We start from the raw sequence: 56206 nt of genomic DNA, 5'->3' as shown, positions 1-56206 counted from the left end.
CCACGGGCGCCTTCGAGGCCATCGAGCTGCGTGACGGCGACTCGAACCGCTACCTCGGCAAGGGTGTGGAGAAGGCCGTCCTCGCGGTCATCGAGCAGATCGGCCCGGAGCTCGTCGGCTACGACGCCACCGAGCAGCGCCTGATCGACCAGGCCATGTTCGACCTGGACGCCACCGACAACAAGGGCTCCCTCGGCGCCAACGCCATCCTCGGCGTCTCCCTCGCCGTCGCCCACGCAGCCTCCGAGGCCAGCGACCTGCCGCTGTTCCGCTACCTGGGCGGTCCGAACGCGCACCTGCTGCCGGTGCCGATGATGAACATCCTGAACGGCGGCTCGCACGCCGACTCCAACGTGGACATCCAGGAGTTCATGATCGCCCCGATCGGCGCGGAGTCCTTCTCCGAGGCCCTGCGCTGGGGCGCCGAGGTCTACCACACGCTGAAGAAGGTTCTGAAGAGCAAGGGCCTGGCCACCGGCCTCGGCGACGAGGGCGGCTTCGCCCCGAACCTCGGCTCCAACCGCGAGGCCCTCGACCTCATCCTCGAGGCGATCAACGAGGCCGGCTACACCCCCGGCGAGCAGATCGCCCTGGCCCTCGACGTGGCCGCGTCCGAGTTCTACAAGGACGGCGTCTACACCTTCGAGGGCAAGGAGCGCTCGGCGGCCGAGATGACCGAGTACTACGCGGAGCTCGTCGACGCGTACCCGCTCGTCTCCATCGAGGACCCGCTGTTCGAGGACGACTGGGAGGGCTGGAAGACCATCACCGCCAAGCTCGGTGACAAGGTCCAGCTCGTCGGCGACGACCTGTTCGTCACCAACCCCGAGCGCCTCGCCCGCGGCATCGAGGAGGGCGCCGCCAACGCGCTCCTGGTCAAGGTCAACCAGATCGGCTCTCTGACCGAGACCCTGGACGCCGTCGAGCTGGCCCAGCGCAACGGCTTCAAGTGCATGATGTCCCACCGCTCCGGCGAGACCGAGGACGTCACCATCGCCGACCTGGCCGTCGCCACCAACTGCGGCCAGATCAAGACCGGCGCCCCGGCCCGCTCCGAGCGCGTCGCCAAGTACAACCAGCTGCTGCGCATCGAGGAGATCCTCGACGACGCGGCGGTGTACGCCGGCCGCAGCGCGTTCCCGCGCTTCAAGGGCTGACCCGGCCACAAGACGCAGCGTCGTACGTACGTCCCCGTACGCGGTCCCGTACCGTGTCCGGGGACGTACGCGCGTATGACGGTGGAGCGGGAGGCGGACAGACATGGCCGTGAAGGACCGGGACCGGTTCTCCACCGCGACCAGGATCCGGCTGCTCGGCGAGCAGACCGCGGCCCGGGTCTACCGTTCCCAGACCAAGCGCCAGGCCCGCCGCTCCCGGCTGACCGGCCGGGCCGCGCTGCTCGCCCTGGTGATGTGCTCGCTGATCGTGGCCCTGGCCTACCCGATGCGGGAGTACGTCTCGCAGCGCGCCGAGATCGACGACCTCCAGCGCGAACAGCAGCAGGCCCGGCAGCGCGTCGAACGGCTGCGCGACCAGAAGGCGCGCTGGCAGGACGACGCGTACGCGGAGCAGCAGATCCGGAAGCGGTTGCACTACGTCATGCCGGGGGAGACGGGATTCATCGTCGTCGACCCGCACGCGGCGAGGCAGTCGCACGCCGACCTCGGGGCGGCCGACCGTCCCTGGTACTCGAACGTCTGGGACGGGGTCGACAAGGCCGACGCCTCCGACCAGTGAAGTGACCCGAGAGAACACCCAGAGAAAGACAGCCTGAACACAGTCATGGAAACGCCCCCGCCGACCACTCCGCGCACCGAGCCCACCGACGCGGACGTCGAGGCCTTCAAGCAGCAGCTCGGCCGGCCCCCGCGCGGCCTGCGCGCGATCGCGCACCGGTGCCCGTGCGGGCAGCCCGACGTCGTCGAGACGGCCCCGCGGCTGCCGGACGGCACGCCGTTCCCCACGCTGTACTACCTGACGTGCCCGAAGGCGAACTCGGCGATCGGCACGCTGGAGGCGAACGGCGTGATGAAGGAGATGACCGAGCGGCTGGCCTCGGACCCGGAGCTGGCGGCGGCGTACCGGGCGGCGCACGAGGACTACATCCGGCGCCGTGACGAGATCGAGGAGCTGCAGAACTTCCCGAGCGCGGGCGGCATGCCGGACCGGGTGAAGTGCCTGCACGTGCTGGTGGCGCACTCGCTGGCCGCGGGGCCGGGTGTGAACCCGCTGGGCGACGAGGCGCTGGCGATGCTGCCGGAGTGGTGGCGCAAGGGTGCGTGTGTGACGACCGTCGAGGAGGACGCCCAGTGACCCGTGTCGCCGCCGTGGACTGCGGTACGAACTCCATCCGGCTCCTGGTCGCCGACGCCACTGTGTCCGATGGCGCCTCCGGCGCGGGTGCCACCGGCGAGCTGGTCGACCTGGACCGACGGATGACGATCGTGCGGCTGGGGCAGGGCGTCGACCGCACCGGCCGGCTCGCCCCCGAGGCGCTGCAGCGGACCTTCGCGGCGTGCCGCGAGTACGCCGGGATCATCAAGGAGCACGGGGCGGAGCGGCTGCGGTTCGTGGCGACCTCCGCCTCCCGGGACGCCGAGAACCGGGACGAGTTCGTGCACGGCGTGCTGGACATCCTGGGCGTCGAGCCCGAGGTGATCTCCGGGGACCAGGAGGCCGAGTTCTCCTTCACCGGCGCCACCAAGGAGCTCGCCGGGCGCGACCACCTGCCCAAGCCCTACCTCGTCGTGGACATCGGCGGCGGCTCGACCGAGTTCGTCGTCGGCGACGACCATGTCCGTGCGGCCCGCTCGGTGGACATCGGCTGTGTCCGCATGACCGAGCGGCACCTGGTCCGGGACGGGGTGGTGAGCGACCCGCCCTCCACGGAGCAGATCGCGGCGATGCGGGCGGACATCGAGGCCGCCCTCGACCTCGCCGAGGAGACGGTTCCGCTGCGCGAGGCCCGCACGCTGGTGGGCCTGGCCGGGTCCGTGACGACCGTGTCGGCGATCGCGCAGGATCTGCCCGAGTACGACTCGGCCGCCATCCACCACTCCCGTGTCTCCCACGACCGGGTCCGCGAGATCACCGAGTGGCTGCTGCGCTCCACGCACGCCGAGCGCGCGGCCGTGCCCTCCATGCACCCGGGCCGGGTCGACGTGATCGGGGCGGGAGCCCTCGTCCTGCTGTCGATCATGGAGCGGATCGGCGCGGAGGAGGTCGTCGTCAGCGAGCACGACATCCTCGACGGCATCGCCTGGTCCGTCGCCTAGCCCGCTTCTGAGCAGGCATGGATCACGAATGAGCGCCTCCGGGGAGTCCGGGTGACCCCCCGGCGGCAGCCCGTCGGAAAAGTTCGTGAAGTTCTTCACAAGGAATTCGGCCCTCCCGAGCGATCAGAGGGGTCCGGTTGACCCGTCCGGGGGCTGAACAGGCCTTTGAACATGTTCAGAAGCATGGTATGGAGGTGTCCGGAGAGGTGCGGGAAGGGGCGCCCCGGGAGGGCCTCACGGAGGGTCCTCGGGTGCAGAGAGGCAGCTCACGCGGCATTGACAACGGTCCGGGGTGCATAAAGGCTCCCGGTTGTCACCATGACATGGATCACGCGAGCCGCGGAGGATAACACACACCCCACCCGAGCTTGTGAAGGGGCGCACGATCCACCCCCCTCAGGCGGGTGGATACTCGATGGCATGAGCACCACGGAGCGTCCCAGGATCCTCGTAGTAGGCGGTGGGTACGTAGGCCTGTACGCAGCTCGACGCATTCTGAAGAAGATGCGTTACGGAGAGGCGACCGTCACGGTCGTCGACCCCCGGTCGTACATGACCTACCAGCCCTTCCTCCCCGAAGCCGCCGCCGGCAACATCTCCCCGCGCCACGTCGTCGTCCCGCTGCGACGCGTGCTGCCGAAGGCGGAGGTCCTCACCGGCCGGGTCACCACCATCGACCAGGACCGCAAGGTCGCCACGATCGCCCCGCTGGTGGGCGAGGCGTACGAGCTGCCCTTCGACTACCTGGTCGTCGCGCTCGGCGCGGTCTCCCGCACCTTCCCGATCCCCGGCCTCGCCGAGCAGGGCATCGGCATGAAGGGCATCGAGGAGGCCATCGGCCTGCGCAACCACGTCCTCGAGCAGCTCGACAAGGCCGACTCCACCACCGACGAGGAGATCCGCCGCAAGGCGCTCACCTTCGTCTTCGTGGGCGGCGGTTTCGCCGGTGCGGAGACCATCGGCGAGGTCGAGGACCTGGCCCGGGACGCGGCGAAGTACTACAAGAACGTGTCCCGTGAGGACATGCGCTTCATCCTGGTCGACGCCGCCGACAAGATCCTCCCCGAGGTCGGCCCCAAGCTCGGCAAGTACGGCAAGGAGCACCTCGAGGGCCGCGGCGTCGAGGTCTACCTGTCCACCTCCATGGACTCCTGCGTCGACGGCCACGTGGTGCTGAAGAACGGCCTGGAGGTCGACTCCAACACCATCGTCTGGACCGCCGGCGTCAAGCCGAACCCGGTCCTGTCCCGCTACGGCCTGCCCCTCGGGCCCCGCGGCCACGTGGACTGCGAGACCACGCTCCAGGTCAAGGGCACCGACTACATCTGGGCCGCGGGCGACAACGCCCAGGTCCCGGACCTCGTCGGCCGCAAGGCGGGCAACGAGAACGCCTGGTGCCCGCCGAACGCGCAGCACGCGCTGCGGCAGGCCCGCGTCCTCGGCGACAACGTCCTGTCCGGCATGCGGGGCTTCCCGCAGAAGGACTACTCCCACGCCAACAAGGGCGCGGTGGCCGGGCTCGGCCTCCACAAGGGCGTGGCGATGATCGTCATGGGCAAGATGAAGATCAAGCTCAAGGGCCGCCTCGCCTGGTACATGCACCGTGGCTACCACGGCATGGCGATGCCGACCTGGAACCGCAAGATCCGCGTCTTCGCCGACTGGACGCTCGGCATGTTCCTCAAGCGCGAGGTCGTCTCGCTCGGCGCCATCGAGACGCCGCGCGAGGAGTTCTACGAGGCCGCCAAGCCGGCCCCGGTCGCCGCCGCGCCGAAGGAGAAGTCCGAGGCCAAGGCCAAGGAGAAGACCGAGGAGAAGGCCAAGGCCTCCTGACCTCCGGTCGGTCACCCGCCTGACGAAGGACCTCCCGCCATCCGTGGTGCGGGAGGTCCTTCGGCGTTCCCGTTCCCTCGGCGTGGTGGTTTTGCCCAGTCATGACGCGTGCCGGGGACTGCGCGAAGGCCCCGCAGGTGTTTACGTGGTGTCGGACATTCCGGGATTCCCGTCACGGAGGTGTACACCATGGCAGACGCCGCGCCGCGGCTCCAGGGCCTCTTCGCACAGTTGCTGGGAGCACCACTACCCGTGCGCATCCGCGCCTGGGACGGTTCGCAGGCGGGCCCGCCGGGCGCGCCGACCCTGGTCGTACGCAACCGCCGCGCGCTGCGCCGCCTGCTGTGGAAGCCGGGCGAACTGGGCCTGGCCCGGGCCTGGGTGGCGGGCGATCTCGACATCGACGGCGACCTCTACACCACCCTCGACCTGCTGGCCGGCCACATCTGGGAGCGCGACGAGGACGCCCGCACCCTCGCCCAGGCCCTGCGCGACCCCGAGGTCCGCACCGCCGTACGCGGGCTCGTCAAGCTCGCCGGGACCCCGCTGCCGCCCGCCCCGCCCCGCGAGGAGGCCCGCCGGCCGCGCCGCAACCTGCACACCAAGCGCAGCGACAGACGCGCCATCAGCCACCACTACGACGTCGGCAACGACTTCTACGAGATCGTCCTCGGGCCGTCCATGGTGTACTCCTGCGCCTACTGGCCCAGCCCCGACAGCACCCTCGAACAGGCCCAGTACGACAAGCTCGAGCTGGTCTGCCGCAAGCTCGGCCTGACCCCCGGTCAGCGGCTGCTCGACGTCGGCTGCGGCTGGGGCTCCATGGCCATCCACGCGGCCCGCGAACACGGCGTGAGTGTCGTCGGCGTCACCCTCTCCCAGGAGCAGGCCGCCTACGCCCGCAAGCGCGTCGCCGACGAGGGCCTCACGGACAAGGTCGAGATCCGCGTCCAGGACTACCGCGACGTCCGCGACGGGCCCTACGACGCGATCTCCTCCATCGGCATGGCCGAACACGTCGGCGCCGAGCGGTACCTGGACTACGCCGGCGATCTGCACGGGCTGCTCAAGCCCGGCGGGCGGCTCCTCAACCACCAGATCGCGCGCCGCCCACAGCGCGACGAGACGGCGTACGACGTCGACGCCTTCATCGACTCCTACGTCTTCCCCGACGGGGAGCTCCAGCCCGTCGGCATGACCGTCGCGATGCTGGAGCGCGCCGGGTTCGAGGTGCGCGACGTCGAGTCGATCCGCGAGCACTACGCCCTCACCCTGCGGCAGTGGGTCGCCCGTCTGGAGGCCGGCTGGCAGCGTGCCGTCCAGCTCACCAGCCCGGGCCGGGCCCGCGTCTGGCGCCTGTACATGGCCGCCTCCGCGCTCGCCTTCGAACGCAACCGCATCGGCGTCAACCAGGTCCTGGCCGTCCGCACCCCCGAGTCCGGGGCGTCGGGCATGCCGCTGCGCGCCCGCACCTGGAACTGATCGTGGCAGGGCCCCGGTCCCCGCCGACGCGGACCGGGGCCGGGCGGTGTGGTGGCCGGGGAGAGGAGAACCGGGACCGCACCCGAGACGTCGAGGGCCCCTTTCCCACCGGGGAAAGGGGCCCTCGCATGTCCGGCGCTACTCCGCCTTGATCGCCTCCAGCATGTTCAGGCGGGCCGCCCGCCGGGCCGGCCACAGCGCGGCGAGGACACCCACCGTCGCGGCCAGCAGGAGGAAGATCCCCATCCGTGCCCAGGGCAGGATCAGTTCGTAGGTCGCCATCTTCGTGGCCAGCAGCTCACCGGCCGCCCAGCCGAAGAACACGCCCAGGCCGATGCCGAGCACCGCGCCGAACAGGGAGATCACCAAGGACTCCAGGCGGACCATCCGCTTGATGCCCTTGCGGTCCAGGCCGATCGCCCGGAGCATGCCGATCTCCTGGGAGCGTTCGAAGACCGACATGGCCAGGGTGTTGATGACACCGAGGACCGCCACGATCACCGCCATGGCGAGCAGGCCGTAGACCATGTTCAGCATCAGCGTGAACATCTGCGCGATCTCGTTGGAGATGTCCTGCTTGTCCTGGACCTTGACGGCCGGGTTGGTGCCGAGGGCCTTCTCCAGCTTGTCCTGGGTGGCACCGGATGTGCCGCCGGCGGTCTTCACCATGACCTTCATGTTGTACGGGTCCGACTCGTGCGGCGCGAGGATCTTCTCGTCGAGCAGGATGCCGCTCAGGAAGTCGTTGCTCTCGTACGTGCCGGCCACCGTGAGCTTCTGCTTCTTGCCGTCCTCGAAGGACACGGTGAAGGCGGAACCGGCCTTCCAGCCGAAGGACTTGGCGGTCTCGCTGTCCACGACGGCCTGGGTGCCGCCGACCTTGAAGGAACCGGTGTCGACCTTCGGGCCGGCCAGGTCGCCGATCGCGGCGCCGTTGACGCCGGTCAGGTACTCGGTCCGGCCGCCGATCCGGGAGACGGCGTTGAGCATCGGGCTGGTGGCGGTGACGCCGTCGGTGCGCTCCAGCTTCTTCTCGACGTCCGGCGACAGCGCGTTGCCGTTCGCCATGGACACCACGTAGTCCGCCTTGATCGACGACGACGCCATCTTCTCGATGGCCTGCTGGAGGCTGCCCGCCATCACCGTCATGCCGGTGATCAGGGTCAGGCCGATCATCAGCGCGGAGGCGGTGGCGGCCGTACGGCGCGGGTTGCGCACCGAGTTCTGCCGGGCCAGCTTGCCGGAGACCCCGAAGGCGCGCAGCACCGGCGCGGCGGCGGCGATCAGCGGGCGGGACAGCAAAGGGGTGAGGATGAACACACCGGTGATCAGCAGCACCGCGCCGAGGCCCATGGGGAGCTGGCCGTCCGAACCGTCCATGGTCGTGGCCACGAGGACCACCGCCACGCCCGCGGCCGAGACCAGGGCGCCCAGCGTGTTGCGCAGCACCAGCGACTTCGTCGTGGCCTTGGCGTGCACGCTGTTCATGGCCGCCACCGGCGGGATCTTCGCGGCCCGGCGGCCCGGCAGCCAGGCCGCCAGCATGGTGACCAGGATGCCGACCGCGAGCGCGGCGACGATCGTGGTGGGCTTGATGACCAGCGGCCCGTCGGGCACGGACCCGCCGAACGTCCCCATCAGGGAGCGCAGCCCGGCTCCGATGCCGATGCCCGCGACCAGCCCGGCCACGGCGGCGACCGCGCCCACGACGAACGCCTCGACGAGCACCGACCGCGTCACCTGCCGGCGGGAGGCGCCGACCGCCCGCATCAGCGCCAGCTCCTTGGTGCGCTGGGCGACCAGCATGGTGAAGGTGTTGGCGATGATGAAGGTGCCGACGAACAGGGCGATGCCGGCGAAGACCAGCAGGGCCGTCCGCATGCCGCTCATCGACTCGGAGATCGTCCGCGCCTGGTCGTCGGCGAGCTGCTTGCCGGTGGTGGTGGAGACGGTGCCCTCGGGCAGCGCCTTGTCCAGCTCCGCCTTCAGCGCGGCCTGCGAGACGCCCGGCTTCGCCTTGACGTCGATCTGGTCGTACACGCCCGCCTTGCCGAACAGCTTCTGGGCGGTCGCCGTGTCGAAGAGGGTGAGGCTGCCGCCGGCCGCTACGTTGCCGTCGTCGGTGGTGAAGATGCCGGTGATCTTCGGGGTCAGGACCGGCCCGTCGACCGACATGCGGAGGGTGTCGCCGACCTCGTACCCGGCGCGCTTCGCCGTCGCGGAGTCGATGAGGATCTCGCCCGGGCCCTTGGGGGCGTGACCGCCGACCAGGGGGTAGCGCGGGTCCTTGGCGCCCCAGTAGTTGCCGCCCTGCGACTGGAAGCCGTCGCCGATGAGCTTGCCGTCCTTGTCGGCGAGGGCGGTGAAGCCCTGCACGACGCCGATGGCGGACGCGGCCCCGGGGACCCGCTCGCTCTTGTCGAGGGTCGCCTGGGTCAGGTCGTGGAGCTTGCCGACCCGGTCGCCCTCGGCCTCCTGGTAGTCCGCCGTCATGGCGACGTCGACCTGGTCGAAGCCCTTGGCGGAACTCTTCTGGAAGGCGTCGGAGATGGTGTTGGTGAAGACCAGGGTCCCCGACACGAAGGCCACGCCGAGCATCACGGCGAGGACGGTCATCAGGAGCCGGGCCTTGTGCGCGAGCACGTTGCGCAAGGCGGTACGGAACATGGGTTTCTTCTTCTCAGTCCTGTCGGTCCTGACGGGGGATCAGCTGGTGCGGCCCTTGGCGTCGAACGCCTTCATGCGGTCCAGGACCGACTCGGCCGTCGGCCCGTACATCTCGTCGACGACCCGGCCGTCCGCGAGGAAGAGCACCCGGTCCGCGTAGGCCGCGGCCACCGGGTCGTGGGTCACCATCACCACCGTCTGGCCCAGTTCGCGCACGGAGTTGCGCAGGAAGCCCAGCACCTCGGCGCCCGAGCGCGAGTCGAGGTTTCCGGTGGGCTCGTCCCCGAAGATGATCTCGGGCCGGGAGGCCAGCGCCCGGGCCACGGCGACGCGCTGCTGCTGACCGCCCGACAGCTGGGAGGGCCGGTGGCCGAGCCGGTCCGCCAGACCGATCATCCGGATCACGGAGTCCAGCCACTCCTTGTCCGGCTTGCGGCCCGCGATGTCCATCGGAAGGGTGATGTTCTCCAGGGCCGTCAGGGTCGGCAGCAGGTTGAACGCCTGGAAGATGAAGCCGATCTTGTCCCGGCGCAGCTTCGTCAACTGCTTGTCCTTCAGCGAGCCGAGCTCGGTGTCGCCGATGCGCACCGACCCGGAGGAGAAGGTGTCGAGACCGGCCACACAATGCATCAGGGTCGACTTGCCGGAGCCGGAGGGGCCCATGATCGCGGTGAACTCGGCCTGCCGGAAGTCGACGGAGACCCGGTCCAGGGCGACCACCTGGGTCTCACCCTGTCCGTAGATCTTCGACAGATCCGTGGCGCGCGCGGCCACGGTGGTGGCCCGGTCGGTGAGCGGTGCGGTGGTCACGGGATGGCACTCCTGTCGGACGACGGTGTTCTTGGAAGGACTCGTTGTTCTTGGGACTCGTTCCATCGTCCGGGGCCCACGCCGCCGTGTAGTCACCCGTTGTTCCGGTTCCGAGGGCCGACTCCGGTCTGACCGCGAGCGGCGGAGTCATACCTGGGGATGACGAACGCCCCTGAGGGGACCGGGTGTCGGGAACCGCGCGTTCCGGATGTCGGGGAAACGGGTGGTCAAGTGTCAAGAACAGGTGGAGTGCCCTCGTTCGAGCGGTGAAATTCCGTCATTCCGGCTGCGCTGCCGACGGCCGCACGCAAGGCTATTGGCAAGTGCGGATGGCGCGTTCCGTGTGCTGATGCACCCTCAGACGTCAATAAAATAAGACAACATCGGTCCGCCCTTCCGCTGTTCGGGGGACACGTCCCGATAGTCTCGGAACCTCGATGCGGAGCCCATGGCCTGCCCGGATGGTGGAATGCAGACACGGCGAGCTTAAACCTCGCTGCCCCTTCGCGGGCGTGCCGGTTCGAGTCCGGCTCCGGGCACCTTCCGATCCCTGTGTGGTCCATTGAGAAGTTCACGGCGTGACCGTTGACAGCGGTCGCATGCCGTCAGAGACTCACATCCGATAACGGTGAAGGAATTTTCACCTGACGAACGCATGGACGAACGGATGGGAAGGGGTCGCCCGATGCGCACCACCGTCGGCATCATCGGAGCCGGCCCCGCCGGCCTCCTCCTGGCCCGGCTGCTCCACAACGCCGGCATCGACTCGGTCGTCCTGGAGAGCCGCGACCGCGCCTACGTCGAACGGCGGCAGCGCGCCGGGATCCTGGAGCAGGGCACCGCGGACGTGCTGCGCGCGGCCGGCGCCGGGCAGCGCATGGACCGCGAGGGGCTGCGCCACGACGGCATCGAACTGCGCTTCGACCGCAGGCGTCACCGCGTGGACTTCCCCGCCCTCACGGGCGGACGCTCCGTGATGGTCTACGCCCAGACCGAGGTCTGCAAGGACCTCATCGCCCTCCAGCTCGCCGAGGGCGGACCGCTGCTGTTCGAGGCGGAGGCGCTGGCCGTGGAGGACGCCGGCACCGACGCCCCGCGCGTCCGCTTCCGGCACGAGGGCCGAGAGGACGTCCTGGAGTGCGCGTACGTCGTCGGCTGTGACGGCTTCTGGGGCGTGGCCCGCAAGGCGATCCCGGCCGAACTGGTCCAGGTCTTCGAACGTACGTACCCCTTCGGCTGGCTCGGCATCCTCGCCGACGTGCCGCCCTCGCACGACGAGCTCGTCTACGCCCGCCACGACCGCGGCTTCGCCCTCCTCTCCATGCGCTCGCCGTCCGTCTCCCGCCTCTACCTCCAGGTGCCCGACGGCACCGACGCCGAGGCGTGGAGCGACGAGGCGATCTGGGACGAGCTGGAGCGCCGCTTCGAGACCGCCGACGACTGGCGGCTGGAGCGCGGCCCCATCACCCAGAAGTCGGTCACGCCCATGCGCTCCTACGTCCACGAGCCCATGCGCCACGGCCGCCTCTTCCTCGCGGGCGACGCGGCGCACATCGTGCCGCCCACCGGCGCCAAGGGGCTGAATCTCGCCGTCGGTGACGTCGTGACGTTCGCCCGGGCCCTGGGCCACCAGCGGGAGACCGGCTCACCGGAACTGCTCGACGCCTACTCGGAGACCTGTCTGCGCCGGGTCTGGCAGGCCGAGCGGTTCTCCTACGACATGACGACCCTCCTGCACCGCGCCCCCGGCGCGACCGGCTTCGAGGACCGGCTCCAGCTCGCCCGGCTGGCCCGCATCGCCTCCTCCCGCGCCGCCGAGACGGACCTGGCCGAGGGGTACACGGGCTTCCCGTTCGGGTGATGGCCCGGGTGGCGTAAGGACGGCGTCAGCGGGTGATCTCCGTCCGGTTCCGGACGTGTCGCAGCTTGGTGATGAATGACCCCCTCCGATGAGGGGAATCACGAAGCCGCGTAGCGTGTTGCGCACCACGACGAGGGAAAGATCCTCCCCAAGCACTAGGGTCTTTCCTTTGCCTACCTATTACTCTTGAGCCAAGGTCACGCAGTGTTGGCCATGGAGGAGTGAAATGAGGAGCAGAAACCCGGTCTTCTCGCGACGGGGGTTCAGCCGCGACAACGGCTACGCGGGCTTCAACACCGCGCCGCAGGCCGGGGGTCCCGCTGTCGCCACCCAGGGCAACCCGTACGCACAGCCGACGGGCAACCCCTACGCGCAGAACCCTTACGCGCAGAACCCTTACGCCCAGCAGGACCAGCAGTACGGCGCGCCGCCGCAGGCCCCGGCCACCACCGGCCGGATGACCATCGACGACGTCGTCCTGCGCACGGCGAGCACGCTCGGTGTGCTCATCCTCACCGCGGCGCTCTCCTGGGCCCTGCTGCCGGTCGACGACGCCAACATCAGCCGTAGCTACGGCATCGGTATCGGCGCCGCGCTGATCGGCATGGTCCTGGCGTTCGTGCAGTCCTTCAAGCGCAAGGCCTCGCCCGCGCTGATCCTGACGTACGCCGCGTTCGAGGGTGTCTTCCTCGGCGTCGTGTCCAACATCGTCGACAGCCGCATCGCCGACGGCGCGGCCATGCAGGCCGTGATCGGCACGATGGCGGTCTTCGCCGGTGTGCTGATCGCCTACAAGGCCGGCTGGATCCGCGTCAACCGCCGCTTCTACGGCTTCGTGATGGCGGCCGCGCTCGGCTTCATCCTGCTGATGATGGTGAACCTGCTGTTCGCGGTGTTCGGCGGCGGTGACGGCCTCGGCTTCCGCAGCGGTGCCCTCGGTGTCGTCTTCGGCGTCATCGGCATCATCCTCGGAGCCTGCTTCCTCGCCCTGGACTTCAAGCAGGTCGAGGACGGCGTCGCCTACGGCGCCCCGCGTGAGGAGGCGTGGCTCGCGGCCTTCGGCCTCACGCTGACGCTGGTGTGGATCTACCTGGAGTTCCTGAGGCTCATCTCGATCCTCAACAGCAACGACTAGTACCGACCAGTCGTACGAGTCGTACGCGAAGGGCCCCGGCATCGCCGGGGCCCTTCGTCGTGGGTGCGCTCCTAGAGCAGTTTGCGCGCGGCCCTCCTCAGGTCGTACTCGTGGACGATCGCCTTGGCGTGGCCGTACGCGAGATTGTGTTCGTGCCGGAGCCAGCTGACCTTTTCCTCGAAACGGAAGAGTGCCGGGCCTTCTTCGACGGTGCGCAACCAGTCGGAGATATCACGACCGGTGCAGTGGGGGATGCGGGCGAGCATGTTGCGATGGGTCTCTTCGGAGAAGACTTGGGACATCGGCGCCTCCGGACGCTGGGATGTAAGCCGGTCCTTCAGGTCACCGTGCCTGAGTGTTCGCCCGTTGGCAACAGTCCCGGTGCGACGCGTACGCTCGCGGCGTGGTTGATACGACGCCTCTGACCCGTGCGGTGGATCACTTCGCCGATCGTTTGAGGGCTGCGCCCCAGAGCCGGTTGCAGCGGGGCGCTGCCGCTGAGGCTCTCGGGCTGGCCCGGGAGTTGGCCCGGAGGGCGCAGGTGCTCGAGGGGCTGGAGCCTCGGGAGATGCCGGATGCGGGGATGTTTGCAGCGGCAGATCAGATCACCGTTGCCGGGCATGATCTGGCGGTGGTGATTCCCGCTGACGCCGACGTCGATGAAGCGGTGCGCTTGGTGGAGGAGGCGCAGAAGCGGGCGGGGGTTTAGCGCCGTTCGCGGGTGCGGGTAGTTCGTGGCTGGTCGCGCCCGCGCGGCGGAGCCGCATATCGATACAGCTCCGCGCCCCTGACTACAGGGACGCTATGACCCTGTCGGCCAGGATGTAGACGTTTTCCTCGCCGCACTCGAACGTCAGGGTGTAGGCGCCCGAGATGCCGGAGCCGCCCAGGAGGACCGGGGTCTTGCCCGCGCGCAGGGCCTCGGCCAGGTGCTCCGCCGTCTCCCGGTGGCCCGGGGTCATGCACAGGGTCGTGCCGTCGGCGAAGACGTAGACGTCGAGGGTGCCCAGGGGGCCCGGGCGGACGTCCGTCAGTTCCACGCGCTGGGCGGCCAGCTCCTCCAGCGTGGCGACCGTGCGCTCGTGGTCGTTCACCACCGGCGACTGCGTCGGCACGAAGTCCGGGTGGGAGGGGTGGCGGCGGCGGGCCGCGGCCAGCTCCGGGGACTCCGCGGCCGGTTCCTCGGTGTCCGCGCCGGGCTCGGACACCGGCTCCAGACCCGCGAAATCGGCCTGCCGGGGGAGGAACAGGTCGGTGTCGGGCAGACCCAGCAGGGGCGGCACGTCGGAGGCGTCACGGGCCTCCTGGGCGGCCCAGAACGCCCGTGCCTCGGCGAGCTCCCGCTCGCGTTCCTCCGCGAGCGCCGCTGCCACGGCGGCCCGTATCTCGTCGGTGTCGGCCGACGTGCGGGCGGCGGGCAGCAGGGCACGGGTGGTGGCGGCGCGGTTCTCGGCCAGCGCGGTGTGCAGGGCCGCGACCTGTCGGCGCAGCTGGAGGACGGTGCGCAGGACGGCGACGCCCACGGCGCCCGTGGCGGCCGTGGTGACCAGCAACGCGATCGGCATGGCGCTCACTGACGTACTCCCGGTTCAAAGTCGACCCCCGACTTCCTACATCAGCTTGAAGGGCGGACTAACCAGCTGTCAGTGCGTAACGTCACGAAACGGACAGGGCTTCGGTGCCGGGGGAGGGGGTGGGGCTGGTGTGACCTGGGCTTCTCTGCGTGTAGAGGGAGATAGGTCACATCCTGAGGGAGATTGGATCACAAAACAGCCCAGAACCCCGGAGTTTCCGGGGTTCTGGGCCAAGGCCTCACGGTGGGTGCTATGGCGGCTACGGTCAGGCGCTCAGCTGAGGCGCTCGATGACCATGGCCATGCCCTGACCGCCGCCGACGCACATCGTCTCCAGGCCGAACTGCTTGTCGTGGAACTGGAGGGAGTTGATGAGCGTGGTGGTGATGCGGGCGCCGGTCATGCCGAAGGGGTGGCCGACGGCGATGGCGCCGCCGTTGACGTTCAGCTTCTCCAGCGGGATGCCCAGGTCGCGGTAGGAGGGGATCACCTGGGCGGCGAACGCCTCGTTGATCTCCACCAGGTCGATGTCGTCGATGGTCAGCCCGGCCCGCTTCAGGGCCTGGTTGCTCGCCTCGACCGGGCCGAGGCCCATGATCTCGGGCGACAGGCCGGAGACGCCGGTCGACACGATGCGGGCGAGCGGGGTGAGGCCCAGCTCGCGGGCCTTGGTGTCGGACATGATCACGAGCGCGGCGGCCCCGTCGTTCAGCGGGCAGCAGTTGCCTGCCGTGATCATGCCGTCGGGGCGGAAGACCGGCTTCAGGCCCTGGACGCCCTCCAGCGTCACGCCGGCGCGGGGGCCGTCGTCCTTGGAGACGACCGTGCCGTCGGGGAGCGTCACCGGGGTGATCTCGCGCTCCCAGAAGCCGTTCTTGATGGCCTCTTCGGCGAGGTTCTGCGAGCGGACGCCGAACTCGTCCATGTCCTGGCGGGTGACGCCCTTGGCGCGGGCCAGGTTCTCGGCGGTCTGGCCCATCGCGATGTACGGGTCGGGCAGCAGGCCGTCCTCGCGCGGGTCGTGCCAGGTGGAGCCCTCGGACTGGGCGGTCGCTTCGGTGCGGGCCTCGGCCTCGGCGAAGATCGGGTTGTGCGTGCCGGGCATGTCCGAGCTGCCGTTGGCGTACCGGGAGACCATCTCGACGCCGGCCGAGATGAAGACGTCGCCCTCGCCCGCCTTGATGGCGTGCAGGGCCATGCGGGAGGTCTGCAGGGAGGACGAGCAGTACCGGGTGATGGTGCAGCCCGGCAGGTGGTCCATCCCCATCTGCACGGCGACGATGCGGCCGAGGTTGTGGCCCTGCTCGCCGCCGGGCAGGCCGCAGCCGAGCATCAGGTCGTCGATGTCCTTCGGGTCCAGCTCGGGGACCTTCGCCAGGGCGGCCTGGATGATCGTGGCGGTCAGGTCGTCCGGGCGGAGGTCCTTGAGGGAGCCCTTGACGGCGCGGCCGATGGGGGAGCGGGCGGCTGAGACGATCACGGCTTCGGGCATCACGGCTCCATTGACGTACCGGGTGGTCTGGCTGGGCTGTCAGGGAAGTTACCCGTACGTATGGCCTGGGTCACGGGTATGGCGGTGTGACCCTGACCGCAGTTTTCTAAGCGCTTGCTTTTCCGGCCTCCCGGGACTTTCGTCAGTTCGACGGCGTGGCGGGAGCCGGCTCCTGCTCGGGTACCCGCCGGCGGCGCCGACGCTTCAGCAGCGCCCACGGACCCCTCGGACCGCTCGGCATCGCGGCCGTGACCTCCGTACCCGCCTCCGACGCGGCCTCCGCCGCCGCCCGGGCCACCGGCAGGAAGCCCTCGCGACGCGAGGCGTCCGGGCGCTCCTCCTCGGCAGGCCACAGACCGAGGGAAGCGCAGACGGTCGGCAGGACCGCCATCGCCGCCGTCGCGTAGCCCTCGGCGGAGGGGTGGTAGTTGTCCGGGCCGAACAGCTCGCGCGGGTTCGCGGCGAACTCGGGTCCGAGCAGATCGCCCAGGGACACGGTGCGGCCGCCCTGTTCGACGACTCCGATCGTCTGGGCGGCCGCCAGCTGGCGGGAGGCCCGTCGGGCCAGCCAGCGCAAGGGCTGCCGGACCGGCTCGATCGTCCCCAGATCGGGGCAGGTGCCGACCACGACCTCCGCGCCGGCCGTGCGCAGCCGCCGCACCGCCGAGGACAGGTGGCGGACCGAGCGGGTCGGGGGCATGCGGTGGGTGACGTCGTTGGCGCCGACCATGATCACGCAGATGTCCGGCACCGGGCCGGGGTCGGCCAGCACCAGGGCCACCTGGCGGTCCAGGTCGTCCGAGCGGGCCCCGGGTGTCGCCACCGTGCGCAGCTCCACCGGGCGTTCCGCCAGGGCCGCCAGACCCGAGGCCAGCAGCGCGCCCGGCGTCTGCCCGGCCCGGTGCACGCCCTGCCCGGCGGCCGTGGAGTCGCCCAGCATCGTCAGCCGCAGCGGCTCCACACCGGGATGGGCGTACGTATGGCCGTACCGCCCGTCCGCGTTCGGCACGTGCCCCGACGTGCCGTTGCCCACCCGGCGCCGCGCCAGCTGGACCTCCGCCAGCACCAGCCCGGCGGCCGCCGCCCCGGCCAGACCGATCCCGCCGCCGCCGTACGCCGCACCCGCCGCGATCCGCCGGGCCACCCGCGCCCTCGACATGCTCGTCATGCGTCGCCGCCACCTCCTCGAACCCGTACACCCAGTGCTTGCCCCGTACAGACCGTCGCCCAATCTCAACGGGGAGTGAACGACCGTCACGGATGACCACCAGGGCCTAGGCTGGCGACACCAACTACGACCACTTCTGCGGCAACCGGAGACAACGGTGCAGTTCCACGACTCGATGATCAGTCTCGTCGGCAACACCCCGCTGGTGAGGCTCAACAGCGTGACCCAGGGCATCAGGGCGACCGTCCTGGCCAAGGTGGAGTACTTCAACCCCGGCGGGTCCGTGAAGGACCGCATCGCCCTGCGCATGATCGAGGCGGCCGAGGAGAGCGGCGCGCTCAAGCCGGGCGGCACGATCGTGGAGCCGACCAGCGGGAACACCGGCGTGGGTCTCGCCATCGTGGCGCAGCAGAAGGGGTACAAGTGCATCTTCGTGTGCCCCGACAAGGTGAGCACCGACAAGATCAACGTGCTGCGCGCGTACGGCGCCGAGGTCGTCGTGTGCCCGACCGCCGTGGACCCCGAGCACCCGGACTCCTACTACAACGTCTCCGACCGGCTGGTCCGTGAGACACCCGGCGCCTGGAAGCCCGACCAGTACTCCAACCCGAACAACCCCCTCTCCCACTACCACTCCACCGGCCCCGAGCTGTGGGAGCAGACGGAGGGGAGGATCACCCACTTCGTGGCGGGCGTGGGCACCGGCGGCACCATCTCCGGGACCGGCCGTTACCTGAAGGAGGCCAGCGACGGCAGGGTGAAGGTCATCGGCGCCGACCCCGAGGGGTCCGTCTACTCCGGCGGGTCCGGGCGGCCGTACCTCGTCGAGGGGGTCGGTGAGGACTTCTGGCCCACCGCCTACGACCGGACCGTCGCGGACGAGATCGTCGCCGTGTCCGACAAGGACTCCTTCCAGATGACCCGCCGCCTGGCCAAGGAGGAGGGTCTGCTGGTGGGCGGCTCCTGCGGCATGGCGGTCGTCGCCGCGCTGGAGGTCGCCGAGCGGCTCGGCCCGGACGACGTCGTGGTGGTGCTGCTGCCGGACAGTGGCCGCGGCTACCTCAGCAAGATCTTCAACGACGAGTGGATGGCCGACTACGGCTTCCTGGAGGACGCGGGTCCGAGCGCCCGCGTCGGCGACGTGCTCGCCGACAAGGAGGGCGACCGCATGCCCTCCCTCGTCCACATGCACCCGGAGGAGACGGTCGGCCAGGCCATCGACGTGCTGCGCGAGTACGGCGTCTCGCAGATGCCGGTCGTCAAGCCGGGCGCGGGTCACCCCGACGTGATGGCCGCCGAGGTCGTCGGCTCGGTCGTGGAACGCGAGCTGCTGGACGCGCTGTTCAGCAAGAGCGCCTCGCTGGAGGACCCGCTGGAGAAGCACATGTCCGGCCCGCTGCCCCAGGTCGGCTCCGGCGAACCCGTCGCCGACCTGATGGCCGTCCTCGGCAAGGCGGACGCGGCGATCGTCCTCGTCGAGGGCAAGCCGACCGGAGTGGTCAGCCGGCAGGACCTGCTGTCCTTCCTCGCCCGCTCCGCGAAGTGACGGCGAACGGCCGGTGAACCACCCGTGAACCGGGGGCACTTGCCGTTCGTCCGCGATCTTCATGGACTTCGCTGAAGTGGTACGAGCGCGACACGTTCGCGCAGCACCCGCTTAACACGAGTCCTGCACATTAGAGGTGTCGGCAGGGCGGGAGCGGCTCCCCGCCCCGGCCGGCGCCGTTGGCGTCAAGGACCTCCGGAGCGGCTCCCGGACCTCCACCGACGTCACAGACGCGAGGACCCGGCCTGACCAGGCCCGCGTCTTACGCGGGGACCGCCGTCGTCCCGCCCCCCGTTCACGGGGGTGCGGCGGTCCCCGCGCTTTTCTTTGTGCGGGGAGAGGGCAGCCGGCCTGCTTCCTTCGCTGGTGTCAGCCGGCCCGGCCCGTCACCCACCACGGATCGTCTGGTCGGGGGCGGCCGGGTTGGTGAGGGTCTCAGACAGGCCCTGGCGGCGCGTACCCGCTCAGTCCTCCCAGTCGCTCTTCTGGGGGGACGGGCGGCTTCCGCCGAACAGGCCCGGGTTGGTGCGGGCGGCCTGCACGAGGTTGACGCCGACGATGCCCGCCCAGGCGGCGAGCAGGCCGGGCAGATGGGCCACGCCCCCGCCGATCGCGGACAGCGGCACCGCGAGGACCAGGGAGACGATCCCGAAGCCGAAGCGCTCGCCCCAGGAGTCCGTGGCCCGAGGCGAGCGGGAGTCCCGGGCCGTCTGCATCTGCTGCTCGGCGAGCTGCCGGCGCACCCGGCGGTCCACCGCGCCGTCGATCCGCTGGTCGAGCTTCTCCAGGAACGAGTCGACCAGCGCGGAGTCGTACTCCTCACCCAGCTCCCTGCGCGCGTGCAGGGTGGCGTCGAGTTCCTTCTTCAGGTCGGTGTCCCGCGCGTCCATTCCGGTCATGCCCTCACGGTAGAAAGCCGGGGCGCCGGCCGCACTGGGGTTAGCCCCCCTGTCCGGGCTGGGGTTGTCCCGGTCAGTCGGTGAGACCCGGAACGGAGCAGCACGCCAGGACGAGCGGGGTCAGGGCCGCCGCTGCCGTGAGGGCCGCACACACGGTCCGCGGTGCCGGAGAGCCCGGAGCCTGCGGTGCGAGGATGCGCCGCATGCGCAGCACCGCCGACGGTCCGCCCGCCGCGAAGGCCGCGTGGGGTGCCTGACCGGATGCCACCGCGTACAGGGCGGTGGCGAGTGCGTCCCGCGAGCACCGGCGCAACGCCCGGTCGTCGGCGGCCATCTCGAGCAGCAGGGGTACCTCGCTGCGAGCGAGCCGGGCCAACGGCAGTTCACGGAAACTGGCGGCGAAGGCCCTGGCCGCGGCGACCAGCAGATGGTGGCGGCCGGTGATGTGCGCGCGCTCGTGCTCCAGCACCGCTGCCACCTGCTGCTCGGTCAGGACCTGGAGTGCCCCGGAACTGACCACGATGTGAGGCGCACGACCCGGCAGGCAGTAAACGGCCGGTGTGTCGTGCTGCAGCACCGTGGCACGCAACCCCGGTCGCCGGCTGCCGACGAGGCACAGCAGTTCGGCGTGACGTGTCCGCAGGCGCCTCGCGCTCAGCACTTCGCGTACGAGGGCGACAGTGAACGCGGCGGGCACGAGGGCCGCCGCGGCAAGGGCCGCCCCCACGCGGGCGTCCACGCCTGCCAGGCCGTTCGGGAACACGGCCGCCCAGTGCGCGCCGACGGAGACGAGGCAGGCCTCGGCCAAGCGGGACAGGTGGTGGCTGCCCACTGCCGGAAGCAGCAGTTGCAGGACCGTCAGGGACACGGAAGCGATGAGGGACACCCCGAGCAGGACCCATGTCGTGAGAGCCAGCCGGGGTGTCCGGTGCGCCCAGTCGCCGCGGGCGAGCACCTTCGGCAGCAGGACCCCGACCACCAGGGTGACGATCAGCGGCGGCAGCGCATGATGGCCGGGGACGAGTGGCGGGCCCGAGTGACCGAGGAGTCCGGTCACGAGGGCGCTCCGGGCTCCTCGGCGCCGCCTGGGGCGCGGCCCGTCGCGCGCAGTGCGGCGGCCAGCGCGGACACGTCCTCCGGCGACATGTGCTCCACGAATCGCTGCAGCGCGGCCTGGCGGTCCTCGGTGTTGCCGAGCGCGTCCTGCATGAGGGCGGCGGTGTATTCCTCACGGCTGCGCTCGGGTTCGTACAGCCAGGCGCGCCCGGCCTTCTCGCGGCGGAGCAGGCCCTTGCGGTGGAGGATGTCCGCGACCGTCATCACCGTCGTGTAGGCGACGGGGCGGATGTGGTTGATGTCGTCGACGATCTCGCGGACCGTGGCGGGCCGGCCCCAGCGCCAGAGCCGGTCCATGATTTCGGCTTCGAGGTCACCCAGCCGTCGCACCCTTCCCCCTCTTCCTCCCCGTCGCCGAGGTGCCTCACATCGTATGGTCCGGGAACCTGTCCGGGAACCTGGAGGTCATGCCGCGGGCCGGAAGCCGCGCAGGCGCAGGCTGTTGCCGACCACGAAGACCGAGGAGAAGGCCATGGCGGCCCCGGCGATCATCGGGTTGAGCAGGCCGGCGGCGGCGAGTGGCAGGGCGGCGACGTTGTAGGCGAAGGCCCAGAAGAGGTTGGACTTGATGGTGCCCAGCGTCTTGCGGGACAGGCGGATGGCGTCCGCCGCGACCCTGAGGTCGCCCCGCACGAGCGTCAGGTCGCCCGCCTCGATCGCGGCGTCCGTGCCCGTTCCCATCGCCAGGCCCAGGTCGGCCTGGGCCAGTGCGGCGGCGTCGTTGACGCCGTCGCCGACCATGGCGACCGAACGGCCCTCGCCCTGCAGGCGCTTGACGGCGTCGACCTTGTCCTGCGGCATGACCTCGGCGATCACATGCTCGGGCGCGATGCCCACCTCCGCGGCGACCGCTTCGGCGACCGCCTTGTTGTCACCGGTCAGCAGGATGGGCGTCAGGCCCAGGGCGCGCAGCCGCTCGATGGCCTGCGGGCTGGTCTCCTTGATGGCGTCGGCGACCTCCAGGACCGCGCGGGCCTCGCCGTCCCAGGCGACCGCGATGGCGGTACGCCCGGCCGCCTCGGCCTCGTCCTTGGCGCGCCGCAGCTCCTCGGGCAGGGACATGGCCCACTCGTCCAGCAGCTTCTCGCGGCCGACGAGGACCGCGTGGCCCTCGACGATGCCTTGGACACCGAGGCCCGCGAGGTTGGCGAAGTCCTCCGGAGCGGGGAGCGCGCCGACGCGTGCGGCGGCGCCGGAGGCGACGGCCTGCGCGATGGGGTGCTCGGAGGCGTGCTCCAGGGCGCCGGCGAGGCGCAGGACGTCCCTCTCGTCGGTGCCGTCGACGGTGTGCACGGCGAGCAGGGTCATCTTCCCGGTGGTGACGGTGCCGGTCTTGTCCAGGACGATGGTGTCGACCTTGCGCGTGGTCTCCAGGACCTCGGGGCCCTTGATGAGGATGCCGAGCTGGGCGCCTCGCCCGGTGCCGACCATGAGGGCGGTCGGCGTGGCCAGGCCCAGGGCGCACGGGCAGGCGATGATCAGGACGGCGACCGCGGCGGTGAAGGCGGCGGTCAGTCCGGCGCCGTTGCCGAGCCAGAAGCCCAGCGTGCCGAGCGCCAGGGCGATCACGACCGGGACGAAGACCGCGGAGATCTGGTCGGCGAGCCGCTGGGCGGCGGCCTTGCCGTTCTGCGCGTCCTCCACCAGCTTGGCCATGCGGGCGAGCTGGGTGTCGGCGCCGACGCGGGTGGCCTCGACGACCAGACGGCCGCCGGCGTTCAGCGTGGCCCCGGTGACGGCGTCCCCGGTGCCGACCTCTACGGGTACGGACTCGCCGGTGAGCATGGAGGCGTCCACGGCGGACGATCCCTCGACGACCACGCCGTCGGTGGCGATCTTCTCACCGGGCCGCACCAGGAACCGGTCGCCGACCTTCAACTCGCCGACGGCAATGAGCTCTTCCCGGCCGCCCCGGACCACCGTGACGTCCTTGGCGCCGAGCTCCAGCAGGGCCTTCAGCGCCGCGCCCGCCTTCCGCTTGGAGCGGGCCTCGAAGTAGCGGCCGGCCAGGATGAAGGCCGTGACACCCGCAGCGGCTTCCAGGTAGATGTTCCCGGCGCCGTCGGTGCGGGCGATGGTGAGCTCGAAGGGGTGGGTCATGCCGGGCGTGCCGGCCGTGCCGAAGAACAGCGCCCACAGGGACCACAGGAACGCCGCCGAGACACCGACGGAGATCAGCGTGTCCATCGTCGCGGCACCGTGCCTGGCGTTCGTCCAGGCGGCCTTGTGGAAGGGCCAGGCGGAGTACGTCACCACGGGCGCCGCCAGAGTGAGCGAGAGCCACTGCCAGTACTCGAACTGCAGCGCCGGGACCATGGCCATCGCGATCACGGGAACGGCGAGTGCCACGGCGGCGGTCAGCCGCTGGCGCAGTGGCCGCAGCGCATCGCTCTCCTCCTGCGCGGAGCCGCCGTCGGCTTCCGGCTCGGCGCGCACCGGCTCGGGCTCCCGTGCGGTGTAGCCGGTGGCCTCGACCGTGGCGATCAGGTCCGAGACCGTCACGTCCTCGCGGAAGGTGACCTTCGCCTTCTCGGTGGCGTAGTTGACGGTGGCCTCGACCCCGTCCAGGCGGTTGAGTTTCTTCTCGATCCGGGCCGCGCACGAGGCGCAGGTCATGCCGCCGATGGCGAGTTCGACCTCGGCGGCGCCGGGCGTGGTGGTGGTCATGTCTGCTCCTCGGAGCTCATGGACGCGATGTGCGAAAGAAGAGTCGTGCGAAAGGGGGCAGCGGGAACGGGGGCTGCGGGGACGTGCGGACCCCGCCCGGCTCGTGGGCCGGTCAGACGGTCACGCGGCCGGCGAAGTCGTAGTCGGCCTGTCGACGGTCTGGGTGATCAGCGCGTGGTGTGGCAGCTTCCGTCGGGGGTGCAGCAGTTCGACACGGGGCCTCCGCAACTAGTGGGGCTTATACCCCCAGGGGGTATCTGAGGTGACTTCATGTATACCCCCGGCCCGTATTCAAAGCAAGGGTCGACTTGACTTGGCTTGATACCCCCGGGGGGTATGTTGAGCATGTCGGTCGCCTCCACGAGCGGCCCGGAGAGCAGGAGTGGGTCATGAACACCGGAGCGCGGCCGGCGGCGGCCGTCGGGCGGCTGCCGGGACCACGTGCCCGTCGGGCTGCTCCTGCTGTTCGTCCTGCCCGCCCTCGTTCCGGCCCGCGCCCCGCGGCCCGCCCGGCTCGACGTCCCCGGCGCGCTCCTCGTCACCACGGGCACGGCCGCCCTGATCTACGGCCTGGTCGAGGCGGGGGACGCCGGCTGGGCGGACGCCTCGACGCTGCTGCCGCTGGCCGGTGCGGCGGTCGCGTACGCGGCCTTCGCGGCGGTCGAACGGGCCGGCCGGGCCCCGCTGATGGACCTGCGGATGTTCACCCGGCGGCCGGTGCTCGCCGGGGCCTTCCTGATGCTCATCGCCACCGCCTTGCTGATCGCTTTCTTCTTCCTCGGATCCGTCTACTTGCAGCACATCCGCGGCTTCAGCCCCCTGAGGACCGGGCTGGTGTTCCTCCCGGTCGCCGTGGCCACCGGCATCGGCGCCCACCTCGGCTCCCGGCTCGTCGGCCGGATCGGCAGCCGCCCGACGGCCGTCGCCGGTCTGGCCGTCGCGGCCGCCGGGGCCGTCCCGCCGACCCGGCTGTCGGAGACCGGCAGCGTGTACGCCGGGCTCCTGCCGGGGTTCGTGATCGCCTCCCTCGGTATCGGCGCGGTCTTCGTCACCGCCACGACGACCGCCCTGGCGATGGTGGAGCACCGGGTGGCGGGGCTGGCCTCCGGAGTCGTCAACACCTTCCACGAGGTGGGCGGCTCGATCGGGGTCGCCGTGGTCTCCACCGTCGCGGCCGCCGGCTTCGAGCGGGGCTCGGCGGGCGGGTTCGGCGACGCGTTCACGGTCTGTGCCGCGACGGCCGCCGCGGGTGCCGTGCTGTCCCTGGGCCTCGTGCCGCGCGGCAAACCCCGCCCGGCCGGCGGCCCGCACGTGCACTGACAGGGCTGTCGCCGACTCGCGCTGACCGGCAGTGCGACGCCCGGGATCCGGGTGTCGGAGACGCAGTACCAACCCACTTAGTAGTATCGCGGTAGGTCGAGTACGGAAGGCGGTTCGGCATGAGCGGGCGGCTGCGGGCAGGTGGGGCCGTAGGGCATCTCCTGCTGGTCGTCCTGCTCACCCTGGGCGTGTTCGCCATGCACACGATGGGCCACCCGGAGGGGTCGTCCGGGCACGGCATGAGCGCTGCCGTTTCTGCTGCCGCGGGGGTGCACCACGACGCCACGGCCCCGAACGCCATGGCCCCGAACGCCACGGCACTGGCCGGGCCCGAGGTGTCGGACGGGCGCGGGACCGTGGCGGCGGCCGCCACGTCGCCGGTGCACGAGCCTCCGACCGGCATGGACCCGATGTCCGTGTGCCTGGCGGTTCTCACCGTGTGGCTGCTCGGGTTGTTCCTGCATGCGCTGGTGGTCCGCCGGCAGGAGCGGCTGACCGCCCTTCTCGCCCGGTCGACGGCCCTGGCGCGCCCCGGCACTCCACCACCGAGACCGCTCCTCTCCCAGTTGTCAGTGCTGCGGACATAGGCCGAACCGCGGCGCGGCGCACACAGTGCTGCCCGCGCAGACGCCGACTCCGCACAGCCAGTGACTGACGACAAGAGGTATCTCGCACATGACTGCCTACAAGCACGCCCTCAACCGTCGCCTGAGCCGCCGTCTCGCGGTGGTGGGCGCCGTCACGGCGGGCGGGCTGCTGCTCGCCGCCTGCGGCGGGAACGACATGGAGGGCATGGACCACGGGAGCGGCAGCTCCGCATCCGCCTCCGCCTCGCCGAGCCGGGCGACGGGTGAGAAGCCGGCGTCCGGCGCGTTCAACGACGCGGACGTCATGTTCGCCCAGATGATGATCCCGCACCACGAGCAGGCCCTGGAGATGGCCGAGCTCGCGGACGGCCGGGCCTCCGACGCGGAGATCAAGACCCTGGTCGCGGACATCGAGAAGGCCCAGGATCCCGAGATCCGGACCATGAAGTCCTGGCTGAAGTCCTGGGGCAAGCCGGAGTCCGCCGGGGAGAGCATGCCTGGCATGGACCACGGATCCGGCGGCCAGGACCAGGGATCCGGCGGCATGGACCACGGATCCGGGATGCCCGGAATGATGTCCGAAGAGGACATGACGAAGCTCGGGGCCGCCAAGGGCACGGAGTTCGACCGGATGTTCGCGGAGATGATGATCGAGCACCACAAGGGCGCGATCACCATGGCGGAGGACGAGCAGAAGAACGGCCGCAACGCCCAGGCCAAGAAGCTCGCCGCCGACGTGGTGAGGACCCAGACCGCCGAGGTCGAGAAGTTCGAGAAGGTCCTCGACCGCCTCTGATCGGCGTCACCCACCGACCGCCCAGGGCTCCGAGGCGCGCACCGAGGAGCCCGGGCGGTCGTCTTCCCGTGCCGCCATGACCGCGACCGGCCGCCCGATCCGCGGCGACGACCCGGGGAGCGGAGCGATCAGGCAGCCATCATGACGAGCATGGCGCACATGGTGCCGCCCATGCCGATGTGGGCCGCCAGCGCCGCACCCGGTGACGTACCGGGCGGGCGACGGCGGCTCCGGTTGCCCGCTGCCCCGTGGGTGCGGTGCCTGTCGACTCCCGGGCGGGCCTTGTCCCAGACGGAGACGGCCAGGGACGCGGCGAAGACCACGATCGCGTCGGGCAGGGCGAGGAGCCGCCTGGCCCAGCGGCTCTTGCCCGCGGCGCGGCCCGCGCCCGCTGGCCGGCCGGTGCCGCGGAGCCGCGCCCGCACGGACGCGACGACCGAGAGCAGGAAGTACACGGCGAGGACGATCAGGACGACACGCCACACAGAAGCGGAGCCCCCTGACGCGGAGCCATGGGCAGCGGCGCCGGTCGTCATGTCGTGGGCGGACATCCCCGAGGAGTGGTCCATGCCCTCCGTCCCGGCCATGCCCTCCGTCCCGGCCATGCCCGCCGCACCCGCGGGGGCGGATCCGTGCCCGTGTCCGTGAGTCATGCCGGCCATCGAGTGCCCGCCCAGGGCGAGGACCGGCGCGGAGTCGGTACCCGGCATGGCGAGCGTCATGATCACCATGGCCGCACTGCCGATGACGTGATGCGTCCAGCGGCGGCCGTGTCGCCAGCCGTGCAGACGGGCGTGGTGCACGGACAGGGCCACGCCGACCAGGCCGACGGCGGTGAACGCCGCCACCCACCACAGCCTGTGGTCGCCGAAGCCGGCCGCCGTCGCGGGCAGGAACATCGCGGCCATGCCGCCGGCCATGACGAGATCGCCTCCGGCCGCGAACCGGGCCTCTCTGCTCTCGGCGGCGGCCAGCCGGGCGGTGGTCACGACGGCCACGAGTGCGGCGACCGCCGCCAGCGTCCCGTTCAGGGCCGGACTTCCCATCGCTGCCTCCGTATTGACCGTCGCCGGGTGTTGTCTACGGATGTCCTTAGTACGTCGGGACGTCGAGAGGCGTTCAGCCGGGGCGCCGAGAGGCGCTCAGCGGAGGACCCCGCTTGCCGGTCTGCATATGCTCATGCAGAATCCTCAGCTACTGAATAAGCGAGGGGGAGCACCTCATGAGCGTGACCGACAGCCCTGCCGCGCGGTTGCAGGCGCTCTTCGAGGGTCACCGGCTGACGCCGACCCAGCGGCGCATCGCGCACAGCATGGTGCGGCGCGCCGCCGACGTGCCTTTCTTGTCGAGCGTCGAGCTCGCCGAGCTGGCCGGGGTCAGCCAGCCGTCCGTGACCCGGTTCGCCGTCGCCCTCGGCTTCGACGGGTACCCGGCCCTGCGCCGCCACCTGCGCGAGGTCGCCCCCGCCGAACCCGCTGCGGACGCCGGGTCCGTCAACGAGTACCAGCAGGCCGTCGAGGCCGAGATCGAGAACCTGCGGCACCTGGCGGAGGCCCTGGCCGACCCCCGGCCCGTGCAGCGCGCGGGGCGCCTCCTCGCGGCATCCCGGCCGCTTCCCGTCCTCGGACTGCGGGCGGCGGCCGCCCAGGCGCACGGCTTCGCCTACTTCGCCGCCAAGGTCCACCCCGACGTACGGCTCCTCAACGAGGGCGGCACGATGCTCCACGACCGCATCGACGCCGCCGTCCGGGCCGGCGCGACCGCACTGCTGTGCTTCGCGCTGCCCCGGCACCCCCGCGAGGTCGTCGACACCCTCGACTACGCCAGACAGGCCGGGCTGACCGTCGTCACGGTCGCCGACTCCGCCTTCGCACCGGTGGCCAAGGTGTCCGACCTGCTGCTGCCCGCCGCCGTCGGCACCGGCCTCGCCTTCGACACGGCCTGCGCCCCCATGCTGCTCGGCCGGGTCCTGCTGGAGGCGATGTGCGACGACCTGCCGGACGCCCAGTCCCGCTTGGAGGAGTTCGACGTGAAGGCGGCGGCGCGGGGGCTGTTCGTCGACTGACGGCACGGGCACCGCATTCTCAGACTCGTCTCACGTTGTGTCGCTAATGTGCCTGTCCTGAAACGCCCTTCAGACGCTTCGGAGAGTGAACGGAGGCTGAACGTGACGCGCGGAGGACAAGGGCTGGCTCGGGTGGCCGTCGTCGTACGGGCGGGGGCGGCCCCGCTGTGGTGGCTGGGTGTGTTCGCGGCGGGCATCGGACTGCTGGCGCCGGGGCTGACCGGGCGCCGGATCGGCGTCCTGGCCGGCGCGGCGCTGTTCGTCCTGGCGACGGCCGTCGTGGCGTACGGACGCCGCAAGCGGTACGTGGCCCTGGCCGCGTCCGCGGCCCGCGCCGGCAAGCACGACGTACTCCAGGACCGCCATGTGACCGTACGCAACTGGCGCCGCCACCACCGCTGGTGGCTCCTGCTCGCCTTCCTCGCCGCCCTGGGCAGCGCCTTCGCCGTGCCCGCCGCGGCGGGCCTGCTCCTGGCCGGTTGCGGCGCGGGCCTGTGGCTGAAGGCCGCGTGGCTCGGCCGCCGCGAGCGCGCGGACGAGGTGCTGCTGTGGGTGCGCGTGGACTGGCTGCGCGGGGGCGCGGGCGGTCCCGCGGGCAAGCGGGTCAAGGGCTACCGCAGCACGGGCATCGCGGCCGGTGACGCGGCCCCGGGCGGGGCGAGGAAGAAGACACCGGCGCTCGTGTGACCGGGCAGGCGGAGGCCGACTCAGGGGCTGGGGGCGGTGGCCGCGTGCGACACGCGGCCACCGCCGCGTGGGGGCGACCGGCCCCGTCGAACCCGCAAGGGGCGGCAGCGGCAGGGCGCCGCCTACCGCGCCGCCGCTGCGACTCCGGCCGCGCTTCCGGCCGCCACCGGGGCCCGCTAGGCCGCGGGTTTTTGGTCGTCACCGGGGTCGCTAGGGCGCAAGTTTCTGGTCGTCACCGGGGTCGCTAGGGCGCGGGCTTCCGGCCGCCGCCGGGGCCCCGCCAGGGCGCTACGGAAGCCCCCGCGGCGCCCGGCCGCGCACCAGCGCATCGGCCTGCGCCCCGCCGGACTCCGCCACCACCTCCTCGACCGTCTGCGCCTGGCGCACCACCGCGAAGGAGACGCGGCCCTCCCCGCCCGGCCCGAAGCCGTAAATCGCGGGCCGGACCAGCGAGTTGTACGCATAGTGGTGCGCGAAGTAGTACGCCCCCGTGTCCAGCGCCGCCGCGAAGTCGCCCTGCTCCAGCAGCGGCAGCGCACACCCCTCGGCCAGCAGGTCGCCCGAGAAGCACGCCGGTCCGGCCACGTCCTGCACCACGGCCGGGCCCTCCTTCGGACGCCCCTTGGCGTCGTACGCGGCGATCCTCAGCGGCCAGACCCCCGGCGCGTACACCGTCCGCGTCGCCACCTGCACGCCCGCGTGCGTGACCGCCACCGGCCGGCCGCCCGCGCTCTTGGCGTACTCGACCCGCGCCACGACCGTGCCGTGCTTCGCCAGCAGTGACCGCCCGAACTCCGTCACCAGTCCGTACCGCCCGTCGAACAGCCCGGGCACCTCCTCGGCCAGCATCCGCGCGTACTGCGCGTACGTCGGCGTCGTCGCGTCCGACGCGAAGTTCACCGGCAGCCCGCCGCCGATGTCCAGCGTGTCGATCTGCCGCCGCCCGGCCCGCCGGTTGATCTCCTCCGCCAGCTCGTACGTCTCCGCCACTCCCCGCGCCATCAGGGACAGCGGGACCCCCTGGGACCCGGTGTGCGCGTGCAGCCGGGTCAGCCACGGCCGGTCCAGATACGCCCGCACGACCCACTCCCGGGCGCCCTCGTCGCGCAGCGCCACCCCGAACTTCGACGTCGCCGTGGCTGTGGACGTCGCTTCGATGGAACCCCCGCCGATCTGCGGATTCACCCGAATTCCGAGCGGGGACCGGCTGGCGGCGGACTTCATCAGGCCGTCGATGCGCTCCAGCTCCTGCGGGTTGTCCGCGTTGACGGCGATGCCCAGCGCCAGCGCCTCGCGCAGTTCCCCGGGCGTCTTGGCCGGCGAGTCCAGCACCGTCATCTCCGGGCCCAGCCCCGCCGCCCGCGCCAGTGCCAGCTCGCCCGGGCTCGCCACCTCCGCGCCGATGCCCTCCTCGCGCAGCAGCCGCAGCACCGCAACCAGCGGGGTCGCCTTCACCGCGAAGGCGTGCAGCACCGGCGTGCCCGGCGCGACGACCGCGTCGAACGCGGCCCGCAGCTCCGCCGCCGACTCGCGGATGCCGGTGACGTCCAGCAACCCGACGATGGGGCTGTCGGGCCCGAGCAACCCCTGTTCGACGGCGGCCCGTACCGCCTCGTCCCGACGGGTCGCCCGCCCGGCGGCGGAGTCACTTGATCCCTCGATGTGTGCGCCCATGCATCCAGCCAAACATCCACGGCACCGCCGCGCCGACCCCGGGTGTATTGACTAGCTCTATTCATGAGGTCAGGATGTGAATAACCGCAGTAACAATCCGCCGGGAGCACCACGCACCCATCAGGAGGCAGAGCATGTCAGGACCCCGCCCCGTCCGAGCACCGCGCGGCACGGAACGAAGCGCCCTGGGATGGCAGCAGGAAGCCGCCCTGCGCATGCTCCAGAACAACCTCGACCCGGAGGTCGCCGAGCACCCCGACAAGCTCGTCGTCTACGGCGGCACCGGCAAGGCGGCCCGCGACTGGCGCTCCTTCGACGCGATGGTGCGGACGCTGCGGGGGCTGAAGCAGGACGAGACCATGCTGGTCCAGTCCGGCCGGCCCGTCGGCGTCATGCAGACCCACGAGTGGGCCCCGCGCGTCCTCATCGCCAACTCCAACCTCGTCGGCGACTGGGCGAACTGGGAGGAGTTCCGCCGTCTGGAGGCCCTCGGCCTGACCATGTACGGGCAGATGACGGCCGGTTCCTGGATCTACATCGGCACCCAGGGCATCCTCCAGGGCACCTACGAGACCTTCTCCGCCGTCGCCGCGAAGAAGTTCGGCGGCACCCTCGCCGGGACGATCACGCTGACCGCCGGTCTCGGCGGGATGGGCGGCGCCCAGCCGCTCGCCGTGACGATGAACGACGGTGTGGCGATCTGCATCGACTGCGACCCGCGTGCGATCGAGCGGCGCATCGAGCACCGGTACCTGGACGTCAAGGCCGACTCCCTGGACCACGCGCTGCGGCTCGCCGTGGAGGCCCGGGACGCCCGCCGCCCGCTGTCCATCGGCGTCCTCGGCAACGCCGCCGAGCTGGTGCCGCAGCTGCTCGCCATGGGCGCCCCGATCGACATCGTCACCGACCAGACCTCCGCCCACGACCCGCTGGCCTACCTGCCCCTCGGCACCGCCTTCGAGGACATGGCCGACGCCGCCGCCAAGGACCCGGCCGGCTTCACCACCCGGGCCCGCGAGTCCATGGCCCGGCACGTCGAGGCCATGGTCGGCTTCATGGACGCCGGCGCGGAGGTCTTCGACTACGGCAACTCCATCCGCGGCGAAGCGCAACTGGCCGGATACGACCGGGCCTTCGCCTTCCCCGGCTTCGTCCCCGCCTACATCCGCCCGCTGTTCTGCGAAGGCAAGGGCCCCTTCCGCTGGGCCGCCCTGTCCGGCGAGGCCTCCGACATCGCGAAGACCGACAAGGCGATCCTCGACCTCTTCCCGGAGAACGAGTCCCTGGCCCGCTGGATCCGCATGGCCGGGGAGCGGGTCCACTTCCAGGGCCTGCCCGCCCGCATCTGCTGGCTCGGCTACGGCGAGCGGGACAAGGCCGGTGAGCGGTTCAACGACATGGTCGCGAGCGGGGAGCTGGCCGCGCCGGTCGTCATCGGCCGCGACCACCTCGACTGTGGCTCCGTCGCGTCGCCCTACCGGGAGACCGAGGCCATGCTCGACGGGTCCGACGCGATCGCCGACTGGCCGCTGCTGAACGCGATGGTGAACGTGGCGTCCGGGGCGTCCTGGGTGTCCCTGCACCACGGAGGCGGTGTCGGTATGGGACGGTCGATCCACGCGGGGCAGGTGACGGTGGCCGACGGCACGAGGCTGGCCGGCGAGAAGATCCGGCGGGTGCTGACGAACGACCCGGGCATGGGGGTCATCCGGCATGTCGATGCCGGGTACGACATCGCGGAGACGGTGGCGCAGGAGAAGGGCGTCCGTGTCCCGATGCGTGAAGGTGACTCGGCGTGACCGCGCCGAACGGCAACCCTCCGGTGGGGGCGGGCGCATCGTCGCCGCCTGCGGGTCCGGCTGTGCCCATCCGTTCCGCCCTGCGGAACGACTGCCCACAGCCTGCACGGCCCGGCGGTGCCTCCTTTCACCAGATGTGGCGCGACCTGCTCCCCATCGGCCGCCACCCCACCTCCAACGGCTACCGGCGATTCGCCTGGACCAGGATCGACGGCGACTGCCGGGCCTGGTTCGAGGAACAGGCCGTCGCCCGAGGGCTGCGCTACGAGGTCGACCGGAACGGAAACCAGTGGGCCTGGCTCGGTGACCCCGCCGCCGGGGACGCCGTCGTCACCGGGTCGCATCTGGACTCCGTGCCGGACGGCGGCGCCTTCGACGGTCCCCTCGGAGTCGTGTCGGCCTTCGCCGCGCTGGACGAACTGCGCGCCCGGGGCGCACGGTTCACCCGCCCCCTCGGCATCGTGAACTTCGGCGACGAGGAGGGCGCCCGATTCGGGCTCGCCTGTGTCGGCTCCCGGCTCACCGCCGGACAGCTCACCCGCGAACAGGCGCACCGGCTCACCGACGGCGAGGGCGTGACCCTGCCCCGGGCCATGGAGGCCGCCGGATACGACCCGGAGGCCATCGGGCCCGACCCCGAGCGGCTCGCGCGCATCGGCGCCTTCGTCGAACTTCACGTCGAGCAGGGCCGTGCCCTCGACCTGTCCGGCGACCGGGTCGGCATCGCCAGCGCGATCTGGCCGCATGGCCGGTGGCGGTTCGACTTCCGGGGTGAGGCCAACCACGCCGGCACCACCCGGCTCGCCGACCGGCGCGACCCCATGCTGTCCTACGCCGAGACCGTCCTCGCCGCCCGCCGCGAGGCCGAACTGGCCGGTGCCGTCGCCACGTTCGGCAAGATCGCCGTCGAGCCGAACGGCGTCAACGCCATCCCCTCCCTGGTGCGCGGCTGGCTCGACTCGCGCGCCGCCGACCAGGACAGCCTGGACGCCGTGGTCGCCGGCGTCGAGAAGGCGGCAGGGGAGTACGCCGCCGCCCACGGTGTCGATCTCGCCGTCGTGCGCGAGTCGTTCACGCCCGTCGTCGAGTTCGACCACGCCCTGCGCGACGAACTCGGCCGCATCCTCGGCAAGGACACCGACCTCACCGTCCCCGTCCTGGGCACCGGCGCCGGACACGACGCCGGGATCCTGTCCGGGAGCATCCCGACCGCCATGCTGTTCGTGCGCAACCCCACCGGCGTCTCCCACTCACCGGCCGAGTCCGCCACCGAGGACGACTGCGTCGCCGGGGTACTCGCACTCGCCGACGTACTGGAAGGACTGGCGTGCAGGTGACCACAGCAGCCACGCGCACGTACTGGCTGGAGCACGCCTGGCTCGGCACACACGTCGAGCCGGGCGTGGCCCTGGAGGTCCGGGACGGCCGCATCGCCGCCGTCCACGCGGGCACCCCCGCCCCGCCCCCGGGCGCCGAGATCCTGCGCGGCCTCACCCTCCCCGGCCTCGCCAACGCCCACAGCCACGCCTTCCACCGCGCCCTGCGCGGTACCGTCCAGGTCGGCTCCGGCACCTTCTGGACCTGGCGCGAGGTCATGTACGCCACGGCCGCCCGGCTCACCCCGGACCGCTACCACGCCCTCGCCCGCGCCGTGTACGCCGAGATGGCCCTGGCCGGCATCACGGCGGTCGGCGAGTTCCACTACGTCCACCACGCCCCCGGCGGCACCCCCTACGCCGACCCCAACGCGATGGGCGAGGCCCTGATCGCGGCCGCCGCCGAAGCGGGGATCCGCATCACCCTCCTCGACACCGCCTACCTCTCCTCCGGCTTCGGGCAGCCGCCCACCACCCCTCAGCTCCGCTTCTCCGACGGCACGGCGGACGCCTGGGCCGAACGCTGTTCAGTTCTCAAGGAACGAGATCACGCGCGGATCGGGGCGGCGATCCACTCCGTACGGGCCGTGCCCGCCGACCAGCTGGCGACCGTCGCCCGGTGGGCCGAGGAGCGGCGGGCCCCGCTCCATGTGCACCTGTCGGAACAGACGGCCGAGAACGACGCCTGCCGGGAGGCCCACGGCCGCACCCCCACCCGGCTGCTCGCCGACCACGGCGTGCTCGGCCCGCGCACCACCGGCGTCCACAACACCCACCTGACCGCCGAGGACATCTCCCTCATCGGCGGCACCGGCACCGGCACCTGTATGTGCCCCACCACCGAGCGGGACCTCGCCGACGGCATCGGACCCGCCGTCGCCCTGCAGCAGGCGGGCTCGCCGCTGTCCCTCGGGTCCGACAGCCACGCCGTGATCGACCTGCTCGAAGAGGCACGCGCCATGGAGCTGAACGAGCGCCTGCGCACCCGTACCCGAGGCCACTGGACGGCGGCGGCCCTCCTGCGGGCCGCCTCGGCGGACGGGCACGCGGCCCTCGGCTGGCAGGACGCGGGCGCCCTGGAGCCCGGCGCGCTCGCCGACTTCACGACGATCGCGCTCGACTCGGTCAGGACGGCAGGGCCGCTTCCGCGGCTCGGGGCCGAGACGGCCGTATTCGCCGCGTCGGCGGCAGATGTGTCGCATACGGTCGTGGCAGGCAGGCACGTCGTACGGGACGGGGTCCACTCGCTCGTACCGGATGTGCCGCGAGCCCTCGCGGACGCCGTCGAAGCCCTGCGCGGATGACCCCGGACCGCTCCCGCGAGCGGCCGGTCCCCGCGCCCGAACCCACCGCCGACCAGGCCACCAAGGACGCCATGAGCAACGCGACGACCGTCAGCCCCGCCCACTCCGCGAGCACCGCAAGCACGCTCATCACCAACATCGCCGCCCTGGTCACCAACGACCCCTCCCTCGGTGACAATTCCCCCCTCGGACTGATCCAGGACGCGGCCGTCGTCATCGAAGGCGACCGCATCGCGTGGACCGGTGATCAAAGCAAAGCACCCGCCACTGACAATCGGGTCGACGCAGGCGGCCGCGCGGTCCTCCCCGGCTTCGTCGACTCCCACTCCCACCTCGTCTTCGCGGGCGACCGGACGCAGGAGTTCAACGCCCGGATGTCGGGACGGCCGTACAGCGCGGGCGGCATCCGTACGACCGTCGCGGCCACCCGCGCCGCGACGGACGAGGAACTGGAAGCCAACGTCACCCGTTACCTCGCCGAGGCCCTCCGCCAGGGCACCACCACCTTCGAGACCAAGTCCGGCTACGGCCTCACGACCCACGACGAGTCCCGCGCCCTGCGCGTCGCCGCCCGCCACACCGACGAGGTCACCTACCTCGGCGCCCACATCGTCGCGCCCGAGTTCGCCGACGACCCGGCCGCCTACGTCGATCTCGTCACCGGCGAGATGCTCGACGCCTGCGCCCCGCACGCCCGCTGGATCGACGTCTTCTGCGAGCGGGGCGCCTTCGACGGCGACCAGGCCCGCGCGATCCTCACCGCCGGCAAGGCACGCGGCCTGCACCCCCGGATCCACGCCAACCAGCTCTCCTACGGCCCCGGCGTCCGACTGGCGGTCGAACTCGACGCGGCCAGCGCCGACCACTGCACCCACCTGACGGACGAGGACGTCGACGCGCTGGCGAACAGCCGCACGGTCGCCACCCTCCTGCCCGGCGCCGAGTTCTCCACCCGCGCCGAGTGGCCGGATGCCCGCCGCCTCCTCGACGCGGGCGTCACCGTGGCCCTGTCCACGGACTGCAACCCGGGCTCGTCGTTCACCTCGTCCGTCCCGTTCTGCATCGCGCTCGCCGTACGGGACATGGGCATGACCCCGGACGAGGCCGTCTGGGCGGCCACGGCGGGCGGCGCAGCGGCCCTGAGGCGCACCGACGTCGGCCGCCTCACCCCGGGCGCGTACGCCGACCTGACGCTTCTCGACGCCCCGAGCCACGTCCACCTGGCCTACCGGCCCGGGGTCCCGCTGGTCACCGGGGTCTGGCGACACGGCGAGCGGGTGCTCTGACCATGCGTCGGCCGTACGCGACGAGGTGGGTCATGGCGCCGTCCCGGCGCGAGCGCGCGAAGCGGCTGGTGAGGGAGCGGCGGGCGCACTGAGGCCCGCGAGGCCCATGGGAGACGCGCCCGGGGGCGGACCGAACGGTCCGCCCCCGAAGTACAGCGTCACCGGGCACAGCGTCGCGCAGTGTGGACCCCTCATCGGAGGACCACTTTGCGGAGGTCACTCCTCGACGGTCAGCCCCTTGCGCAGCCGTACCAGCGTCCGGGACAGCAGCCGCGAGACGTGCATCTGGGAGATGCCCAGTTCCTCGCCGATCTCCGACTGGGTCATGCCCGCGACGAAGCGCAGGGACAGGATCTTCCGGTCGCGCGGCGGAAGTTCGGCGATCAGCGGCTTCAACGACTCGACGTACTCGATGCCTTCGAGCCCGTGGTCCTCGTAGCCGATACGGTCCGCGAGCGCGCCCTCGGAGTCGTCCTCCTCCGGCTGGGCGTCCAGCGAGGAGGCGGTGTAGGCGTTCGACGCCGCCATGCCCTCGACGACCTCGTCGTTGGAGATGCCGAGGCGCTCGGCCAGTTCGGTCACCGTCGGGGCGCGGTCCAGCTTCTGGGCCAGCTCGTCACCGGCCTTGGCCAGGTCGAGCCGCAGCTCCTGGAGCCGCCGCGGAACGCGCACGGACCACGACGTGTCGCGGAAGAAGCGCTTGATCTCGCCGACGATGGTCGGCATCGCGAACGTGGGGAACTCGACACCCCGGGACAGCTCGAAGCGGTCGATCGCCTTGATCAGGCCGATGGTGCCGACCTGGATGATGTCCTCCATCGGCTCGCTGCGGGAGCGGAACCGGGAGGCGGCGAACTTGACCAGCGCGAGGTTCAGTTCGACGAGCGTGTTGCGGACGTACGAGTACTCGTGGGTGCCTTCCTCCAGCGACTCCAGGCGCTCGAAGAGGGTCTTGGACAGGGCCCGTGCGTCGACCGCGTCGACTTCCTCGTACGGGGGGATGTCCGGAAGTCCGGCGAGAAGGTCGTCCTGTGTGACGAGCATCTCAACCTGCTCGATGGGATCCAGATGTTCCGGAGGGGGTGTCGACGTCGCTTTCTGGGTACGCGATGCGTCGAGCCGGGGTGACATGATGTCCTCCATCGTTCTCGGCATATGGCTGCCGGAGCCAGTACGTGCACTGCGGTGTGCGGCGCCTCCAAAGCCGGCCGTGTCGGTTACGTGTCCTACTAGGCCTACCCGCTTCCCCGAGCCCACCGCAAGTGCGTTCTGTGAGTATATGTCCGTTTGTGTGCGGTTGTTCGGGTGTCGAAGCGTGGAGGGAAGGCGTAGTGTTCGTGGGCGTCAGCAGCAGTCACGACGTCGGGAGAGAGAGACGGCATGGACCGCGGGACAGTCGGCAGCGCACAGTCTGGCCGGCTTCTGGTGGAGGTGCGGGAAGAGGGCTCTAATGCCGTCGTGACCCCGGCGGGTGAGTTGGATCACCACACCGCCGATCTGTTGCGTGAGCCACTCGAAGACTGCCTCTCCAAGGGATTCAAGCGCCTGGTCATCGACTGCGCGCGGCTGGAGTTCTGTGACTCCACGGGGCTCAACGTGCTCCTGGGTGCCCGTCTGAAGGCCGAGGCCGCGGGCGGTGGTGTGGCACTCGCCGGGATGCAGCCGGTGGTGGCGCGCGTGTTCGAGATCACTGGTGCGGATGCGGTCTTCAGCGTCCATGACACGCTTGAGGCGGCCCTGGCCGACGAGTCGGGCTGAGCCGCGGTGTGTCGGCGCGCCGAGCCTCGGCCATCCCTCTGTGACCGGTGTCCCGCCCCCGTCGCGCCTTTCGCGCCGAATACGGGGGTGTTCCCCCGAGCCGCCCGGGCAGGAGACATCCTGAAACGGTCGGCCGCCAGGGCGGCGGGGGCGCCGCGAAACCGTCGTGCCGCGCACTGCGTGACTGACTGTGTAGTGATTTTTTTGAATTGTGAACTGGTGAATCGGTGAGGTGAAGCGCTGATGAGCACCACCCGGCCCTACTCGCCGGGCGACCGCGGGCCGGAGCCCAGCGGCGCTTCCGGGGCGTCCGAGGGTGGCGTACCGGCGGGCGGTGCGTCCGGCGAGGGCGTGGCCGCGCCGTCCGGAGCCGCGGCACCGCCGGGGGGCCGGCAGGTGCGGCGGCTGAGCTTCGACGGCGTCAGCGGTGTCGTCCCGCTCGCCCGCGACTTCGCCCGCCAGGCGCTGTACGCGTGGGGCTGGCTGCCGGCCGCCTCGGCGGACCGGCGGGCCGCCGCCGAGGACGTGCTGCTCGTCGTCTCCGAGCTGGTCACCAATGCCTGTCTGCACGCCGAGGGGCCGGACCAGTTGTGGATCACCTGCGACAACAAGGTGATCCGCATCGAGGTCGCCGACCGGGGCACGGGTCAGCCGTCGCCCCGCACCCCGCACCGGGCCGGCCGCCCAGGCGGTCACGGCATGTTCATCGTCCAGCGGCTGTGCCTGGATTGGGGCGTCGTCCGCACGCCGGGAGTCGCCGGCAAGACGGTGTGGGCCGAACTGGGAGCTCCTGCCTGATCAGGAGCCGCCTTGGCTGGTCCGGGGCGCTGTGAGCATGCCGGCGGGGCTTCGGCTGTCCTTGGCGCCCGTGTGGGGCGAGCTCGGGCTGTTTCTCGGGCGCCTGACCGGATGGCTGATCGACCGCGGTACGGGCTCCCCGCACTCTAGGTGATCGACCGGGCACGGCTTCGGCTGTCCGGGTGACCGGACGGGTGCGGACTCCGGGCCCTTCTCGTGCGGCCATTCGGGTGAAGGGCCGAGCGGGCAGTTCCCGCCCGCACTCCCCGCCCATCCCCCCGCCCGTCACTCCCCACACTCCGGATCGCCACAGATCCGGGGCGCACTGTGTCTTCCTTCCTCAACGCCCCGGGCGTACCTTGACGGCCCGATCTGATGCGCCGTCAGGAAACAGGAAGGGGAGCGGCTCCGTGTCGTACCGGAATCGAACCGCCGCGCTCGCGTCCGCCGCGGCCCTGGCCGGCTCGGCGGTGTTGATCGCCGCCCCCTCGGCCCGGGCCGAGGTCGTCGACGTCAACTACCAGTGCAAGACGCCGATCGGCGACAAGAGCGCCGTCTCGCCCATCGACATCAAGGGTGTCAAGAGCGGCAGCGGCTACCGGATCACCATGTCCTGGCAGAAGGGCGTCTCCTCCAGCCCGGTCGAACTGGGCAAGGGCGCGATGACCCCGAGCGCCACCATCGCCCTGGGCGGCGCGGACAGCGGCACCCTGACGGTGACCGGCCCCGCCAACGACGCCGCGATCCCCGCCAACACGCCGATCAAGATCAACGACCTCAGCGGCACGTACACGCCGAAGAAGAGCGGCGAGGTCACCTTCACGGCCGGCGTGCTCACCATCAAGGCGCTCGGCACGACGACCACGTGCACGCCGACGAACGACCCGGGCGCGTCCCTGACCCTCGACGTCACGGCCGCGAGCGGCGGCGGTGCCACCGGCTCCACCCAGGGCGGTGGCTCCAACCCGGGATCCGGCTCCGGCGACGAGCTCCCGCAGACCGGCCCGGAGGACTCGGCCGTCGCCCTCGGCACCCTCGGCGGAACCGTCCTGCTCGCCGGCGCGGCGGGCGCCCTGTGGCTGACACGACGTCACCGGACAGCGCGAGTACGCCACTGAGCGCACCCCCGCACCCCCCGCACGACCGCTGGAGCCGCCGATGCCGCCGATGCCGTACGTCGCCCATGTCCCGTACCTGTCACCGCGTCTCCTGCTCCGTCTCCTCCTGGCCCTCCTGCTGGTGCTCCCGCTGGGCCTGGCGGGTGCCGGGCCCGCCGGTGCGGCGGACCGGCCGGTCGTCGAGCTGTCCAGGGCCCAGGCCGGGACGGGCGGCTCGGTCACCGTCACCGGCAGCGGCTGGCGTCCGCGTGCCCTGCTGACGCTGCTGGTCTGCGGGCAGGCCGAGCCGTCCCGGGGCGTGACCGGCGGCACCAACTCCTGCGCCAACGCCGACGGCCGGGCCGTCACCACCGACGCCGAAGGGCGCTTCCGCCGCGAACTGCCCGTCGTGGAACCGCCCGTGCCGTGCCCCTGCGTGGTGCACGTGGCGACGGTGACGGGGGCGGGGGCCGAGGCCGACGCGGTCCTCCGGGTCGCCGGGCACGCGGTCGAGCCGCTGCCCGCCGACCGGGCCGGCGGGCGGCTGTCCCTGCTCGCGGACACCCGGCTGCGGGGCTCCGACGGGCTGCTGACCTGGTTCGGCTCCCCGCCCGCCCGGACACTCGTGGTCACCGTGGGGAACGTCGGGACGTCCCCCGTGAAGGACCCCGTCTTCCAGGTCGGCACCTCCCACGGCGTGTTCGCCCCGCAGTGGCAGGACCAGCGCTGGCGCGGCACGATCCGGCCCGGAGGCAAGGCGCGCATCGAACTCCCCGTGCAGCTCGCGGCCGGGGCGCACGGCGACTACACCGTCTCCCTGAAGTACGGCGGCAAGGTCCTCGCCGAACAGCCCTGGGGCGTGGGCCGCCCCTGGGGCGTGACCCTGTTCTGGGTCTTCGTCTGCCTGGTCGTCCCGGCGGCGCTCTTCCGCGCCGGCCTGGCCGTCGTCGACCACGCACGCCCCCGACACGCCGTGCACGCGGCCCGCCCGCCCCGTCGCCGCCCGCGCCTGCTCCTGCCCGCCGCACGCCGGCCCCCGGCCCTGCCATGGGTCTCCCCGGACGCCGAACCGCCGAGCTCGACGAGGACATGAAGGACGAGGACATGAGAAAGGGCCGCCGCACCTCGAAGGTGCGGCGGCCCGTTCGTCAGGGTCCGGCGGGACGGGTCAGTGGACGTCGCCCATCAGCGCCTTGACTTTCCTGCGGTACATGTACACCGCGCCACCCGCCAGGGCGGCGAGGACCGCCTCCGCCGCGACCGCGCCCGTGCCGCTCAGGTCGACGCCCCCGACGGCCGGGTTGGAGAGCAGACCCGTCACCGAGTCACCCGCCGTGACCGCGAGGAACCAGACGCCCATCATCTGGCTGGCGTACTTGGCCGGGGCCATCTTCGTCGTCACCGACAGGCCGACCGGCGAGAGGCACAGCTCACCGACGGTCTGGATCAGGTAGATGCCCACCAGCCACATCGGGCTGACCAGCGTGTCACCGCCGGCCATGCCCAGCGGCAGCAGGAAGAAGAAGAACGAGACACCGATGAAGAACAGCGCCGCGGCGAACTTGGCGACCGTGCTCGGCTCCTTGCCCTTGCGGTTCAGCCACAGCCAGAACCAGGCGAAGACCGGGGCCAGGGCCATGATGAACACCGGGTTCAGCGACTGGTACCAGGACGACGGGAAGTCGAAGCCGAGCAGCGAGCCGGAGGCCTTCGTCTCACCGAACGCCTGGACCGTGGAACCGCCCTGGTCGTAGATCATCCAGAAGGCGGCGGCCGCGACGAAGAACCAGATGTAGCCGGTCATCTTCGACTGCTCGACGTCGCTGAGCTCCTTGTCCCGCTTGATGCGGATCAGCACACCGGCCGGAATGATCAGGCCGATCACCGTGAGCGGGATCATCGCCCAGTTGAGGGTGAAGTGGCCGGTGAGGCCGACGACGCCGTAGAAGACCGCCGCGACGGCCAGCCAGAGCAGGCCCTTGCGCAGCCAGGACGCGCGCTCCTCGGCGGCCAGCGGCTTGGGTACGACGCTGCTCTGCGGGCTCAGGTTCCGGGTGCCGACGAGGAAGGCCACGAGGCCGATGCCCATGCCGACCGCGGCCAGACCGAAGCCGAGATGCCAGCTCACCTGCTGGCCGACCGTGCCGATGATCAGCGGCGCGAAGAAGGCACCCATGTTGATGCCCATGTAGAAGATCGTGAAGCCGCCGTCACGGCGCGGGTCCTCCGGGCCGTCGTAGAGGTGGCCGACCATGGTGGAGATGTTGGCCTTGAGCAGGCCCGAGCCCAGTGCCACCAGGGCCAGACCCGCGAAGAAGGGCGCCTGGCCGCCGGGCAGCGCCAGCACCAGGTGACCGGCCATGATCGTGACGGCCGCGATCGCCACCGTCTTGCGCGGGCCCCAGACCCGGTCGCCGAGCCAGCCGCCGGGCATGGCGAGCAGGTACACCATCGACAGGTACACCGAGTAGATCGCCGTGGTGGTGGCGAGGTCCATCCCGAGCCCGCCGCCCATGCTGCCCTTCTTGGCGTCGGGCCCGCCGGAGAGCAGGTACACGACGAGCAGGGCCCGCATGCCGTAGAAGCTGAACCGCTCCCACATCTCGGTCATGAACAGAGTGGCCAGTCCGCGGGGGTGGCCGAAGAAGGTCTTCTCGGAGCCGGGGGTGCCCGGGCGGGCCGAGTCCTTCGTCAGGCTGGACGCCATGGTCGTTCCTTGCTGGTCGGGACGCGCTCCGCAGCAGCGGTGGGTGCGCCCGGGGGGAGCTGCCGGCACCGGTTCGTACGGCCGTCCGCCCGACGCCTACGGGGGTCCGCTCCGGGTCACGGAGCGGTGGGCGGTCGCCACCGGGATCCACGCCTCTACGCGCGTATCCGCACGACGAGGCCCGGCCACAGGTCGTTTCGGGTCCGGGGGGCCGGCGAACCGGTCCGCGCACAGACCCGCACACAAAAGAGACCTCCAGGGGCAAACGGCCTCCGAAGGTCGCCATGGTGCTACAGGCGTTGATTCACCATACGGCAGGACACCGCCGTATATGGAAGGACTTGAGACACGGATCACAGGTGTCGGGGGAACCGCAAGCCCTATTTCCATGGTCCTTACCAGGATCGCACCCCACAGGCAGAGGTCTGTGCGCCTACCCGCGGTTCGTAAGAAACGGGTGTGCCGCGGGTAAGAATCAAGCCTTCCGGTCACACCCCAGCTCAGGGGCTTGCGGGACTACCATCACCTCATGACCCGTGTACTGCTCGCCGAGGACGACGCGTCCATCTCGGAGCCTCTCGCCCGTGCTCTGCGCCGGGAGGGCTACGAGGTCGAGGTGCGTGAGGACGGACCCACCGCGCTCGACGCCGGAATGCAGGGTGGCGTCGACCTGGTCGTGCTCGACCTGGGTCTGCCCGGCATGGACGGTCTGGAGGTGGCCCGCCGCCTGCGGGGTGAAGGCCACAGCATCCCGATCCTCATCCTGACCGCGCGCGCCGACGAGGTGGACACCGTCGTCGGGCTCGACGCGGGCGCCGACGACTACGTCACCAAGCCGTTCCGGCTCGCCGAGCTGCTCGCCCGCGTCCGCGCCCTGCTGCGCCGCGGTGCAGCAGAGCCGCAGCAGCCGCCCGCCACCCACGGCGTGCGGATCGACGTCGAGTCGCACCGCGCCTGGATGGGCGAGGAGGAGCTCCAGCTCACCGCCAAGGAGTTCGACCTGCTGCGGGTGCTGGTGCGCGACGCGGGCCGGGTCGTCACCCGCGACCAGCTGATGCGCGAGGTCTGGGACACCACCTGGTGGTCGTCGACCAAGACCCTCGACATGCACATCTCCTGGCTGCGCAAGAAGCTCGGCGACGACGCGGCCAACCCCCGGTACATCGCCACGGTGCGCGGCGTGGGCTTCCGTTTCGAGAAGAGCTGAGTCGCGGGGCAGGCAAGGGTAGGCACGGGTAACAGGACATGCGCCGCCGACTGATCCAGTCCACGCTCGCCGTGGTGCTCGTCGTGATCGCCGTCTTCGGGGTCTCCCTCGTCATCGTCGAGACCAGGACGATCAGCAACAGCGCCCAGGAGCGGGTGGAGTCCGAGGCGGTCCGGCTGGCCAGCATCGTCGACAGCCGGCTCTTCGGGGCGCAGCAGGTCGACGCCGAGGTGCTGCGCGACCAGATCACGCAGAACCGCTACTACGCGGTGATCCGGATCCCCGGGGAAGCGCCCATCGAGGTCGGCACCAAGCCGACCGGTGACGTCATCAGCGCCAGCGCGCCCGGCGAGGAGGGCGAGACGGTCACCGTCCAGGAGCCGCGCTCCTCGGTGACCCGCGAGGTCGGCCGCACCCTGCTGATCATCGCGCTGGTCGCGCTGCTCGCCGTGGTGGCCGCGGTGCTGCTGGCCGTCCGCCAGGCGAACCGGCTGGCGTCGCCGCTGACCGACCTCGCGGAGACGGCCGAGCGGCTCGGCTCGGGCGATCCGCGCCCGCGCCACAAGCGGTACGGCGTACCCGAGCTGGACCGGGTCGCGGACGTGCTGGACGGCTCGGCCGAGCGCATCGCGCGCATGCTCACCGCCGAGCGGCGGCTGGCCGCGGACGCCTCCCACCAGCTGCGGACGCCGCTCACCGCGCTGTCCATGCGGCTGGAGGAGATCACCCTCACCGACGACCCGGACACGGTGAAGGAAGAGGCGACGATCGCGCTGACCCAGGTCGAGCGGCTCACGGACGTCGTCGAGCGGCTGCTCACGAACTCCCGCGATCCGCGCACCGGCTCCGCCGTCACCTTCGACCTCGACGAGGTCATCCAGCAGCAGCTCGCCGAGTGGCGCCCCGCCTACCGCAGCGCGGGCCGGGCGATCGTCAGCTCCGGCAAGCGGCACCTCGAGGCCGTCGGCACACCGGGAGCGGTCGCGCAGGTGCTGGCCGCGCTGATCGAGAACTCCCTGATGCACGGCGGCGGCACGGTGGCGCTGCGCACCCGCGTCATCGGCAACCAGGCCGTCATCGAGGTCACGGACGAGGGCCCCGGGGTCCCCGCCGATCTCGGCGCCCGGATCTTCGAGCGGGCCATCAGCGGGCGCAACTCCACGGGCATCGGCCTGGCCGTGGCCCGCGACCTGGCGGAAGCGGACGGCGGCCGCCTGGAGATGCTCCAGACCAAGCCGCCGGTGTTCGCCCTGTTCCTGTCGCGCACGCCCGTCGGGCAGTCCCACGGCGGCCAGGACGAGCCGATGATCCGCTGACGCGTCCCACGACGGCTTACGGCACCCGCTGCTTGGCCCGCGACCGCCTGGCCCGCTCGCCCTTCAGGATCGATTCCGCGTCCGCCACCGCCTCACGGGCCGGGAGGGCGCGGAACACCCAGCTGCGGTACGACCAGAAGCGGAACAGCGTGGCGACGCCGATGCCGAGGAACTTGAAGATGTTGTTCTGCAGCGGAGTGTCCCAGCCGAAGCCGTACGTGGCCGCGTACAGGATGCCGTTCTCGATGACCAGGCCGATCGCGCTGAACAGCAGGAACAGGCTCATTTCCCGCGTACGGCGGCTCTTGTCGCGGTCGCGGTAGGTGAAGTAGCGGAACCCGACGTAGTTGAAGACGATCGCCACGACGGTCGCGATGACGCTCGCGCGCACCACCTGGAGGTCGGTGACGTGCCGCACCAGGTTGAAGACGAGGAGGTTGACGAGCACCCCGGCACCGCCCACCGCGCCGAACTTGGCGACTTCGTGGACGAGCCGTCGGAGCCGCGAGGCACCATGTCCCATGGTCGTGCAGGCCCCCGTCCGTGGTCGGCGTCAACCCAGCCATGCTAACCACCCTTCAGCGCGATCTTCCTGCGGGCGCCGGTGGACCACCGGAGATGGTCCGGGCGGGGCCGGGGTGGGGCAGGAAACCGGCCACCTCGGCGCGGCCGATACCCTGGGGGCGTGACGTTCCCGGTAGTCGGCATGGTCGGCGGGGGCCAGCTCGCTCGTATGACACACGAGGCAGGCATCCCGCTGGGCATCAGGTTCAAGCTCCTCAGTGACACCCCGCAGGACTCAGCTGCGCAGGTCGTGAGCGATGTCGTCGTCGGCGACTATCGCGACCTGGAGACGCTGCGCGCCTTCGCACGCGGGTGCGATGTGATCACCTTCGATCACGAACACGTGCCCACCGAGCACCTCAGGGCCCTGGAGGCGGACGGCATCCCCGTGCGCCCCGGCCCCGACGCGCTCGTGCACGCCCAGGACAAGGGCGTGATGCGCGCGAAGCTCGACGCGATCGGCGTGCCCTGCCCCAGACACAGAATCGTTTCCGATCCGCAGGACGTGGCGGCCTTCGCCGCCGAGGGTGACGGCTTCCCCGTCGTCCTCAAGACCGTCCGCGGCGGCTACGACGGCAAGGGCGTGTGGGTCGTCGACTCCGTCGAGGAGGCCGCCGACCCGTTCAAGGCCGGTGTCGCCGTGCTCGCCGAGGAGAAGGTCGACTTCGTCCGCGAGCTCGCCGCCAACGTCGTGCGCTCCCCGCACGGCCAGGCCGTCGCCTACCCGGTCGTGGAGTCCCGCCAGGTCAACGGCGTCTGCGACACGGTCATCGCCCCGGCGCCCGACCTCGACGAGGCCCTCGCACTGGAGGCCTCGGAGATGGCGCTGAACATCGCCAAGGAACTCGGCGTCGTCGGGCACCTCGCCGTCGAGCTGTTCCAGACCCGCGACGGCCGCATCCTCGTCAACGAGCTGGCGATGCGCCCGCACAACTCCGGCCACTGGTCGATGGACGGCGCCGTCACCAGCCAGTTCGCCAACCACGTCCGGGCGGTCCTGGACCTGCCCCTCGGCGACCCGCGCCCGCGCGCCAAGTGGACCGTCATGGTCAACGTCCTCGGCGGCGACTACCCGGACATGTACTCCGCGTACCTGCACTGCATGGCCCGCGACCCCCAGCTCAAGATCCACATGTACGGCAAGGACGTGAAGCCCGGCCGCAAGGTCGGTCACGTCAACACCTACGGCGACGATCTGGACGACGTGCTGGAGCGCGCCCGTCACGCAGCCGGTTACCTGAGAGGCACGATCACCGAATGAGCCCTGTTGTCGGCATCGTCATGGGGTCGGACAGCGACTGGCCCGTCATGGAGGCAGCCGCCAAGGCCCTCGACGAGTTCGAGATCGCCTACGAGGTGGACGTCGTCTCCGCGCACCGCATGCCGCGCGAGATGGTCGCCTACGGCGAGCAGGCCGACGAGCGCGGGCTCAAGGTGATCATCGCCGGGGCCGGCGGCGCCGCCCACCTGCCCGGCATGCTCGCCTCCGTCACCCCGCTGCCGGTCATCGGCGTGCCCGTGCCGCTGAAGTACCTCGACGGCATGGACAGCCTGCTGTCGATCGTGCAGATGCCGGCCGGTGTCCCGGTCGCCACGGTCTCCGTCGCCGGGGCCCGCAACGCCGGTCTGCTCGCGGCCCGCATCCTCGCCGCGCACGACGACGAGCTCCGCGCCCGCATGCGCGACTTCCAGCAGGAGCTCAACGACCAGGCCACCGAGAAGGGCAAGCGCCTGCGCTCCAAGGTCGAGGGCTCGGGCGGCTTCGGCTTCGGCGCGGGGAAGTGACGACGATGACCTCCGTGGCGGCGGTCCGGGAACTCCTGGGCGAGTTCCCGGTCGTCGACGGGCACAACGACCTGCCCTGGGCGCTGCGCGAGCAGGTCCGCTACGACCTCGACGCCCGCGATGTCGCCGCCGACCAGAGCGCCCACCTGCACACCGACATCCCGCGGCTGCGCGCGGGCGGGGTCGGTGCGCAGTACTGGTCGGTGTACGTCCGCACGGACCTGCCCGACCCGGTCGCGGCCACGCTCGAACAGATCGACTGCGTACGGCAGTTGATCGACCGCCACCCGGAGGACCTGCGGCCCGCGCTGACGGCCGCCGACATGGAGGCCGCGCGCCGGGAGGGCCGGATCGCCTCCCTCATGGGCGCGGAGGGCGGGCACTCCATCGCCAACTCCCTGGGCACCCTGCGCGGCCTCTACGGTCTCGGCGTGCGCTATCTCACCCTCACCCACAACGACAACGTCGACTGGGCGGACTCCGCGACCGACGAGCCGAGGGCCGGCGGCCTCACCGCGTTCGGCCGGGAGGTCGTGCGGGAGATGAACCGGCTCGGCATGCTCGTCGACCTCTCCCACGTGGCGGCGACGACCATGCGCGACGCGCTCGACACGAGCTCCGCCCCGGTGATCTTCTCCCACTCCTCGGCACGGGCCGTGTGCGACCACCCGCGCAACATCCCGGACGACGTCCTGGAGCGGCTGCCCGCCAACGGCGGCGTCGCGATGGTGACGTTCGTGCCGAAGTTCGTGCTCCAGGCCGCCGTCGAGTGGACGGCCGCGGCCGACGAGAACATGCGCGCCCACGGCTTCCACCACCTCGACACCACCGCGCAGGCCATGAAGGTCCACCGTGCCTTCGAGGAGCGGCACCCGCGCCCGGTCGCCACGGTGTCCACGGTCGCCGACCACCTGGACCACATGCGCGAGGCGGCCGGCATCGACCACCTCGGCATCGGCGGCGACTACGACGGCACGGCCTTCACCCCTGACGGCCTGGCCGACGTCTCCGGCTACCCGAACCTGATCGCGGAACTCATGGACCGCGGCTGGTCCAAGGCCGACCTGGCGAAGCTGACCTGGAAGAACGCGGTCCGGGTCCTGGACGCGGCGCAGGACGTGGCCCGGGGGCTTCAGGCGACGCGGTCGCCGTCCAACAAGACGATCGAGTCGCTCGACGGCTGAGCGCCGAGGGTGGGGTAGTCGGTGTAGCCGGTCGCCCCGCCCACGTACATGAAGTACCGGTCGCGCATCTCGTTCAGGGGCGCCCCGAGCCGTAGCCGCGTCACCAGGTCCGGGTTGGCGAGGAAGGGCCGGCCGAGCGCGATCAGGTCGGCACCGGCGGCCAGCAGCTCCTCGGACGCCCGGAGCACGCCCTCCGTGGAGATCTCCTTCAGCACCGGGTTGGCGACGATCACCCCGGGCCAGCCGGCGCGCACCTTGCGGAACACCGGCGTGTCCGGGTCGGCGTACCCCAGGTGTAGATAGACGAGCCCCAGCCCGCCGAGCCGCTCGGCGAGCGCCGGGTAGATCTCCTCCGTCTCGCCCTCCTCGATGCCGTTGACCGTGTTGCCGGGGGAGACCCTCAGACCCACCCGCTCCGCGCCGATCTCGGCCGCCACGGCCTCGGTCACCTCGGCGGTGAACCGGATCCTGGCGGCGACCGGCCCGCCGTAGCCGTCCGTGCGGAGGTTGGTGTTGCGGGCGAGGAACTGGTGGAGCAGATGGCCGTTGGCGGAGTGCACCTCCACGCCCTCGAACCCGGCGTCCAGCGCGTTGCGGGCGGCCTTCGCGAAGTCGGCGACGGTGCTGCGGATGTCCTCGGCCGTCATCTCCCGCGGCACCGGGGCCGGCTGGTGACCCTCCGGCGTGAAGATCGTCTCGGGGAGCGGGACGGGCGAGGGCGCGAGGGGCGTCAGCCCGCTGGTCGCGGGGTGGCCGACCCGGCCGCCGTGCTGGAGTTGGAGAAACATCCGGCCGCCCGCGTCGCGCACGGCGTCCGTGACCTGCCGCCAGCCGGCCACGTGCGCCGGGCTGTGAACGGCGGTGATGTTCGGGTACGTCTGCCCGACCGCGTTCGGTGTCGCGGCCTCGGCGATGATCAGCCCGGCGGAGGCGCGCTGGGCGTAGTACGTGGCCATCAGCGGGGTCGGGGTGCCGTCGGCCTCGGCCCGGTTGCGGGTCAGGGGTGCCATCACCAGACGGTTGGGCAGGTCCAGCCCGGGGAGACGAGCCGGTTCGAAGAGTGCTGTCGTGTGCTGCGTCATGCCCGTACGCTAGAACCTGACACTCATGTCAGATTCAAGTCCGGGAGTGGGACGTGCGGATCGGTGAACTGGCCCGGCGCACCAATGTCAGCGAGCGGTCGCTGCGCTACTACGAGAAGCAGGGGATGCTCACCGCCGAGCGGACGCCCGGCGGACACCGGGAGTATCCGGAGGCGGCCGTGGACCGGGTCATCCGGATCCAGGAGCTGTTCGCGGCGGGACTATGCAGCGAGAAGATCGTCCAGCTGCTGCCGTGCATGCGGGACACGGACGGCGGGCCCTCGGTCCGCGCCACACCCAACCTGGTCGCCGAGCTCACCACCGAGCGTGCCCGCATCGACCGGATGATCGCCGACCTGGTCCGCTCCCGGGACACCCTCGACGAGGTGATCGAGGCGGCCCGCCTGCCCTGAGAGGGGCGCGGTGCGAGCCCGGGACCGTACTCCGAACGCCCCGCCCACCAGGAACCCTTCAGCGCGCCGTGCGACGGTGACCGTACCTCACGGACGACCGTACGGAGCCGCCATGGCAGACCTTCAGGACGACCTGCGCCCCACCGCCGCGGCCGGTGAGTTCGACGACCTGTCCGAGCCGTACGCCGACGAGGCCGTCATGGCGGCGGGCCCGGCGGAGCCCTACGAGCCCGTCTCCGCCCCGGACGACGCGCCGATGACCCGGGCCCACGCCATCCTCGCCGCCCACCCCGTCGCCGACGGCTACAACGGACTGCCCTGGGCACTCAAGCGCCTGTCCTACTACGACCTGGAGGGGGGCGAGAGCACCGTCGGCACGGACGTGCCCCGCCTGCGCCGCGGGCATGTGGGCGCGCTGTTCTGGTCGCTGCACCTGCCCGAGGGCCTCGACGGCGACCGGGCCGTCGGCGCCACCCTGGAGCAGCTGGACCTGGCCAAGAGCATCGCCCGGAGCTGCGAGGAGGGACTGCATCCGGCCTGTTCGGCGGGGCAGGTCGCGGACGCCCGCAACTGCGGCCGCGTCGCCGTGCTCCTCGGACCCGCCGGGGCCCCGGCCATGGGCGACTCGCTGGGCATCCTGCGCCAGCTGCACGTGCTCGGCCTGCGCGTCCTGACGCTGACGGGGGTCTCCTGGGCCAGCGACGCGGGGCTGACGCGGTTCGGTGAGGAGGTCGTGCGCGAGATGAACCGGGTCGGTGTGATCGCGGACCTCTCCGGGGCCTCCGCGCCGACCGTCCGCCGGGTACTGAGCCTGTCCCGGGCGCCCGTGCTGTTCAGCCGCTCCGCCGCCCGGGCCCTTCGCCCCCACCCGGTCAACCTCCCAGACGACCTGCTGGCGGAGCTGGCCGCGGCCAAGGGACTGTGCCTGGTGCCGCTGACCGCCGAGCAGACCGGCCCGACCGTCCGCGACGTCGCCGACCACCTCGACCACATCCGGGGCGTGGCCGGGGCGCAGTGCGTCGGACTGTCCGGCACGTACGACTCGGGCTCGGCCCACCCGCAGGAGCTCGGCGACACCTCCTGCTATCCGCGGCTGATCGCCGAGCTGCTGCGACGCGGCTGGGACGAGGCGGACGTGGCCCTGCTGACCTGGGGCAACGTCCAGCGGATTCTGCGCGGCGCCGACTTCACCGCCCGCGCCGCCCAGCAGCGACGCGAGCCGTCGACGGCGACCATCTCCGAGCTGGACGGGTGACCGGCGGGTGACTCAGGCCGGGTGCTCGATCCGGCACAGGCAGAACGGATGCCCCGCCGGGTCGGCGTACACCCGGAAGTCCTTCTTCTCGTAGTCCTCCCGGTCCAGCACCCGTGCCCCCAGCGCCAGCACCCGTTCCTCCGCCGCGTCGATCTCCTCCCAGGTCGACCCGCCGTCGAAGTCCAGGTGGAACTGCTGTGCGTTGCGGTCGGACCGGGGCCACTCCGGCGGGGTGTACCCGGGCGAACGCTGGAAGGCGAGCCGCGGCCCGTCGGGGATCCGCAGCACCACCCAGTCGGGGTCGTCGTCCTCGGGCGTGCCGCCCCCGACCTGCGCGTAGAAGCGGGCCAGCTCACGTGGGTCGGGGCAGTCGACGACGACGGAACGGAAACGTGCCACAGCGGGCATGGGGCCTCCCGGTGTCAGCAGGCGCAGAGGCAGAACGGGTGCCCGGCCGGATCGGCGTAAACCCGGAACGTCCGCGTCCGGTCCTCGGTGTCCAGTGGCTTCGCCCCGAGCGCCAGCACGCCCTTCTCGGCCGCGTCCAGGTCCTCCACGACCAGGTCGAGATGGAACTGCTGCGAGCCGTCGGGCGACGGCCACTTCGGCGGTACGTACCCCGGGGACTGCTGGAAGGCCAGCGCCGCTCCGCCCGGCACCTTCAGGTCGACCCACTCGCCCGAGTCGTCGGACTCCACCGTGGGAGTGCCGCCGAGCACCTCGGCGTAGAAACCGGCCAGTGCGCGCGGGTCGGGACAGTCCAGGACGACGACATCCAGCTTGGCGAGAGCCATGACTTCCTCCTTGAAGCGGCTGTTACCTTGCGGGTCACCTTCGTGGTTACCCTCATAGGCCGGGTAACCGGTAACCGTTACTGCATGCTCCCGCATTGGCAGTAACCTCGCAAGGGAAAACGCGAGAGGTACGGTCCAGCCATGACGGAGAGAGCGCCCGCGCCCGGCGGCCTGGCCCTGGTCGAGGCCCTGGTGAACACGCTGGACATCGAGTCGGGTGCCGACTCGCTGGACACGGCTCAGGGCCGGGCGCGCTTCGGGATCACGCAGGACGAGGTCGAGGACGCCAAGGCACTGCGGGAGTCCCTGCGCGTGGTCCTGCTCGCCCACGCGGGCCATCCGCCGCACCGAGAGGTGACCCCACTGGGCGACCTGCTGGCCGGGGCGCCGCTGCTGGTGGCGGTCGACCGCCGGGACGGCTCGGCGGCCCTCGCCCCGGCCGACGGGGGTCCGCTGCTCTCCCGTGTCGCAGCCGCCGTCGCCGAGGCGCTGGTCGCCGGCACCTGGAGCAGGCTCAAGGCCTGCGAGGCCACCGACTGCCTCTGGGCGTACTACGACCGCAGCCCGGCCGGCCGGGGCCGCTGGTGCTCGATGCAGGTCTGCGGCGCCCGGGCGAAGATGCGCCGCTACCGGGCGAAGGGCTGATCCAAGCTTCCTCCTCGCGGGGCGCCTGGGCAGCCGACGCCCGGGAGCCGACCAGGAGCAGGCACAGCACCGCGACACCGGCGACGATGCCGGTCAGCACGAGCAGCGGGTCGAGGGGGCGGGTGGCGGAGGCGGTCGTCTGCGTCTGCGGCTGCTGCGCGGCCTGCGCGGCCTGCGCGGCCGGGGACGGCGGGGACGCCTGCGGCGACTGGCCCGCGGCCGCCGGGGCGCCGGACGCGGCGGAGGACGGCGACGAGGACGGCATGCGCATCGTCGGCGGCCTGCTGCTCGGCCTGCTCGGCGTGGTCCGGCTCGGCGCGGTCGCCCGGTGTCCCGAGGAGGAGCCGGCGTGGTGCTCGTGCGCCGTCGGTGCCGCCGTCGTCGCCGGGGCTGCCGCGCGGACCGTGATCCCGGCCGTCATGTTCGGGTGGACGGTGCAGACGTAGCCGTACGACCCGGCCGTGGTGAACGTGAAGCTCCAGCTCTGTCCCTTGTCGAGCATCGGGGAGTGGATCGAGACCGGGCCCGAGGTGGTCTTCACGTCGTGCGGTGCCGTGTCCTGGTTGGTCCAGGTCACCGTGGACCCGGCCGGGACGCTCAGGCTCGCGGGAGTGAGTCCTGTTGCCAGGACCCATGCTCAGTCGCGTGCCCCGAACGGTGTTGGGCACCCTGGTCCCCCGCGTTCCCTCCGCATCCAGCGCGCACGGATCGTGTCCGTGGTCCGGGAATGCAGGGCGGGATTCCTCACGCCCCTGAGCGCCCGGTCCGTCCTGGACGGTCCGATGCCCGCACCCATCGCTCTGGTGGGTGCGGGGCGGTGCCGTCCGTCGCCGGATCGGGTGCCCGAGGGCGCGCCTTCCGATCGCCACCGCAGCGGCATCATGCCGGGTGGTGGCCCGCTTGTTGCTGGTGAGGGGTTTCTGCCAGTGCTGCGTGCCCCACATCGAGGTGTACGCCGGGTCGACGGCCACGACCGTGATACCGAGTTCGGCTGCCATCGACACCAGCCGGGAGCGCAGCCTGGAGACCGGCATGCCGGAGATCAGCTTGCGGAACCGCTTGCGTCTGCCGTGCTTCTCCCGGGTCTTCTCCGCTTGGAAGTCCAGATCCTCGATCGCGATGCTCAGGCCGTGACGCTTGGCGAAGTGCAGCAGGCGCGCCAGTGCGTGCCGTACCTGGGTGTCGCGGTAGGTGGCGGGTCCGTCGAGGTCGAAGAAGAACCGGCGCGGGTCGCCGACCGGGTTGCCGTGCTCGTCCAGACGCCATGCCGCGAGATGATCGGCGTTGGTATCGACGCCGACCAGACCACCAGCACGAGCCTGAGCCAGTGGAACGGTCAGAGTCGGCGGGATCGTCCATGAGGCGGTCAGGTACCAGCGGTTCCGGTCGGTGTCGAGGTGGATGCGGTAGGCCACGGCCCGGTTCGTCGCCACACGGTCCGCCCACTCCTCGCCCCGGTGGCGGAAGGCGACGGTGCCGGTGAGGACGTACCGGCCGTGCCTGGCATTCGCCAGATACGCAAGCGGCGCGGGGAGCTTGATGCTGACCTCACCATCCGGAGTGAGGCGAATCGTCTCGTTCCCGAACCGCTTCCCGCTCTCCCCGTCCGCCTGGAGGAACCAGCGTGCGGCTTCCCACCGCTGCCGCCATGCGGCCTCGGTGAGCTGCGCTTGGTCGAGGTGGTGACGGTTGCGGGCCAGCCGTTTCCCGCCTCGTACCACGCGCACACGCCCCGCTGCGCGGTCGGCATGCTCGGCGGCGAGCCGGTCCTCAAGCACATGCAGGCGGCGGGTCTTGGCGAACCACTCCTGCCGACTCCGGTAGCCGCCCGGTGTCCGTTTGGTTCCCTTCTGGCCCACCGGCAGCGACAACCGGTGCGCGATCGTGCGCACCCCGGCTTCCAGGCCCTGGATGTGGGCGAGCTGAGCACGCCGCGACAGCGCCCACTGATCATGCGTGGCCTTGGTGATACTGCCCGCCCACCGCGACGAGGACTCCTCGGTCAGAGCGCGCTTGCGCCGCGCCCACGTGTCCGTGGAATGCTCCAGCCCATCGGCACAGCGCCGCTTCAGGTCGCGGGAAGCCAGCGACCCCAGATGCGCGTCGACCAGCCGCAGCACCTCCTCGTCCCCAGCGGTCAGGCCCTTGAGCCGGGTACGAATCGCCACCCCGGACGGGCCAAGGACGACGAACGGCGCCGAAGGCTCACGCGGAACACTCACCCCGTCCCCCTTCCACACACCCCGGGTACGCCTGTCACGCACCCAACGACCACGCCCGCGAAAAGGTCATGCATTCGATCCGGGAACTCCCGTTCCCACCCCGGAAACAGCGCACGCCGCAGCCCGGACACTCACTTATCCACGCCAGAACGCGTTCATATGCACTCAGCCAGCAACAACTCACGACCATCGTCACGCTGTCGAGGCCGCCGACGCCCGACCGGCCGGCAGCAGCGGCAGGGCGAGGAGCGTCAGGACGGCGGACACGGCGGCACTCCGGGCCGTCCGCCGGGCCGCCCTCACGCGAACTCCGCCGTGACCAGCAGCCGCAGCCGGGTGGCCGGCCGGTGCCACGGTAGCCGGAACCACGTGGCGCGGCGCAGCAGCCGGTACGTGGCCCCACGACCAGCAGCCGGTCCTCGGCCCGCTCGACCACCCGCAGCCGCAGCAGGACGGGGAAGGCCAGGCCGTTCAGGTCGAGGTCGCCGATGACCTGGAGTCGGCCGTGGACCTCGTCGACCTGCTCCGAGGTGAGCACGTCGGACAACAGGCGGTCGTCGAACTCGTAGCGGAACGAGGGGCGTTCGGCGTCCTCCGGCACGGTGAGGGACGCCTCGCCGAGCGTGACGCGACGGCGCAGGACCGGCAGCGGTCCGTACCAGGCGGTGAGTTCGGTGAGTGAGCGGCCGGGGCCACGGTGTACCGGCCGGGCAGTTGCAGCCGGCGGTCGGCGCCGTCGCGCGACTGGGGCGGGGAAGGGACGGTGGGCAGGGTGACGGTCGTCATCCCGGTCTCCTTGAAAGGCGGTTCCCGAAGCAGGGCGATGGTGTGGAGAATGGAGCGGGCGCCGCTCCGGCCGGCTGAGCCCCGGCCGTGACACCCGGGTTGGTCTTCATCCCGGCGCCGACGAGGGAGATCTTGCCGATCTGGTCGTCGTAGCGCAGGGACTCGAAGCCGATGC

Annotated in this window: 50 protein-coding genes, 1 tRNA gene and 2 pseudogenes (1 of these 53 only partly in view); 32 read left to right on the top strand and 21 right to left on the bottom strand. The window is 71.4% G+C overall.

The genetic code is table 11. The features are described from left to right. From eno to ABZ192_RS30250, 6 genes are all read left to right on the top strand, one after another. Positions 1 to 1157: the 3' portion of a phosphopyruvate hydratase gene (eno, locus tag ABZ192_RS30275; RefSeq protein WP_128092713.1), read on the top strand. It extends 124 nt beyond the left edge of the window; the window shows 1157 of its 1281 coding nt (coding positions 125-1281); the start codon falls outside the window, past its left edge; it ends in the stop codon at positions 1155 to 1157. Between the two features lie 103 nt (positions 1158 to 1260). Beyond that, a complete protein-coding gene (locus ABZ192_RS30270) occupies positions 1261 to 1737 on the top strand; it encodes a septum formation initiator family protein (protein WP_356927656.1) in 477 nt (158 codons plus the stop codon). A 45-nt stretch (positions 1738 to 1782) separates the two neighbouring features. Beyond that, positions 1783 to 2313: a DUF501 domain-containing protein gene (locus ABZ192_RS30265; protein WP_356927655.1), complete on the top strand. Its 531-nt coding sequence runs from the start codon at positions 1783 to 1785 to the stop codon at positions 2311 to 2313. Beyond that, entirely contained in the window at positions 2310 to 3275 is a 966-nt protein-coding gene (locus ABZ192_RS30260; protein WP_356927654.1) for a Ppx/GppA phosphatase family protein, read from the top strand. Before ABZ192_RS30265 ends, ABZ192_RS30260 begins: the two co-directional genes overlap by 4 nt. Before the next feature lie 420 nt (positions 3276 to 3695). After that, complete coding sequence (locus ABZ192_RS30255) at positions 3696 to 5108, top strand: NAD(P)/FAD-dependent oxidoreductase (RefSeq protein WP_356927653.1); 1413 nt, start codon at positions 3696 to 3698, stop codon at positions 5106 to 5108. A 189-nt stretch (positions 5109 to 5297) separates the two neighbouring features. Beyond that, the gene (locus tag ABZ192_RS30250; RefSeq protein WP_356927652.1) at positions 5298 to 6590 is read left to right on the top strand and encodes a cyclopropane-fatty-acyl-phospholipid synthase family protein; all 1293 of its coding nucleotides are present in this window, start codon (positions 5298 to 5300) and stop codon (positions 6588 to 6590) included. A gap of 138 nt (positions 6591 to 6728) precedes the next feature. Here the strand turns inward: ABZ192_RS30250 and ABZ192_RS30245 are convergent, their stop codons facing one another. Further along, on the bottom strand, positions 6729 to 9257 hold the full coding sequence (locus tag ABZ192_RS30245; RefSeq protein ID WP_356927651.1) for an FtsX-like permease family protein: 2529 nt from the start codon (positions 9255 to 9257) through the stop codon (positions 6729 to 6731). 39 nt (positions 9258 to 9296) lie between these two features. Next, the gene (locus ABZ192_RS30240) at positions 9297 to 10067 is read right to left on the bottom strand and encodes an ABC transporter ATP-binding protein (protein WP_356927650.1); all 771 of its coding nucleotides are present in this window, start codon (positions 10065 to 10067) and stop codon (positions 9297 to 9299) included. A 455-nt stretch (positions 10068 to 10522) separates the two neighbouring features. Here ABZ192_RS30240 and ABZ192_RS30235 point away from each other — a divergent pair. From ABZ192_RS30235 to ABZ192_RS30225, 3 genes are all read left to right on the top strand, one after another. Further along, a tRNA-Leu gene (locus ABZ192_RS30235) sits at positions 10523 to 10606 on the top strand. A gap of 146 nt (positions 10607 to 10752) precedes the next feature. Continuing rightward, complete coding sequence (locus tag ABZ192_RS30230) at positions 10753 to 11928, top strand: 4-hydroxybenzoate 3-monooxygenase (protein WP_356927649.1); 1176 nt, start codon at positions 10753 to 10755, stop codon at positions 11926 to 11928. Positions 11929 to 12154: 226 nt separating this feature from the next. After that, positions 12155 to 13063 (top strand): Bax inhibitor-1/YccA family protein, encoded by a 909-nt coding sequence (locus ABZ192_RS30225; protein WP_356927648.1) that lies wholly within the window; start codon positions 12155 to 12157, stop codon positions 13061 to 13063. Between the two features lie 71 nt (positions 13064 to 13134). Here the strand turns inward: ABZ192_RS30225 and ABZ192_RS30220 are convergent, their stop codons facing one another. Then, a complete protein-coding gene (locus ABZ192_RS30220; RefSeq protein ID WP_306966512.1) occupies positions 13135 to 13365 on the bottom strand; it encodes a DUF4287 domain-containing protein in 231 nt (76 codons plus the stop codon). A 101-nt stretch (positions 13366 to 13466) separates the two neighbouring features. Between ABZ192_RS30220 and ABZ192_RS30215 the strand changes: the two genes are divergently transcribed. Then, the gene (locus ABZ192_RS30215) at positions 13467 to 13772 is read left to right on the top strand and encodes a hypothetical protein (protein WP_356927647.1); all 306 of its coding nucleotides are present in this window, start codon (positions 13467 to 13469) and stop codon (positions 13770 to 13772) included. An 82-nt stretch (positions 13773 to 13854) separates the two neighbouring features. Here the strand turns inward: ABZ192_RS30215 and ABZ192_RS30210 are convergent, their stop codons facing one another. The 3 genes from ABZ192_RS30210 to ABZ192_RS30200 all read right to left on the bottom strand — a co-directional run bounded on the left by ABZ192_RS30210 (position 13855) and on the right by ABZ192_RS30200 (position 17296). After that, positions 13855 to 14637 carry a hypothetical protein gene (locus tag ABZ192_RS30210; RefSeq protein WP_356927646.1) on the bottom strand — a complete coding sequence of 261 codons (783 nt, stop codon included), beginning with the start codon at positions 14635 to 14637 and terminating at the stop codon, positions 13855 to 13857. 273 nt (positions 14638 to 14910) lie between these two features. Continuing rightward, entirely contained in the window at positions 14911 to 16128 is a 1218-nt protein-coding gene (locus tag ABZ192_RS30205; RefSeq protein WP_356927645.1) for an acetyl-CoA C-acetyltransferase, read from the bottom strand. Positions 16129 to 16270: 142 nt separating this feature from the next. Continuing rightward, a complete protein-coding gene (locus tag ABZ192_RS30200; protein ID WP_356927644.1) occupies positions 16271 to 17296 on the bottom strand; it encodes an SGNH/GDSL hydrolase family protein in 1026 nt (341 codons plus the stop codon). Positions 17297 to 17453: 157 nt separating this feature from the next. Here ABZ192_RS30200 and ABZ192_RS30195 point away from each other — a divergent pair, with 157 nt between their 5' ends. Continuing rightward, complete coding sequence (locus tag ABZ192_RS30195; RefSeq protein ID WP_356927643.1) at positions 17454 to 18842, top strand: cystathionine beta-synthase; 1389 nt, start codon at positions 17454 to 17456, stop codon at positions 18840 to 18842. A gap of 464 nt (positions 18843 to 19306) precedes the next feature. Here the strand turns inward: ABZ192_RS30195 and ABZ192_RS30190 are convergent, their stop codons facing one another. From ABZ192_RS30190 to ABZ192_RS30175, 4 genes are all read right to left on the bottom strand, one after another. Continuing rightward, positions 19307 to 19732, bottom strand: coding sequence for a hypothetical protein (locus ABZ192_RS30190; RefSeq protein WP_356927667.1), 426 nt, complete (start codon positions 19730 to 19732; stop codon positions 19307 to 19309). 82 nt (positions 19733 to 19814) lie between these two features. Continuing rightward, on the bottom strand, positions 19815 to 20798 hold the full coding sequence (locus tag ABZ192_RS30185) for a M56 family metallopeptidase (RefSeq protein ID WP_356927642.1): 984 nt from the start codon (positions 20796 to 20798) through the stop codon (positions 19815 to 19817). Then, the gene (locus tag ABZ192_RS30180) at positions 20795 to 21187 is read right to left on the bottom strand and encodes a BlaI/MecI/CopY family transcriptional regulator (RefSeq protein ID WP_356927641.1); all 393 of its coding nucleotides are present in this window, start codon (positions 21185 to 21187) and stop codon (positions 20795 to 20797) included. The genes ABZ192_RS30185 and ABZ192_RS30180 overlap by 4 nt, the downstream gene beginning before the upstream one ends. 75 nt (positions 21188 to 21262) lie before the next feature. Next, the gene (locus ABZ192_RS30175; protein WP_356927640.1) at positions 21263 to 23524 is read right to left on the bottom strand and encodes a heavy metal translocating P-type ATPase; all 2262 of its coding nucleotides are present in this window, start codon (positions 23522 to 23524) and stop codon (positions 21263 to 21265) included. A 441-nt stretch (positions 23525 to 23965) separates the two neighbouring features. Here ABZ192_RS30175 and ABZ192_RS30170 point away from each other — a divergent pair, with 441 nt between their 5' ends. From ABZ192_RS30170 to ABZ192_RS30160, 3 genes are all read left to right on the top strand, one after another. After that, positions 23966 to 24844: an MFS transporter gene (locus ABZ192_RS30170; protein ID WP_356927639.1), complete on the top strand. Its 879-nt coding sequence runs from the start codon at positions 23966 to 23968 to the stop codon at positions 24842 to 24844. Between the two features lie 119 nt (positions 24845 to 24963). Then, complete coding sequence (locus ABZ192_RS30165) at positions 24964 to 25431, top strand: hypothetical protein (RefSeq protein ID WP_356927638.1); 468 nt, start codon at positions 24964 to 24966, stop codon at positions 25429 to 25431. Between the two features lie 88 nt (positions 25432 to 25519). Further along, positions 25520 to 26227, top strand: coding sequence for a DUF305 domain-containing protein (locus ABZ192_RS30160; RefSeq protein ID WP_356927637.1), 708 nt, complete (start codon positions 25520 to 25522; stop codon positions 26225 to 26227). Positions 26228 to 26355: 128 nt separating this feature from the next. Here the strand turns inward: ABZ192_RS30160 and ABZ192_RS30155 are convergent, their stop codons facing one another. Then, positions 26356 to 27273, bottom strand: a complete 918-nt coding sequence (locus ABZ192_RS30155; protein WP_356927636.1) for a DUF5134 domain-containing protein — start codon at positions 27271 to 27273, stop codon at positions 26356 to 26358. Between the two features lie 176 nt (positions 27274 to 27449). Here ABZ192_RS30155 and ABZ192_RS30150 point away from each other — a divergent pair, with 176 nt between their 5' ends. Together ABZ192_RS30150 and ABZ192_RS30145 are read left to right on the top strand one after the other, a co-directional pair. After that, positions 27450 to 28292: a MurR/RpiR family transcriptional regulator gene (locus tag ABZ192_RS30150; RefSeq protein WP_356927635.1), complete on the top strand. Its 843-nt coding sequence runs from the start codon at positions 27450 to 27452 to the stop codon at positions 28290 to 28292. 102 nt (positions 28293 to 28394) lie between these two features. After that, positions 28395 to 28979 carry a hypothetical protein gene (locus ABZ192_RS30145; protein ID WP_356927634.1) on the top strand — a complete coding sequence of 195 codons (585 nt, stop codon included), beginning with the start codon at positions 28395 to 28397 and terminating at the stop codon, positions 28977 to 28979. A gap of 288 nt (positions 28980 to 29267) precedes the next feature. On the opposite strand, the gene ABZ192_RS30140 is transcribed toward ABZ192_RS30145, so the two are convergent. Beyond that, positions 29268 to 30653: a diaminopimelate decarboxylase gene (locus ABZ192_RS30140; RefSeq protein ID WP_356927633.1), complete on the bottom strand. Its 1386-nt coding sequence runs from the start codon at positions 30651 to 30653 to the stop codon at positions 29268 to 29270. A gap of 134 nt (positions 30654 to 30787) precedes the next feature. On the opposite strand from ABZ192_RS30140, the gene hutU reads away from it, so the two are divergent. The 4 genes from hutU to hutI all read left to right on the top strand — a co-directional run bounded on the left by hutU (position 30788) and on the right by hutI (position 36418). Further along, positions 30788 to 32452 carry a urocanate hydratase gene (hutU, locus tag ABZ192_RS30135; protein ID WP_356927632.1) on the top strand — a complete coding sequence of 555 codons (1665 nt, stop codon included), beginning with the start codon at positions 30788 to 30790 and terminating at the stop codon, positions 32450 to 32452. Positions 32453 to 32586: 134 nt separating this feature from the next. Further along, a complete protein-coding gene (locus ABZ192_RS30130) occupies positions 32587 to 33789 on the top strand; it encodes an allantoate amidohydrolase (RefSeq protein WP_356927631.1) in 1203 nt (400 codons plus the stop codon). Further along, positions 33780 to 35132, top strand: a complete 1353-nt coding sequence (locus ABZ192_RS30125; protein ID WP_356927630.1) for a formimidoylglutamate deiminase — start codon at positions 33780 to 33782, stop codon at positions 35130 to 35132. The genes ABZ192_RS30130 and ABZ192_RS30125 overlap by 10 nt, the downstream gene beginning before the upstream one ends. Next, positions 35129 to 36418, top strand: a complete 1290-nt coding sequence (gene hutI, locus ABZ192_RS30120; protein WP_356927629.1) for an imidazolonepropionase — start codon at positions 35129 to 35131, stop codon at positions 36416 to 36418. The genes ABZ192_RS30125 and hutI overlap by 4 nt, the downstream gene beginning before the upstream one ends. A 216-nt stretch (positions 36419 to 36634) precedes the next feature. On the opposite strand, the gene ABZ192_RS30115 is transcribed toward hutI, so the two are convergent. Continuing rightward, entirely contained in the window at positions 36635 to 37561 is a 927-nt protein-coding gene (locus ABZ192_RS30115) for an RNA polymerase sigma factor SigF (protein WP_356927628.1), read from the bottom strand. 237 nt (positions 37562 to 37798) lie between these two features. On the opposite strand from ABZ192_RS30115, the gene ABZ192_RS30110 reads away from it, so the two are divergent. From ABZ192_RS30110 to ABZ192_RS30095, 4 genes are all read left to right on the top strand, one after another. Next, positions 37799 to 38176 carry an STAS domain-containing protein gene (locus ABZ192_RS30110; RefSeq protein WP_356927627.1) on the top strand — a complete coding sequence of 126 codons (378 nt, stop codon included), beginning with the start codon at positions 37799 to 37801 and terminating at the stop codon, positions 38174 to 38176. 243 nt (positions 38177 to 38419) lie between these two features. Beyond that, on the top strand, positions 38420 to 38974 hold the full coding sequence (locus tag ABZ192_RS30105) for an ATP-binding protein (protein ID WP_356927626.1): 555 nt from the start codon (positions 38420 to 38422) through the stop codon (positions 38972 to 38974). 410 nt (positions 38975 to 39384) lie between these two features. After that, a complete protein-coding gene (locus ABZ192_RS30100; RefSeq protein WP_356927625.1) occupies positions 39385 to 40092 on the top strand; it encodes an LPXTG cell wall anchor domain-containing protein in 708 nt (235 codons plus the stop codon). A gap of 49 nt (positions 40093 to 40141) precedes the next feature. Then, complete coding sequence (locus ABZ192_RS30095; protein ID WP_356927666.1) at positions 40142 to 41164, top strand: hypothetical protein; 1023 nt, start codon at positions 40142 to 40144, stop codon at positions 41162 to 41164. Positions 41165 to 41239: 75 nt separating this feature from the next. Here ABZ192_RS30095 and ABZ192_RS30090 read toward each other — a convergent pair whose 3' ends face one another. Continuing rightward, on the bottom strand, positions 41240 to 42778 hold the full coding sequence (locus ABZ192_RS30090) for an oligopeptide:H+ symporter (RefSeq protein WP_356927624.1): 1539 nt from the start codon (positions 42776 to 42778) through the stop codon (positions 41240 to 41242). Positions 42779 to 43307: 529 nt separating this feature from the next. On the opposite strand from ABZ192_RS30090, the gene ABZ192_RS30085 reads away from it, so the two are divergent. Further along, positions 43308 to 43985 (top strand): response regulator transcription factor, encoded by a 678-nt coding sequence (locus ABZ192_RS30085; protein WP_010034575.1) that lies wholly within the window; start codon positions 43308 to 43310, stop codon positions 43983 to 43985. A gap of 38 nt (positions 43986 to 44023) precedes the next feature. Beyond that, positions 44024 to 45301 (top strand): ATP-binding protein, encoded by a 1278-nt coding sequence (locus ABZ192_RS30080; protein WP_356927623.1) that lies wholly within the window; start codon positions 44024 to 44026, stop codon positions 45299 to 45301. A gap of 16 nt (positions 45302 to 45317) precedes the next feature. On the opposite strand, the gene ABZ192_RS30075 is transcribed toward ABZ192_RS30080, so the two are convergent. After that, positions 45318 to 45824, bottom strand: a complete 507-nt coding sequence (locus ABZ192_RS30075; RefSeq protein WP_356927622.1) for a GtrA family protein — start codon at positions 45822 to 45824, stop codon at positions 45318 to 45320. A gap of 162 nt (positions 45825 to 45986) precedes the next feature. On the opposite strand from ABZ192_RS30075, the gene ABZ192_RS30070 reads away from it, so the two are divergent. Genes ABZ192_RS30070 through ABZ192_RS30060 form a run of 3 tightly spaced genes read left to right on the top strand, consistent with a single transcriptional unit; the run spans position 45987 to position 48834 of the window. Continuing rightward, positions 45987 to 47126, top strand: coding sequence for a 5-(carboxyamino)imidazole ribonucleotide synthase (locus ABZ192_RS30070; protein ID WP_356927621.1), 1140 nt, complete (start codon positions 45987 to 45989; stop codon positions 47124 to 47126). Positions 47127 to 47146: 20 nt separating this feature from the next. After that, positions 47147 to 47650, top strand: coding sequence for a 5-(carboxyamino)imidazole ribonucleotide mutase (purE, locus tag ABZ192_RS30065; protein WP_020274205.1), 504 nt, complete (start codon positions 47147 to 47149; stop codon positions 47648 to 47650). A 5-nt stretch (positions 47651 to 47655) separates the two neighbouring features. Beyond that, entirely contained in the window at positions 47656 to 48834 is a 1179-nt protein-coding gene (locus ABZ192_RS30060) for a dipeptidase (RefSeq protein ID WP_356927620.1), read from the top strand. On the opposite strand, the gene ABZ192_RS30055 is transcribed toward ABZ192_RS30060, so the two are convergent. Next, positions 48783 to 49916 (bottom strand): alkene reductase, encoded by a 1134-nt coding sequence (locus ABZ192_RS30055; RefSeq protein ID WP_356927619.1) that lies wholly within the window; start codon positions 49914 to 49916, stop codon positions 48783 to 48785. The two genes, ABZ192_RS30060 and ABZ192_RS30055, sit on opposite strands and share 52 nt — an antisense overlap. A 53-nt stretch (positions 49917 to 49969) precedes the next feature. Here ABZ192_RS30055 and ABZ192_RS30050 point away from each other — a divergent pair, with 53 nt between their 5' ends. Together ABZ192_RS30050 and ABZ192_RS30045 are read left to right on the top strand one after the other, a co-directional pair. Then, complete coding sequence (locus ABZ192_RS30050) at positions 49970 to 50329, top strand: MerR family transcriptional regulator (RefSeq protein ID WP_356927618.1); 360 nt, start codon at positions 49970 to 49972, stop codon at positions 50327 to 50329. A gap of 112 nt (positions 50330 to 50441) precedes the next feature. After that, on the top strand, positions 50442 to 51584 hold the full coding sequence (locus ABZ192_RS30045; RefSeq protein WP_356927617.1) for a dipeptidase: 1143 nt from the start codon (positions 50442 to 50444) through the stop codon (positions 51582 to 51584). Between the two features lie 12 nt (positions 51585 to 51596). On the opposite strand, the gene ABZ192_RS30040 is transcribed toward ABZ192_RS30045, so the two are convergent. Both ABZ192_RS30040 and ABZ192_RS30035 read right to left on the bottom strand, forming a co-directional pair. Further along, entirely contained in the window at positions 51597 to 51992 is a 396-nt protein-coding gene (locus ABZ192_RS30040) for a VOC family protein (RefSeq protein ID WP_356927616.1), read from the bottom strand. A gap of 14 nt (positions 51993 to 52006) precedes the next feature. Beyond that, positions 52007 to 52378, bottom strand: a complete 372-nt coding sequence (locus tag ABZ192_RS30035) for a VOC family protein (protein WP_356927615.1) — start codon at positions 52376 to 52378, stop codon at positions 52007 to 52009. A 141-nt stretch (positions 52379 to 52519) separates the two neighbouring features. On the opposite strand from ABZ192_RS30035, the gene ABZ192_RS30030 reads away from it, so the two are divergent. Beyond that, positions 52520 to 53023 carry a CGNR zinc finger domain-containing protein gene (locus ABZ192_RS30030; RefSeq protein WP_356927614.1) on the top strand — a complete coding sequence of 168 codons (504 nt, stop codon included), beginning with the start codon at positions 52520 to 52522 and terminating at the stop codon, positions 53021 to 53023. A 460-nt stretch (positions 53024 to 53483) separates the two neighbouring features. Here the strand turns inward: ABZ192_RS30030 and ABZ192_RS30025 are convergent. From ABZ192_RS30025 to ABZ192_RS30015, 3 genes and pseudogenes are all read right to left on the bottom strand, one after another. Then, a pseudogene (locus ABZ192_RS30025) lies at positions 53484 to 53600 on the bottom strand (copper-binding protein); the annotation flags it as partial. A gap of 64 nt (positions 53601 to 53664) precedes the next feature. After that, a pseudogene (locus ABZ192_RS30020) lies at positions 53665 to 55245 on the bottom strand (IS200/IS605 family accessory protein TnpB-related protein); the annotation flags it as partial. Between the two features lie 34 nt (positions 55246 to 55279). Continuing rightward, entirely contained in the window at positions 55280 to 55846 is a 567-nt protein-coding gene (locus ABZ192_RS30015) for a hypothetical protein (RefSeq protein ID WP_356927613.1), read from the bottom strand. Between the last annotated feature and the right edge of the window lie 360 nt (positions 55847 to 56206).

This window comes from Streptomyces sp. NPDC006235 (assembly GCF_040613735.1).
Taxonomy (GTDB): domain Bacteria; phylum Actinomycetota; class Actinomycetes; order Streptomycetales; family Streptomycetaceae; genus Streptomyces.
Note: the sequence above shows the minus strand (reverse complement) of the source record. Positions and strands in the feature narration are given on the sequence as shown.

What these genes read in the sequence shown, in the direction of transcription:
- ABZ192_RS30270 (WP_356927656.1), top strand. Translation starts at nt 1,261, where the DNA reads ATGGCCGTGAAGGACCGGGACCGGTTCTCCACCGCGACCAGGATCCGG.
- ABZ192_RS30265 (WP_356927655.1), top strand. Translation starts at nt 1,783, where the DNA reads ATGGAAACGCCCCCGCCGACCACTCCGCGCACCGAGCCCACCGACGCG.
- ABZ192_RS30255 (WP_356927653.1), top strand. Translation starts at nt 3,696, where the DNA reads ATGAGCACCACGGAGCGTCCCAGGATCCTCGTAGTAGGCGGTGGGTAC.
- ABZ192_RS30250 (WP_356927652.1), top strand. Translation starts at nt 5,298, where the DNA reads ATGGCAGACGCCGCGCCGCGGCTCCAGGGCCTCTTCGCACAGTTGCTG.
- ABZ192_RS30245 (WP_356927651.1), bottom strand. Translation starts at nt 9,257, where the DNA reads ATGTTCCGTACCGCCTTGCGCAACGTGCTCGCGCACAAGGCCCGGCTC.
- ABZ192_RS30230 (WP_356927649.1), top strand. Translation starts at nt 10,753, where the DNA reads ATGCGCACCACCGTCGGCATCATCGGAGCCGGCCCCGCCGGCCTCCTC.
- ABZ192_RS30225 (WP_356927648.1), top strand. Translation starts at nt 12,155, where the DNA reads ATGAGGAGCAGAAACCCGGTCTTCTCGCGACGGGGGTTCAGCCGCGAC.
- ABZ192_RS30220 (WP_306966512.1), bottom strand. Translation starts at nt 13,365, where the DNA reads ATGTCCCAAGTCTTCTCCGAAGAGACCCATCGCAACATGCTCGCCCGC.
- ABZ192_RS30205 (WP_356927645.1), bottom strand. Translation starts at nt 16,128, where the DNA reads ATGCCCGAAGCCGTGATCGTCTCAGCCGCCCGCTCCCCCATCGGCCGC.
- ABZ192_RS30200 (WP_356927644.1), bottom strand. Translation starts at nt 17,296, where the DNA reads ATGACGAGCATGTCGAGGGCGCGGGTGGCCCGGCGGATCGCGGCGGGT.
- ABZ192_RS30190 (WP_356927667.1), bottom strand. Translation starts at nt 19,732, where the DNA reads ATGGACGCGCGGGACACCGACCTGAAGAAGGAACTCGACGCCACCCTG.
- ABZ192_RS30175 (WP_356927640.1), bottom strand. Translation starts at nt 23,524, where the DNA reads ATGACCACCACCACGCCCGGCGCCGCCGAGGTCGAACTCGCCATCGGC.
- ABZ192_RS30165 (WP_356927638.1), top strand. Translation starts at nt 24,964, where the DNA reads ATGAGCGGGCGGCTGCGGGCAGGTGGGGCCGTAGGGCATCTCCTGCTG.
- ABZ192_RS30160 (WP_356927637.1), top strand. Translation starts at nt 25,520, where the DNA reads ATGACTGCCTACAAGCACGCCCTCAACCGTCGCCTGAGCCGCCGTCTC.
- ABZ192_RS30155 (WP_356927636.1), bottom strand. Translation starts at nt 27,273, where the DNA reads ATGGGAAGTCCGGCCCTGAACGGGACGCTGGCGGCGGTCGCCGCACTC.
- ABZ192_RS30150 (WP_356927635.1), top strand. Translation starts at nt 27,450, where the DNA reads ATGAGCGTGACCGACAGCCCTGCCGCGCGGTTGCAGGCGCTCTTCGAG.
- ABZ192_RS30140 (WP_356927633.1), bottom strand. Translation starts at nt 30,653, where the DNA reads ATGGGCGCACACATCGAGGGATCAAGTGACTCCGCCGCCGGGCGGGCG.
- hutU (WP_356927632.1), top strand. Translation starts at nt 30,788, where the DNA reads ATGTCAGGACCCCGCCCCGTCCGAGCACCGCGCGGCACGGAACGAAGC.
- ABZ192_RS30130 (WP_356927631.1), top strand. Translation starts at nt 32,587, where the DNA reads ATGTGGCGCGACCTGCTCCCCATCGGCCGCCACCCCACCTCCAACGGC.
- hutI (WP_356927629.1), top strand. Translation starts at nt 35,129, where the DNA reads ATGACCCCGGACCGCTCCCGCGAGCGGCCGGTCCCCGCGCCCGAACCC.
- ABZ192_RS30115 (WP_356927628.1), bottom strand. Translation starts at nt 37,561, where the DNA reads ATGGAGGACATCATGTCACCCCGGCTCGACGCATCGCGTACCCAGAAA.
- ABZ192_RS30110 (WP_356927627.1), top strand. Translation starts at nt 37,799, where the DNA reads ATGGACCGCGGGACAGTCGGCAGCGCACAGTCTGGCCGGCTTCTGGTG.
- ABZ192_RS30105 (WP_356927626.1), top strand. Translation starts at nt 38,420, where the DNA reads ATGAGCACCACCCGGCCCTACTCGCCGGGCGACCGCGGGCCGGAGCCC.
- ABZ192_RS30095 (WP_356927666.1), top strand. Translation starts at nt 40,142, where the DNA reads ATGCCGTACGTCGCCCATGTCCCGTACCTGTCACCGCGTCTCCTGCTC.
- ABZ192_RS30090 (WP_356927624.1), bottom strand. Translation starts at nt 42,778, where the DNA reads ATGGCGTCCAGCCTGACGAAGGACTCGGCCCGCCCGGGCACCCCCGGC.
- ABZ192_RS30085 (WP_010034575.1), top strand. Translation starts at nt 43,308, where the DNA reads ATGACCCGTGTACTGCTCGCCGAGGACGACGCGTCCATCTCGGAGCCT.
- ABZ192_RS30080 (WP_356927623.1), top strand. Translation starts at nt 44,024, where the DNA reads ATGCGCCGCCGACTGATCCAGTCCACGCTCGCCGTGGTGCTCGTCGTG.
- ABZ192_RS30075 (WP_356927622.1), bottom strand. Translation starts at nt 45,824, where the DNA reads ATGGGACATGGTGCCTCGCGGCTCCGACGGCTCGTCCACGAAGTCGCC.
- purE (WP_020274205.1), top strand. Translation starts at nt 47,147, where the DNA reads ATGGGGTCGGACAGCGACTGGCCCGTCATGGAGGCAGCCGCCAAGGCC.
- ABZ192_RS30060 (WP_356927620.1), top strand. Translation starts at nt 47,656, where the DNA reads ATGACCTCCGTGGCGGCGGTCCGGGAACTCCTGGGCGAGTTCCCGGTC.
- ABZ192_RS30055 (WP_356927619.1), bottom strand. Translation starts at nt 49,916, where the DNA reads ATGACGCAGCACACGACAGCACTCTTCGAACCGGCTCGTCTCCCCGGG.
- ABZ192_RS30045 (WP_356927617.1), top strand. Translation starts at nt 50,442, where the DNA reads ATGGCAGACCTTCAGGACGACCTGCGCCCCACCGCCGCGGCCGGTGAG.
- ABZ192_RS30040 (WP_356927616.1), bottom strand. Translation starts at nt 51,992, where the DNA reads ATGCCCGCTGTGGCACGTTTCCGTTCCGTCGTCGTCGACTGCCCCGAC.
- ABZ192_RS30035 (WP_356927615.1), bottom strand. Translation starts at nt 52,378, where the DNA reads ATGGCTCTCGCCAAGCTGGATGTCGTCGTCCTGGACTGTCCCGACCCG.
- ABZ192_RS30030 (WP_356927614.1), top strand. Translation starts at nt 52,520, where the DNA reads ATGACGGAGAGAGCGCCCGCGCCCGGCGGCCTGGCCCTGGTCGAGGCC.